At 53.6% G+C, this 56,477-nt stretch carries 52 protein-coding genes, 1 tRNA gene and 1 pseudogene (1 of these 54 running past the window's edge); 21 read left to right on the top strand and 33 right to left on the bottom strand.

Going from position 1 to position 56,477, the window contains the following annotated elements; all coding sequences use genetic code 11:
• The 3 genes in view from ACN0UH_RS16830 to ACN0UH_RS16820 are tightly spaced (at most 43 nt apart) and all read right to left on the bottom strand, a layout consistent with a single transcriptional unit that may run on beyond the window.
• Window positions 1-146, bottom strand: the start of a protein-coding gene (locus ACN0UH_RS16830; RefSeq protein ID WP_417663136.1) for a TraK family protein. 241 nt of this gene lie to the left of the window's left edge; 146 of the gene's 387 nt are visible here — the first part of the coding sequence; it begins with the start codon at window positions 144-146; its stop codon lies beyond the left edge, outside the window.
• A gap of 43 nt (window positions 147-189) precedes the next feature.
• On the bottom strand, window positions 190-969 hold the full coding sequence (locus tag ACN0UH_RS16825; protein ID WP_417663135.1) for a hypothetical protein: 780 nt from the start codon (window positions 967-969) through the stop codon (window positions 190-192).
• Window positions 970-1,000: 31 nt separating this feature from the next.
• Window positions 1,001-1,228: a DNA-binding protein gene (locus tag ACN0UH_RS16820; protein WP_417663134.1), complete on the bottom strand. Its 228-nt coding sequence runs from the start codon at window positions 1,226-1,228 to the stop codon at window positions 1,001-1,003.
• A gap of 167 nt (window positions 1,229-1,395) precedes the next feature.
• Between ACN0UH_RS16820 and ACN0UH_RS16815 the strand changes: the two genes are divergently transcribed.
• Window positions 1,396-2,343 carry a hypothetical protein gene (locus tag ACN0UH_RS16815; protein ID WP_417663133.1) on the top strand — a complete coding sequence of 316 codons (948 nt, stop codon included), beginning with the start codon at window positions 1,396-1,398 and terminating at the stop codon, window positions 2,341-2,343.
• 3 nt (window positions 2,344-2,346) lie between these two features.
• Here ACN0UH_RS16815 and ACN0UH_RS16810 read toward each other — a convergent pair whose 3' ends face one another.
• The 7 genes from ACN0UH_RS16810 to rpsU form a co-directional block, all read right to left on the bottom strand.
• Entirely contained in the window at window positions 2,347-3,549 is a 1,203-nt protein-coding gene (locus ACN0UH_RS16810; RefSeq protein WP_417663132.1) for a hypothetical protein, read from the bottom strand.
• Window positions 3,546-4,622 carry a tyrosine-type recombinase/integrase gene (locus ACN0UH_RS16805; RefSeq protein ID WP_417663131.1) on the bottom strand — a complete coding sequence of 359 codons (1,077 nt, stop codon included), beginning with the start codon at window positions 4,620-4,622 and terminating at the stop codon, window positions 3,546-3,548. The genes ACN0UH_RS16810 and ACN0UH_RS16805 overlap by 4 nt, the downstream gene beginning before the upstream one ends.
• 126 nt (window positions 4,623-4,748) lie before the next feature.
• Window positions 4,749-4,825: transfer RNA gene (locus ACN0UH_RS16800), tRNA-Ile, on the bottom strand.
• Window positions 4,826-4,840: 15 nt separating this feature from the next.
• Window positions 4,841-8,575, bottom strand: coding sequence for a bifunctional diguanylate cyclase/phosphodiesterase (locus ACN0UH_RS16795; RefSeq protein WP_417663164.1), 3,735 nt, complete (start codon window positions 8,573-8,575; stop codon window positions 4,841-4,843).
• 108 nt (window positions 8,576-8,683) lie between these two features.
• Window positions 8,684-10,528 carry an RNA polymerase sigma factor RpoD gene (gene rpoD / locus ACN0UH_RS16790; protein ID WP_087515430.1) on the bottom strand — a complete coding sequence of 615 codons (1,845 nt, stop codon included), beginning with the start codon at window positions 10,526-10,528 and terminating at the stop codon, window positions 8,684-8,686.
• A gap of 67 nt (window positions 10,529-10,595) precedes the next feature.
• Window positions 10,596-12,569, bottom strand: a complete 1,974-nt coding sequence (gene dnaG / locus ACN0UH_RS16785; RefSeq protein WP_417663130.1) for a DNA primase — start codon at window positions 12,567-12,569, stop codon at window positions 10,596-10,598.
• Window positions 12,570-12,910: 341 nt separating this feature from the next.
• Window positions 12,911-13,126, bottom strand: coding sequence for a 30S ribosomal protein S21 (gene rpsU / locus ACN0UH_RS16780; protein WP_003296736.1), 216 nt, complete (start codon window positions 13,124-13,126; stop codon window positions 12,911-12,913).
• 209 nt (window positions 13,127-13,335) lie between these two features.
• Here rpsU and tsaD point away from each other — a divergent pair, with 209 nt between their 5' ends.
• Complete coding sequence (gene tsaD / locus ACN0UH_RS16775; protein WP_417663129.1) at window positions 13,336-14,361, top strand: tRNA (adenosine(37)-N6)-threonylcarbamoyltransferase complex transferase subunit TsaD; 1,026 nt, start codon at window positions 13,336-13,338, stop codon at window positions 14,359-14,361.
• 64 nt (window positions 14,362-14,425) lie between these two features.
• Here the strand turns inward: tsaD and plsY are convergent, their stop codons facing one another.
• Window positions 14,426-14,995 carry a glycerol-3-phosphate 1-O-acyltransferase PlsY gene (gene plsY, locus ACN0UH_RS16770; RefSeq protein WP_417663128.1) on the bottom strand — a complete coding sequence of 190 codons (570 nt, stop codon included), beginning with the start codon at window positions 14,993-14,995 and terminating at the stop codon, window positions 14,426-14,428.
• Between the two features lie 313 nt (window positions 14,996-15,308).
• On the opposite strand from plsY, the gene folB reads away from it, so the two are divergent.
• Window positions 15,309-15,665: a dihydroneopterin aldolase gene (folB, locus tag ACN0UH_RS16765; protein WP_417663127.1), complete on the top strand. Its 357-nt coding sequence runs from the start codon at window positions 15,309-15,311 to the stop codon at window positions 15,663-15,665.
• The gene (gene folK, locus ACN0UH_RS16760; RefSeq protein ID WP_417663126.1) at window positions 15,656-16,189 is read left to right on the top strand and encodes a 2-amino-4-hydroxy-6-hydroxymethyldihydropteridine diphosphokinase; all 534 of its coding nucleotides are present in this window, start codon (window positions 15,656-15,658) and stop codon (window positions 16,187-16,189) included. Before folB ends, folK begins: the two co-directional genes overlap by 10 nt.
• A 39-nt stretch (window positions 16,190-16,228) precedes the next feature.
• Here folK and ACN0UH_RS16755 read toward each other — a convergent pair whose 3' ends face one another.
• From ACN0UH_RS16755 to ACN0UH_RS16700, 12 genes are all read right to left on the bottom strand, one after another.
• The gene (locus ACN0UH_RS16755; protein WP_417663125.1) at window positions 16,229-17,467 is read right to left on the bottom strand and encodes a multifunctional CCA addition/repair protein; all 1,239 of its coding nucleotides are present in this window, start codon (window positions 17,465-17,467) and stop codon (window positions 16,229-16,231) included.
• 56 nt (window positions 17,468-17,523) lie between these two features.
• Window positions 17,524-18,042 (bottom strand): DUF4136 domain-containing protein, encoded by a 519-nt coding sequence (locus ACN0UH_RS16750; RefSeq protein ID WP_417663124.1) that lies wholly within the window; start codon window positions 18,040-18,042, stop codon window positions 17,524-17,526.
• A gap of 60 nt (window positions 18,043-18,102) precedes the next feature.
• A complete protein-coding gene (locus tag ACN0UH_RS16745; protein ID WP_417663123.1) occupies window positions 18,103-19,683 on the bottom strand; it encodes a SpoVR family protein in 1,581 nt (526 codons plus the stop codon).
• On the bottom strand, window positions 19,680-20,951 hold the full coding sequence (locus ACN0UH_RS16740; RefSeq protein ID WP_417663122.1) for a YeaH/YhbH family protein: 1,272 nt from the start codon (window positions 20,949-20,951) through the stop codon (window positions 19,680-19,682). Before ACN0UH_RS16740 ends, ACN0UH_RS16745 begins: the two co-directional genes overlap by 4 nt.
• Before the next feature lie 112 nt (window positions 20,952-21,063).
• Window positions 21,064-22,986, bottom strand: a complete 1,923-nt coding sequence (locus tag ACN0UH_RS16735) for a PrkA family serine protein kinase (RefSeq protein ID WP_417663121.1) — start codon at window positions 22,984-22,986, stop codon at window positions 21,064-21,066.
• Window positions 22,987-23,405: 419 nt separating this feature from the next.
• Window positions 23,406-23,735, bottom strand: a complete 330-nt coding sequence (glpE, locus tag ACN0UH_RS16730) for a thiosulfate sulfurtransferase GlpE (RefSeq protein WP_417663120.1) — start codon at window positions 23,733-23,735, stop codon at window positions 23,406-23,408.
• A 2-nt stretch (window positions 23,736-23,737) separates the two neighbouring features.
• Entirely contained in the window at window positions 23,738-24,556 is an 819-nt protein-coding gene (locus tag ACN0UH_RS16725) for a symmetrical bis(5'-nucleosyl)-tetraphosphatase (RefSeq protein WP_417663119.1), read from the bottom strand.
• Window positions 24,556-24,936 (bottom strand): Co2+/Mg2+ efflux protein ApaG, encoded by a 381-nt coding sequence (gene apaG / locus ACN0UH_RS16720; RefSeq protein ID WP_417663118.1) that lies wholly within the window; start codon window positions 24,934-24,936, stop codon window positions 24,556-24,558. The genes ACN0UH_RS16725 and apaG overlap by 1 nt, the downstream gene beginning before the upstream one ends.
• Before the next feature lie 119 nt (window positions 24,937-25,055).
• On the bottom strand, window positions 25,056-25,868 hold the full coding sequence (gene rsmA / locus ACN0UH_RS16715) for a 16S rRNA (adenine(1518)-N(6)/adenine(1519)-N(6))-dimethyltransferase RsmA (protein WP_417663117.1): 813 nt from the start codon (window positions 25,866-25,868) through the stop codon (window positions 25,056-25,058).
• A 140-nt stretch (window positions 25,869-26,008) separates the two neighbouring features.
• Window positions 26,009-27,004: a 4-hydroxythreonine-4-phosphate dehydrogenase PdxA gene (gene pdxA / locus ACN0UH_RS16710; protein ID WP_417663116.1), complete on the bottom strand. Its 996-nt coding sequence runs from the start codon at window positions 27,002-27,004 to the stop codon at window positions 26,009-26,011.
• The gene (locus ACN0UH_RS16705) at window positions 27,001-28,293 is read right to left on the bottom strand and encodes a peptidylprolyl isomerase (RefSeq protein ID WP_177408628.1); all 1,293 of its coding nucleotides are present in this window, start codon (window positions 28,291-28,293) and stop codon (window positions 27,001-27,003) included. The genes pdxA and ACN0UH_RS16705 overlap by 4 nt, the downstream gene beginning before the upstream one ends.
• Window positions 28,274-31,048 (bottom strand): LPS-assembly protein LptD, encoded by a 2,775-nt coding sequence (locus tag ACN0UH_RS16700; RefSeq protein ID WP_417663115.1) that lies wholly within the window; start codon window positions 31,046-31,048, stop codon window positions 28,274-28,276. The genes ACN0UH_RS16705 and ACN0UH_RS16700 overlap by 20 nt, the downstream gene beginning before the upstream one ends.
• Window positions 31,049-31,173: 125 nt before the next feature.
• Here ACN0UH_RS16700 and ACN0UH_RS16695 point away from each other — a divergent pair, with 125 nt between their 5' ends.
• Genes ACN0UH_RS16695 through ACN0UH_RS16685 form a run of 3 tightly spaced genes read left to right on the top strand, consistent with a single transcriptional unit; the run spans window position 31,174 to window position 33,618 of the window.
• Window positions 31,174-32,208, top strand: a complete 1,035-nt coding sequence (locus ACN0UH_RS16695; protein ID WP_417663114.1) for an aminoglycoside phosphotransferase family protein — start codon at window positions 31,174-31,176, stop codon at window positions 32,206-32,208.
• Window positions 32,205-32,876, top strand: coding sequence for an N-acetylmuramate alpha-1-phosphate uridylyltransferase MurU (gene murU / locus ACN0UH_RS16690; protein WP_417663113.1), 672 nt, complete (start codon window positions 32,205-32,207; stop codon window positions 32,874-32,876). Before ACN0UH_RS16695 ends, murU begins: the two co-directional genes overlap by 4 nt.
• Before the next feature lies 1 nt (window position 32,877).
• Window positions 32,878-33,618, top strand: coding sequence for a DnaJ domain-containing protein (locus ACN0UH_RS16685; protein ID WP_417663112.1), 741 nt, complete (start codon window positions 32,878-32,880; stop codon window positions 33,616-33,618).
• A gap of 25 nt (window positions 33,619-33,643) precedes the next feature.
• Here ACN0UH_RS16685 and ACN0UH_RS16680 read toward each other — a convergent pair whose 3' ends face one another.
• Window positions 33,644-34,669 carry an alpha/beta hydrolase family protein gene (locus ACN0UH_RS16680; RefSeq protein ID WP_417663111.1) on the bottom strand — a complete coding sequence of 342 codons (1,026 nt, stop codon included), beginning with the start codon at window positions 34,667-34,669 and terminating at the stop codon, window positions 33,644-33,646.
• Between the two features lie 135 nt (window positions 34,670-34,804).
• On the opposite strand from ACN0UH_RS16680, the gene rpe reads away from it, so the two are divergent.
• The 6 genes and pseudogenes from rpe to trpC all read left to right on the top strand — a co-directional run bounded on the left by rpe (window position 34,805) and on the right by trpC (window position 40,370).
• Window positions 34,805-35,479: a ribulose-phosphate 3-epimerase gene (rpe, locus tag ACN0UH_RS16675; RefSeq protein ID WP_417663110.1), complete on the top strand. Its 675-nt coding sequence runs from the start codon at window positions 34,805-34,807 to the stop codon at window positions 35,477-35,479.
• Window positions 35,476-36,337, top strand: a pseudogene (locus tag ACN0UH_RS16670) (phosphoglycolate phosphatase). The gene rpe and the pseudogene ACN0UH_RS16670 overlap by 4 nt, the downstream one beginning before the upstream one ends.
• Window positions 36,338-36,405: 68 nt before the next feature.
• Complete coding sequence (gene trpE / locus ACN0UH_RS16665) at window positions 36,406-37,881, top strand: anthranilate synthase component I (RefSeq protein WP_417663109.1); 1,476 nt, start codon at window positions 36,406-36,408, stop codon at window positions 37,879-37,881.
• A 10-nt stretch (window positions 37,882-37,891) separates the two neighbouring features.
• A complete protein-coding gene (locus tag ACN0UH_RS16660; protein WP_417663108.1) occupies window positions 37,892-38,485 on the top strand; it encodes an aminodeoxychorismate/anthranilate synthase component II in 594 nt (197 codons plus the stop codon).
• Window positions 38,485-39,534, top strand: a complete 1,050-nt coding sequence (gene trpD, locus ACN0UH_RS16655) for an anthranilate phosphoribosyltransferase (protein ID WP_417663107.1) — start codon at window positions 38,485-38,487, stop codon at window positions 39,532-39,534. The genes ACN0UH_RS16660 and trpD overlap by 1 nt, the downstream gene beginning before the upstream one ends.
• Window positions 39,531-40,370, top strand: a complete 840-nt coding sequence (trpC, locus tag ACN0UH_RS16650; RefSeq protein ID WP_417663106.1) for an indole-3-glycerol phosphate synthase TrpC — start codon at window positions 39,531-39,533, stop codon at window positions 40,368-40,370. The genes trpD and trpC overlap by 4 nt, the downstream gene beginning before the upstream one ends.
• Window positions 40,371-40,450: 80 nt before the next feature.
• Here trpC and crp read toward each other — a convergent pair whose 3' ends face one another.
• On the bottom strand, window positions 40,451-41,095 hold the full coding sequence (gene crp, locus ACN0UH_RS16645; RefSeq protein ID WP_010486147.1) for a cAMP-activated global transcriptional regulator CRP: 645 nt from the start codon (window positions 41,093-41,095) through the stop codon (window positions 40,451-40,453).
• 236 nt (window positions 41,096-41,331) lie between these two features.
• Between crp and ACN0UH_RS16640 the strand changes: the two genes are divergently transcribed.
• Both ACN0UH_RS16640 and speD read left to right on the top strand, forming a co-directional pair.
• Window positions 41,332-41,763, top strand: a complete 432-nt coding sequence (locus ACN0UH_RS16640) for an OsmC family protein (RefSeq protein WP_417663105.1) — start codon at window positions 41,332-41,334, stop codon at window positions 41,761-41,763.
• Between the two features lie 260 nt (window positions 41,764-42,023).
• Complete coding sequence (speD, locus tag ACN0UH_RS16635; protein WP_010486151.1) at window positions 42,024-42,818, top strand: adenosylmethionine decarboxylase; 795 nt, start codon at window positions 42,024-42,026, stop codon at window positions 42,816-42,818.
• 52 nt (window positions 42,819-42,870) lie between these two features.
• Here speD and ACN0UH_RS16630 read toward each other — a convergent pair whose 3' ends face one another.
• Together ACN0UH_RS16630 and coq7 are read right to left on the bottom strand one after the other, a co-directional pair.
• The gene (locus ACN0UH_RS16630; protein ID WP_417663104.1) at window positions 42,871-43,638 is read right to left on the bottom strand and encodes a carbonic anhydrase; all 768 of its coding nucleotides are present in this window, start codon (window positions 43,636-43,638) and stop codon (window positions 42,871-42,873) included.
• 110 nt (window positions 43,639-43,748) lie between these two features.
• A complete protein-coding gene (coq7, locus tag ACN0UH_RS16625; RefSeq protein ID WP_417663103.1) occupies window positions 43,749-44,396 on the bottom strand; it encodes a 2-polyprenyl-3-methyl-6-methoxy-1,4-benzoquinone monooxygenase in 648 nt (215 codons plus the stop codon).
• A gap of 338 nt (window positions 44,397-44,734) precedes the next feature.
• Between coq7 and ACN0UH_RS16620 the strand changes: the two genes are divergently transcribed.
• Window positions 44,735-46,219 (top strand): AAA family ATPase, encoded by a 1,485-nt coding sequence (locus tag ACN0UH_RS16620; RefSeq protein WP_417663102.1) that lies wholly within the window; start codon window positions 44,735-44,737, stop codon window positions 46,217-46,219.
• On the opposite strand, the gene ACN0UH_RS16615 is transcribed toward ACN0UH_RS16620, so the two are convergent.
• The 4 genes from ACN0UH_RS16615 to hemJ all read right to left on the bottom strand — a co-directional run bounded on the left by ACN0UH_RS16615 (window position 46,216) and on the right by hemJ (window position 49,629).
• Window positions 46,216-47,007 carry an SDR family NAD(P)-dependent oxidoreductase gene (locus ACN0UH_RS16615; RefSeq protein WP_417663101.1) on the bottom strand — a complete coding sequence of 264 codons (792 nt, stop codon included), beginning with the start codon at window positions 47,005-47,007 and terminating at the stop codon, window positions 46,216-46,218. The two genes, ACN0UH_RS16620 and ACN0UH_RS16615, sit on opposite strands and share 4 nt — an antisense overlap.
• Window positions 47,008-47,069: 62 nt before the next feature.
• Window positions 47,070-48,023 (bottom strand): DUF805 domain-containing protein, encoded by a 954-nt coding sequence (locus ACN0UH_RS16610; protein WP_417663100.1) that lies wholly within the window; start codon window positions 48,021-48,023, stop codon window positions 47,070-47,072.
• Between the two features lie 170 nt (window positions 48,024-48,193).
• A complete protein-coding gene (locus tag ACN0UH_RS16605) occupies window positions 48,194-49,159 on the bottom strand; it encodes an NAD(P)H-dependent flavin oxidoreductase (RefSeq protein ID WP_417663099.1) in 966 nt (321 codons plus the stop codon).
• 41 nt (window positions 49,160-49,200) lie between these two features.
• Window positions 49,201-49,629, bottom strand: a complete 429-nt coding sequence (gene hemJ / locus ACN0UH_RS16600; RefSeq protein ID WP_417663098.1) for a protoporphyrinogen oxidase HemJ — start codon at window positions 49,627-49,629, stop codon at window positions 49,201-49,203.
• Window positions 49,630-49,764: 135 nt separating this feature from the next.
• Between hemJ and argC the strand changes: the two genes are divergently transcribed.
• The 4 genes from argC to erpA all read left to right on the top strand — a co-directional run bounded on the left by argC (window position 49,765) and on the right by erpA (window position 52,392).
• Entirely contained in the window at window positions 49,765-50,799 is a 1,035-nt protein-coding gene (gene argC / locus ACN0UH_RS16595) for an N-acetyl-gamma-glutamyl-phosphate reductase (RefSeq protein WP_417663097.1), read from the top strand.
• Window positions 50,800-50,987: 188 nt separating this feature from the next.
• Window positions 50,988-51,533, top strand: a complete 546-nt coding sequence (locus ACN0UH_RS16590) for a DUF6776 family protein (protein ID WP_417663096.1) — start codon at window positions 50,988-50,990, stop codon at window positions 51,531-51,533.
• Between the two features lie 9 nt (window positions 51,534-51,542).
• Entirely contained in the window at window positions 51,543-51,968 is a 426-nt protein-coding gene (locus ACN0UH_RS16585; protein ID WP_417663095.1) for a bactofilin family protein, read from the top strand.
• Window positions 51,969-52,041: 73 nt separating this feature from the next.
• Window positions 52,042-52,392, top strand: coding sequence for an iron-sulfur cluster insertion protein ErpA (gene erpA, locus ACN0UH_RS16580; RefSeq protein ID WP_010486164.1), 351 nt, complete (start codon window positions 52,042-52,044; stop codon window positions 52,390-52,392).
• Between the two features lie 84 nt (window positions 52,393-52,476).
• Here erpA and ACN0UH_RS16575 read toward each other — a convergent pair whose 3' ends face one another.
• Complete coding sequence (locus tag ACN0UH_RS16575; protein ID WP_417663094.1) at window positions 52,477-53,568, bottom strand: anhydro-N-acetylmuramic acid kinase; 1,092 nt, start codon at window positions 53,566-53,568, stop codon at window positions 52,477-52,479.
• A gap of 5 nt (window positions 53,569-53,573) precedes the next feature.
• Window positions 53,574-54,983 (bottom strand): peptidoglycan DD-metalloendopeptidase family protein, encoded by a 1,410-nt coding sequence (locus ACN0UH_RS16570; RefSeq protein ID WP_417663093.1) that lies wholly within the window; start codon window positions 54,981-54,983, stop codon window positions 53,574-53,576.
• A 222-nt stretch (window positions 54,984-55,205) separates the two neighbouring features.
• Between ACN0UH_RS16570 and tyrS the strand changes: the two genes are divergently transcribed.
• Entirely contained in the window at window positions 55,206-56,405 is a 1,200-nt protein-coding gene (tyrS, locus tag ACN0UH_RS16565; protein WP_087515471.1) for a tyrosine--tRNA ligase, read from the top strand.
• The last annotated feature ends 72 nt before the right edge of the window (window positions 56,406-56,477 follow it).

The following is a 56,477-nucleotide window of genomic DNA, read 5'->3' as shown; positions in this document are numbered from 1 at the left end:
CGGTTGCGAGCGGCGATGCTGGCATCAGGCTTTCGCATAACGTGTGCGGCGATCCGCTCAGAGAGTGTCTTGGTCTTTGGTTGAACAGACGAGTCTTCCTTCGTAGCTTCCGCGCCGTTATGTGCTTGTGATGTGTATGTGCTCATGTATTGCCTCCATTTCGTTGGTTCCAGCAGATCTTTGATTGCATCATCGACCTCGCTTGGATTCGCTTTGCTTTTTGAGCTGCGTACGTAACTCAGCCAGTGATTGGCGCTCTAAGAGCTCATCCGGTACGCAATTGTGATTTCGGATGCTTGCTGCTTTGTTCCTCTCCCTCGGTTGCTGTTTGGCACTGGGCACAAACTCACCAAGCTGAGCCACTTCCACAAGTCTTCGCAGTAACCCGAGAGGGTTTCGGACTCGGCCCTTTGCGATCAGGGCGGCGATTTCATCGAGGACAAGTTGACGCTGAGGAGTAGGGCACTGCTGCAGCAACTTCTGAGTTGCGGTACGGTTTTGGCCGGACAGCTCTGCGGGTATTGCCAGAGGCGTAAGCGGTCCGTTTTGCGCTGTTGTAGGTTCTTTTATGATTCTTGATGGTTGGGCTGACATGGGTGTCACCCTTTTGCTACCTCTGCTGTCATCCTTTTTGACCTGATTTGTCAGGGTTTCGCTTGCTTCTGGAGCAAAGGGTGACAGTTTGTCAGGGTTAGTTATCCACAGAGGGTTGACCCGATATTCCGTGGCAAACCCGCGCCCGCCATTACCGTACCGAACCGTGAGCAACCATCCGTTTTCGCGCATTTGTGCGAGATACCGGCGAACGCTGCGTTCGCTCTGACGTGTTTTCTTGGCGATATAAGCGACGCTGGGGCGGATGTTGGTTCCGTCATCGTGTGCATGGTCGGCATAGGCCAGGGCCGTAAGGAGTTCGCAGCCGCCTGCTGGATAGTGCTCCCACACTAGGCTTGAGATTTTTATGCTCATGATCGGGGCGCTTTTTAAGAGGGCGGGCGTTTTAGTTGCTGATTCCGTCGTCGATCAGTCTCGCAATGTCCTCCGTGCGAAATAGCACGCGGCGCCCCCATTTCCGCTTGGCTGCGTTGATGCTCCGAGCCCACTCAGTCCTGTTGTCAGAGAGCGTGATGCGGAGAGCTTCTGGGCTTCGATGCATGATTTCGCCAAGCTGCTCGTAGGTCATCAGGATTCCGCAGCGAGCGGTCAGAATTTCTTGGGTTGTGGACATGTAGGTACTCCTTGGTATCAGTTACGGCTAAATCCTATTAGCATTCTTCGTTGGGCTTTAAGAGTTAAAATTAGCCACTTGAAAAACTCTACATCCCTCATGAATTATGGGGTTACATGGTTTTTTTGTCGGATTTGAGAATTTAGCATCGAGGTCGAGTTTTTAGCATGTACGTGAAACACCATCCCCCACCGGCTGATGAGCTTGAGATCATTCTTGGGGTGAAACATGGGTATTTGCGTGTACCGATATGGCGTCCACTGGTAGCCGATATCTTGCAGCAAGCGACGGTCGAGGCATTGAAGCCAATCGTCTTCAAGCGAGTCTTGAAGAGGCACGTAAGCCAAGTTTTGGAGCGCATGGTGCGTTGCCCCAGCCTTACGGACCAACAGCGGCTGGTTGATGGTTTGAGCTCAGCTCTCGTCTTTTTGAATAGGCAAGAGCTGAGTTGGGGGGCGTTTGGCGAAATGGGCCATTCCCTGAGCTTTCCAGGCCGAACTTCTCCTGATTTGCTTGTGTCGCTGGGACAGCTAATGGGGGCTGGGCAGGCGATCAATGAGATCCTTGGCTATAAAAAAACTCCGGTTCGTCGCTTTTGCTCCATGTGCTGGCGGTTCGTTTTGAGCGGGAAAAAGCACTGTAGGGCCCACCAAGTACCAATTGGTGGAGCCAGTGAAAAGCTATCGCATGGGCCTGACAACTACTGGTTTTGCCGTAAATTGTTGCCGCAATTTACTGAGCACGTCCGGAGGCTTTCCAATCAAGCAAGGAAGGAGAAGCTGCGCTCATGGTGGAAAGAGGCCATCGAAGATGCCCAGGTTATTCCTTGGCTTGAGCGCCATAGGCCGCTGACGTGGCAGCTTGTGGTAAGGCGTGTGGGGAGGCTTGAAGATGCTGCTGTGCTGCCCGCCTTGATTCAGGCGCTAGATGATCACGATCTGGAGGTCGGTGTGCTGCGTGAGCAGAGATCAGCTTTTCACCGCTCACTGCTGGATGATCGGAAAGCCGTTTTTGATCTTCTGCTGCGCGCGGAGGCCTGGCTTAGAGCTGCTGCAGAACGCCGGGGGAATTGGGGGGGGAGTCGCGTTGGGGCTGGACGGCCAGCCCGTTTCTAGTCCTCAATTAACGACGCCAATGTCCTGTCTTATTCGGTGGCATATCTTTGCGGTGATAAGGTCTAGGCAGCGGATAAGTGTAGTAGTTGCCTTTTCATTAAAGGTCTCGCTGTTTGGATTTTCCATCAGTATCGAGTAAATTTCGGTCATATTGAAGTCTTGATGAATTACTTCGGATGAGAATGTATAAATCTCGTCGTAAAAGGTTTTTCCAAGTGGCGAGAGATTGGCCTTGTTGCTGACATTGCTTAATAGGTTGTAGCAGTAGCTTTTTTTCTCAATAAGCAACTTGCTTTTTTTGGTATTTTCTTGGGGGTGGGCCAATTCCATTGCTGTATTGAATCCGGCCCTGTCAACTTTGGCGTGCACTTGGAGCCAAAAGCCAATCTGCTCAGGCGCTAGCCAGTCAACATAAAAATCTAGCGAAATTTCATATGTCGATCTGAGCAGGCAAACTGCTTGAAAGTAGTAGTTGTTATTAATTAGTAATTTGATGGCCTGTAAATTTTCGCTGAGCCTGTAGAGAATCGAAAAAAGAGTTTGGTGGTAGTGGAGTCCGGGTATGTAGCTGCTGTGAAACATCTTTACTTCCTCAGCTAGTTTAGAGGCGTGCGCATGAAGTTTTTCTAATTCATGCGTGTGCCTCGCTGAGATATTTTTCCCAAGAATTGAATGTGCTTTTCCGGTCTCTTTTTTTGCTACTGTCGAGTCAAGAAAAACTCCTAAATTTTCCTCCTTAAATTTTAGGTGTCTGACTTCGTAAGCGCTCTCTTCGAGCTCTATTGACGTTTCCAGAACTACCACTGGAGCCATCTCGATTTTAAGGGCTGCGTATGCCTGGTAAACGGCGGAGTCGTCAGGTGCGACATATGCTTCAGGGGCGGCTTTATTTATATTTTTGTATACATAAATTTGGGGGCGATGCCCAGATCGTATCAGATCTTTGACATAGGCTATGTCTTCCTCCGGAACTATGTCAGTTACACCTGTGAATTCGGAGTCAGCCCTTTTGTAAAAGCCATTTTTTATATTTTTTAACGATATTCTTGTGAGTAGGGCTTGCTTTTCTCCGTTTATCAGTCGTAGATATTTTTTGAGAAAAATTTCGTCATTAACGATGTCTCTGTTTGAGCAGATTTTCTCCATCGATATTGTTGATGTCAGCGGGAGGCGATTCAGTCTTGGCTTTGTGATTTCTGTATTCATTTTTGATCTTTGGTTAGGTGTTTTAGGGCGTCTAGTTTTTTTACAAGATCTTCTGCGCGCAGGTGCGTGTAGCGCTTCAGCATCTGCATCGACCTATGCCCGCTGATGGCGGATACCTCCTGGTCGGATAGACCGCCTTCGACCAGCCGGCTGACCGCCTCATGACGCAGATCGTGGAAGCGTAGGTCGGGCATACCGAGCTTGGTCTTCAGCAAACCCCAGGTCTTGGTGAAGGCGTAGGGGCTGCGCTTGCCATTTCTGCCTGGCTCGCCAAAGAACACCAAGTCACAGTCAATCGGGCGTACAGGGTTGTTCAGCGCAGCCTGGAAGGTCTCTGTGGCCCATTTGCTGAGCGGGACAGTGCGAGCGCTGTCGTTCTTGGTATCTGAGAGGCGCACCACGCGCTTTTTCATGTCGACCTGATGTCGGCGCAGGGATGTGATCTCGGATGAGCGCATGCCGGTTTCCAGGGCGATGCGGACGATCCAGCCAAGCATGGGGTTGCTGTGATTGTTCACGGCGGTCAGCAGGCGGCGTTCTTCTTCTGCAGATAAGCGTCGGTCGCGACCTTCGCCGGGGCTGGGTTTACGGATGTTCAGCACTGGGTTAAAGCTCAGGCCCAGGCCCCATTCCTGAATTGCCACAGTGAACAGGTGGCTGAGCAGGGCCAGTTCTAGGCGCACGGTGTTGTTGCTGGTGGGCTTGCCGCGATTGGTGATCGAGGCCAAGCGGGTATCGCGGTAGCCGGCGATGATTTCAGCGGAGAGGGCGGCCATGGAGTATTTGCCCACATGGTTGATCAGCTGTTGGGCTTTGGTGGCTTCGGCGCGCTGGGTTGTCGGCTTCTTGGTGGGGCTGATTTCACTGAGATAGCGTTTCAGCGCCATTTCCAACGTCATGCGTTCGGAGCCGCTGCGCTGGATGTAAACGCCCCTGACCATTTCGTCTTCGGTGCGACGTGCCCAGTCTTCGGCATCGCGTTTGGTACGGAAGGTTTTGGTGTTGGTCGGCCAGCCGGTTTTGCGTACTAGGGCCTTCCAAGTGCCGGCATCCGTTTTGACGATTGTGGCCATTTTTCCTGCTCCAAAAGCGTACCGTTGTACCGGCACTGTACTGAATTTGTACCTTTGGACTATAGGACTGGTAAAGCTGTTTTTCTTGCGGACATGAAAAAGCCGCGCAGTGCGCGGCTTTGAAGTTGGTGGGCCCACACGGACTCGAACCGTGGACCAAAGGATTATGAGTCCTCTGCTCTAACCAACTGAGCTATGGGCCCTCAGAAGCTGGCGGATTATACCGGCGCCTTCCGCGTCATGCCAACTGATCGCTTCGGTTGGAGGAATTTATCTGCAAAAAGTTTGGCATCCAGAGGCCGATTGATAAAAAAGCCCTGTATTTGCTCGCAACCGGCTTTGGCTAAAAATTGCGCCTGGGCTTTGGTCTCGACACCTTCGGCGATCACCGTGAGCTGCAGGCTATTGCCCAGGGCGATGATGGCGCGGGCGATTGCTGCGTCATGGGGGTTTTGCGGTAAGCCACGAACGAATGATTGGTCGATTTTCAGCGTGTCCAGCGGCAATCGCTTTAGGTAACTCAGCGAAGAGTAGCCGGTGCCGAAATCATCGATTGCCAGTTGTAGACCGAGCTTTTTGAGGCGGTGAAGTGTATCGAGAGCATCCTCAGTCTGATTCATGATGAAGCTTTCGGTGATCTCCAGCTGCAATAGTTCAGGCGCCAATTTATAGCGCTTGAGTAATGCTGCGATCATTTCGATCAAGTCGGGTTGACGTAGTTGAACGCCTGCGAGGTTGACTGCGATTGCACCGAAGGGTGCATGTGTCGCTTGCCAGCTGGCCATCTGTTTGCAAGATTGCTCCAGCATCCAACTGCCCAAAGGCAGAATCAAGCCGCACTCTTCGGCTATCGGGATAAAGCGGCTTGGTTGGATTTCGCCCAGCTCTGGATGCGTCCAGCGAACCAGTGCCTCGGCACCGATCAATTGATTGTTGTTCAGGCTGAATTTAGGTTGGTAGACCACGTGCAGCTGGTTGTGCTCCAGCGCGTGGCGCAAGCCGATTTCAAGGTTCATGCGTTCGGTGGCGATAGAGCTGAGCTCTGGCGTGTATAGCTCTAAGCGGTTGCGGCCTTTGGCTTTGGATTGATACATGGCCGTGTCGGCGTTTTTGATTAGCGAGGCGACGTCTTGAGCGTCATCGGGGTAGAGGCTGAGGCCGATGCTGGCGCTTATAAAGAATTGATGCTGTTCGACGATAAATGCCTGCTTGAAGCAGGCGAGAAGCCTTTCGGCTGTTTGCGCCGCTTGGTCGCGGGTTTGCAGTTCAGGTAAAAGGATGATGAATTCGTCGCCACCGAGCCGCGCCACGGTGTCCTGTTCGCCTAATTGAAGCTTGAGTCGTTCGGCAATGCTTTTAAGCAGTTGGTCGCCGATCGGGTGGCCGAGGCTGTCATTGATGTGCTTGAAACGGTCCAGGTCCATAAACAGCACGGCGCCATGTCGGTCGCTGGCATGGCATTTTTCAAGCTCGGCCTGCAGGCGGGTTTCAAACAGCAGTCGATTAGGCAGGCCGGTTAAAGAGTCGTGGTGGGCTTGGTGGTCTAGTTTTGCCTGCGCTTGTTTTAGCGGGGTGATGTCGGCAAATACGCCCACATAATGGGTTATTTCATTAAGGCTGTTGCGCACGGCGCTGATGGTCAGCCATTCAGGGAATATTTCGCCAGTTTTACGCTTGTTCCAGATCTCGCCCTGCCAATGGCCGTTGCGGGTGAGTTGTTGCCACATTGCTGCGTAGAAGCTTCGATCGTGACGACCTGAAGACAGCATGCTGGCGTGGTTGCCCAGTGTTTCAAGTTCGCTAAATCCGGTGATTTCGGTGAAGGCGCGGTTAATTGCGGTGATGTGTTGATTGGTGTCGGTGATCATCACGCCTTCCGCAGTGCTTTCAAATACAGTGGCAGCTTGTAGAAGTTTTTCCTGCATGACGTGCTTGTCCGTCACATCGCGGGCGATTGTGAGCAGGCAGGTCTCGTTGCCGATGGTCATGAACTGGGCTGAGAGTTCGCAAATGCGCACAGCACCAGTGCTTGTTCTAATCGCGGCGGTGTAGTCCCGTATGCTGCCGTGGTTCTGTAACTGTTGCAGTATATAGGCGCGCTGTTTGGGGTCGTTCCAAAGCCCGAGCTCCAAGGTTGAGCGATTTAATACTTGTTTTGCATTGAATCCGGTTATGTGGGCGAACCCCTCGTTGGCATCAAGCAGCATGCCATCTTCCGCACGGGTAATCAGCATTCCATCCGGGGAGGCGTGGAATGCTTTCGCGAATTTTTCCTCGGACAGTTCAAGCAGATGCTGAGTGCTGCGTATTATGCTGATGTCGCGGATGACGATAACCAGCGTGCTGTTGTCCGCGTGATTAAGTGCTTCGGCTGAGACCAGGCCGGTAAACAGTTCGCCGTTACTGCGGCGAAATGGCAGTTCAAGGTTGCGCAGCGAGCCATTTGCCATCTTTTCCTGAAATGTGCGGTCCGCATCGGGTTCGCCCCAGATATTCAGTTCATATGGGGTTTTACCGATTGCCTCGTCTATACGGATTGCAAACTGTTGCTCAAATGCCTGATTTACTTCGAGCAGCGTGCCAGCCTTGCGGTCGGCAATGACCATGATGTCTGGGCACTGTTGGAACACAGAAATAAACTTCTGTTTTGATAGGCGCAACGCTTGCTCTGTGCGCTTGGTTTCGCTGATATCGATCATCAGACCGCGTAGCGTGAGCTTGTCACTCTGCTGGCTCAGGGTGACGATGTCACGCACCCAAACGACATGACCATCCTTGGCCAGCATGCGATAGTCGAGGCTGTGGTCGCGGCCAGCCGCGGTCTCTGTTGTGGTGAAACTTATGGTTTCGGCTGCGTCTTCAGGATGCAAAATACTTTGCCAAAAACCTGATTTTTTCCAGTTATCGAGCGGATATCCCAAGAGCTTTTCTGCATGGGAGGAGACGTAGGTGTAGCAGAGTGAATCTGCGGTTGATTCCCAAGTGATTGCCGACAGGTTTTCAACCAGACCGCGATAGTGATGTTCACTTGTACGTAATTCTTGTTCGACCAGACGTCGTCTGTTTGCCTCGGAGTTCAGGCGCCGGTTGCTGATTACGACGCTTAACAATATTGCGAGCAGGGCGGCTAGAAACGGTAGTCCGTAGATCAGCACTTCACGCCAATGGTTGCGGCTATCAATTACCCCGCCAATCCACGGCTCTTGCAATTCATCGATCTGCTCATTGCTCATGTCGTCAAAAACTTTGTCGAGAATACCGACTAACACCTGATTGTTCGGCGGTGTTGCCATCGCCAGTTGATAGCGGTACGGCGTTTCACCACTTATAGATACACCTTCGAGCTTGAGTTGTCGTAAGCGCCAGATGCTGGAGGCAAGGTCGCCGACCAGTGCATCCGCGCGGCCAGTGCTCAAGGCTTGCAGGGCAGAATCCACCGTGGGCAGAGGCAGCAAGTTGAGGTCTGGGTTGTTATTGCGTAGCAGTTCGTGTGGCGCATAGTTTTTGACGACGGCAACCTTTAATCCGTAAAGCGCTTTGAGGTTACGGGGTTGAGGTCCGTCTTTACGCGCCAGAATGACGATGGGGAAATCAAGATAAGGGCGAGTGAAGGCCAGATAGGTTTGCCGTTCGGGTGTCGACATGATGCCCGGCAGTAAGTCGATATCACCGGCCTTGGCGAGCGAGAGCACAGCGCTCCAGTCCCGCGGTTCAATGGGTTTGACTTTGACCTTGAGGGTTTGCTCGATGTGCGTGATGTAGCTTGCGGCGAGGCCACGATACTTGCCTTGCTCATCACGAAACTCAAACGGCGGCCAAGAGGCGTCTATGCCGAGGCGCAGTGTTGGGTGCTGCTGCAGCCAAAGCTTTTCTGTTGGCGTTAACGTGAGTGCCGCTGCGGCTGAAGTCCACAGAGCCAGACCGAGCAAAATAATGACTGACAATTGCCGCATCACATGTGCAGTCCATGTCGAATGGATAGTTATTTCGAGTGTAGTCTGGGTCTTACTTTGCCGGGGAATATAAAATAAAACCCCCGGTGTTTGCCGGGGGTTTTAGTGTTACTCGTCGAGGAAGGAGCGCAGATGCTCGCTTCGTGTCGGGTGGCGCAACTTGCGTAGCGCCTTGGCCTCGATCTGACGAATACGTTCACGCGTTACATCGAACTGTTTACCCACCTCTTCAAGAGTGTGATCGGTATTCATGTCGATGCCGAAGCGCATGCGCAGTACCTTGGCTTCACGTGCAGTGAGGCCGGAGAGTACTTCGCGGGTGGCTTCCTTGAGACTTTCCACGGTCGCCACATCAATTGGCGATTGCATGGTGGAGTCTTCAATGAAGTCGCCCAAATGCGAATCTTCGTCGTCGCCGATTGGGGTTTCCATGGAGATCGGCTCTTTAGCGATCTTCAATACCTTACGGATTTTGTCCTCAGGCATTTCCATGCGTTCGCCCAGTTCTTCCGGCGTCGGCTCGCGTCCCATCTCTTGCAACATCTGGCGAGAGATGCGGTTGAGCTTGTTGATCGTCTCGATCATGTGCACAGGAATACGGATGGTCCGCGCCTGGTCAGCAATGGAGCGAGTGATCGCCTGGCGAATCCACCAAGTTGCATAGGTCGAGAACTTGTAACCGCGACGGTATTCGAACTTGTCCACTGCCTTCATCAAGCCGATGTTGCCTTCCTGGATCAGATCGAGGAATTGCAGGCCACGGTTGGTGTACTTCTTGGCGATGGAGATAACCAGACGCAGGTTAGCCTCAACCATTTCTTTCTTGGCGCGACGTGCTTTGGCTTCACCGATCGACATGCGACGGTTGATGTCTTTGATTTCAGCCAGAGTCAGGTCGCACTCTGTCTGCAAAGCCACCAGCTTCTGCTGGCAACGCTGAATATCAGCAATGCGGGTGCCAATGGCTTCAGCGTACTTAGCCTTACCTTTAGCTATGGTTTCAGACCAGCTTTCGTCGATTTCATTGCCGGGGAACTGGCGAAGGAAATCAGCACGCGGCATGCGTGCATCGCGAACACAGATTTGCATAATGGCGCGTTCTTGACCGCGAAGGCGCGCAAGCGCGTCACGCAGACGAACAACCAGTGCTTCATACTGCTTAGGCACTAGCTTGATCGGCATAAACAGCTCAGCCAGAGCTTTTAGCTCAGCCTTTGCCTGCTTGCTGCTACGACCATGCTTTTTAAGCGCCTTGTTGGCGATTTCGAGCTGTTCAGCTACTGCGGTGAAGCGGCGAAGGGCTTCTTCCGGATCCGGACCACCGTCGCCTTCTTCTTCCTCGTCATCGCTGTCGTCGCTGTCGTCGTCATCGTCTTTGTCGTCTGCGCTATCGTCCTTTGCAGGAGTCGGGGCGGCAGCTTCGGCAGGCACGGTGCCGTCGTCCGGGTCAATATAACCACTGAGGACTTCAACCAAACGACCACCTTCGGTGGTTACGCGGTTGTATTCGGCAAGAATGCTGTCGACTGTTCCTGGGAAATGGGCAATAGCGCCCATAACTTCGCGGATGCCTTCCTCAATGCGTTTAGCGATTTCGATCTCGCCTTCGCGGGTAAGCAGTTCCACGGTGCCCATTTCACGCATGTACATCCGCACCGGATCAGTGGTGCGGCCGATATCGGTTTCAACGGCTGCGAGTGCTGCTGCGGCTTCTTCAGCGGCAGCTTCGTCGGTGTCGGCTTCAGCCAACAACAGAGCGTCCGCATCGGGAGCACTCTCGAATACGTTGATCCCCATGTCGTTAATCATGCGGATGATGTCTTCCACCTGTTCCGGATCGGAAATATCCTCCGGCAAGTGGTCATTGACCTCCGCGTAAGTCAGGTAACCCTGCTCACGACCGCGGCTGATCAATTCTTTCAAACGAGATTGCTGTTGAGCTTTTACGGACATAACACCCTATCCATTGAAGGTCTTGGCGGGCTAAAAACAAGCCGAGGATTATACCTCGGAATTGGGCTCAAGCGCCAGTTGAGCTCTTCTCGCTCTGTGAGGAAGGGCTGCTGTAGTGTTCTCTCAGCAGTGCTTTTTCCTCTTCGGTCAGTTCGCTCGGGCTTTTTAGCATGACACTACGCAATGCCTGTTCACGCCGCCTTTGCAATTGGTTCTGTGCAAGCCTAGTTATGGTGTCGATAAACTGTTGTTCAAGGTTGTCGTGATCAATTAGCCATTCCTTTTCTGCAAGTGCCTGTAATAAACGCCCCTGTTCGGTGCCGTGCCAGCGTGCAATAAGTTGCAGTGAACGTAAGCTCGGGTCCTTTTGCAGTGCGCCAACCAAGGCGACAAGAAGTTGCGCATATGTGTCGTCTTCTGCAGCGAAGTGGCTGACATTTTCGACTTTTTGCGCAAGCTCAGGGTGATGGAGAAGTGTGCGTAATGCACTGATGTTGGGCGATTCAACACCGATAACCGTACGTGGTTTGCGGGGCTTGAAGTCGTCGCGAGCTTTCTTGCTCCACTTGCCGTCCTGTTTCTTCCAGTTGCCTTTGCTCTTTTCCTTACTGCTGAACTCAAAGTTTAGCTCTGGTTCAGCATGTTGGTAGTCGTTGTAATCCGGTTGTCCGTCGAGATAAGCACTGTCCGGTATGTCGGCGAAGTCACTTGGCGCTGCACTGCTCTGGTGGCTGTGAGTTGGAGCCATTTGATTGACTGTTTCACCGCTAAGGCCAGTGATCTCGGTGAGGCGTTGACGCATCAATATGCGTAGGTTGTTGCCCGGGACTTTTTCAATCATTGGTGCGGCGAGGGTGACCAGGTGTGCCTTGCCTTCTAGTGAGCGCGGATCGGCTTCTTCGCTCAAGTGCTCGAAAAAGTAGTCAGCAAGTGGCTGTGCTTGCTGGTTGATCCGTGCGCGGAAGGCGTCTGTGCCTTCGCTGCGGACTAGGGTGTCAGGGTCTTCGCCGTCCGGTAAAAATAAAAAACGGGCGCGCCTGCCGTCCTGTAAATTGGGTAGGGTGGCCTCCAGTGCGCGCCATGCTGCGTTGCGCCCTGCTTGGTCGCCGTCAAAACAAAATAATACGCTTGGTACGATGCGAAACAGGCGTTTCAGGTGTTCTTCACTGGTCGCTGTGCCGAGCGTGGCAACGGCATTGCGCAGGCCTTGTTGGGCGAGGGCAATGACGTCCATGTAGCCTTCGACGACCATTATTTCGTCAAGGTCACGGTTGCTTTTGCGCGCTTCAAATAAGCCGTAAAGCTCTTGGCCTTTATGGAATACCGGGGTCTCTGGCGAGTTTAGGTATTTCGGTTTGTCGTCACCGAGTACGCGTCCGCCGAAGGCTATTACTCGGCCGCGGCTGTCGCGAATCGGGAAAATCACCCGGTCACGAAAGCGGTCGTAGCGTTTTCCGCTCTCGGCGTTTTCGACCAGCAGGCCCGCGTCAATCATGGCTTTTTGCTGGAGATTGTCGCTGGCCAAGTATTTGTGCAGGTTGTCCCAGCCGGGTGGGGCAAAGCCGAGCCCAAAGTCTCGAGCGATTTCGCCTGTAAGGCCGCGACCTTTAAGGTATTCAATGGCGGCTTTGCGCTGTGGGTGGCTCTTTAGCGCTTGGCGGTAAAACTCTGCAGCTGCCGTGAGCAGCGGGTAGAGCGGTGAGTCTGTCGGCTGGCGCGGCTTGTTGTTGCGTCCGCCTTCTTCGCGGGGCACTTCCATGCCTGCGCGCTTTGCCAGGTCTTCTATCGCTTGCGGGAAATCAAGCTGGTCGTGGTCCATGACAAAGCCGAGCGCGTTGCCGCCAGCGCCGCAGCCGAAACAGTAATAGAACTGTTTGTCAGGGCTGACGCTAAAAGAGGGAGTTTTCTCTTTGTGGAACGGGCAGCAGGCGGTGTAATTCTTGCCAGCCTTTTTTAACTGAATGCGCGAACTCACCACGTCGACAATGTCGGTGCGGTTGAGCAGGTCATCAATAAAAGACTGTGGAATCAAGCCGGCCATAGGCGCTCAGTATGTTGGCCTGGAGTTGCGCAGGCGGACATGGGAAACGTACATATATAGTCTATTGTGGAGCGCAGATCATTACATCGAAAGCTGCAGCGACACCCAAGAAGTGTGACTGATGCGATGTGCGGTTACCCGTCATAAAGCGTGTGCTGTGCGTATTCGCGAGAAATTTGTGGCAATCGCTCAGCGAAAAAAGCTCCGATTATTCGCGAAGGCGAAGCGCAGTGGTGCGCTCAATGATGAGTAAGCTGAGTTGAGTCAGAAGTTATCTGACGGAAACGGCAAAGCCCGGCCGGAGCCGGGCAATGCAGACTGCAGCTATGCGGTCTGTACGATTAGTACAGGCGCACGCTACGGCGCTGTTCGCGCTGTACTTTCTTCGCGTGACGCTTAACAGCGGCTGCTGCTTTACGCTTACGCTCAGAAGTCGGCTTTTCGTAGAATTCGCGGCTGCGAACTTCAGCCAGTACACCGGCTTTTTCGCAAGAGCGCTTGAAGCGACGCAGAGCTACGTCGAAGGGTTCGTTCTCTTTAACTTTGACGGCTGGCATCCAGGGCGTACCTTCACTTTAATTCGGTGGTTAACGTGCTCCTAACTAAAGGCGCTGGAGTACGTAGGTTTTTAAGGGTTGCGGATGTTAACGCCTCATCGCGAAGAATGCAAAGCCTCTGATCGAAAAGCGCTGGTCGGCATACCCGTGCGGCCATTATTATGCCTGACTTCTTGTTCAAGTCCCTCTTTAAATCAAGGCGTTAGCCAATGTTGGTACTGGGTTTAGAAACCTCTTGTGATGAAACCGGTGTCGCGCTCTATGACAGTGAGCGCGGGCTTTTGGCCGATGCGTTGTTCAGCCAGATCGATTTGCACCGTATCTATGGCGGTGTCGTGCCGGAATTGGCCTCGCGCGATCACGTAAAGCGCATGCTGCCGTTGATCCGGCAGGTGTTGGAGCAGGCGCAGTGCAGCACCGAAGACATTGATGCAATTGCCTATACCGCAGGCCCAGGGCTGGTCGGTGCACTGTTGGTGGGAGCTTCCTGCGCCCAGTCTTTAGCCTTCGCTTGGGGGATTCCGGCACTGGGTGTGCATCACATGGAGGGCCACTTGCTCGCGCCAATGCTGGAGCAAAACCCGCCAAGCTTTCCGTTCGTCGCTTTGTTGGTTTCCGGCGGGCATACCCAGTTGGTTCGCGTTGATGGCATTGGTCAATATCAGTTGCTCGGTGAGTCGCTGGATGACGCAGCGGGCGAGGCCTTCGATAAAACAGCCAAGTTAATGGGGTTGCGTTATCCCGGCGGTCCAGAAATTGCGCGCTTAGCCAGTCAGGGCGTTGCTGGGCGGTTTGTGTTCCCGCGACCAATGACTGATCGCCCAGGCTTGGACATGAGCTTTAGCGGCTTGAAAACCTTCACCCTGAATACCTGGCAGCAATGTGTGACTGACGGCGATGACGGCGAGCAGACGCGCTGTGACATTGCCTTGGCATTTCAACAGGCCGTGGTTGAGACGCTGACAATCAAGTGCCGCCGCGCCTTGAAACTGGCGGGGTTGAACAGCTTGGTGATTGCTGGTGGCGTGAGCGCTAATACGGCTTTGCGCCAATCGCTGGAAAAAATGCTCGGCGAGTTTAACGGGCAGGTGTTTTATGCGCGTCCGGAGTTCTGTACCGATAATGGCGCAATGATCGCCTACGCGGGTTGTCAGCGCTTGTTGGCCGGGCAGCATGAAGACTTAAGCATTGCGGTGCGCGCACGTTGGCCCATGGAGCAGCTTGCGCCGCTGTAACTGGATGTTCATGCAGTTCTTGCTGGCGCCGCCCTGCTGGGTGAACGCGGCTCATGCTGTGGATTCAGAATTGTCGCTCTCGCCCGGCGAAAAGATCGCGTAAATTCCCGCGGTGACGCCACACGATAAGTGCGGTCAATACGCTTACCGGCAGCAACAAGCTAGGCTGTTGCCAGGCCAGTAACGGCAGTGTTAGCGGTGTCGCAATAAGCGCGGCAAGTGAGCTGGTACGGGTGGTGGCAAATGTCAGCAGCCATAACACGGTCGCCAACAGCGCCGCGGGCAGGTACAGGCCGAGAAATACCCCAGCGGCGGTTGCAACGCCTTTGCCACCTCTGAAGCGGAAGTAAAGCGGATACATGTGACCGACTACGGCAGCCAGCCCGATCCATGCTTGCTGCTGAAGGTTAAGACCGAGCATTTTGGCGATAAAAATAGGCAATAAGCCTTTGAGTAAATCGCCAAGCAGGGTGAGCGCCGCCAAGCGTTTGCCAGCGGTTCGCATCATGTTGGTTGCGCCAGGGTTGCCTGAACCATACGCGCGCGGGTCTGGTCTGCCTGCAACCTGACTGAGCAAGATGGCAAAGGAGACTGAGCCGAGCAAGTAAGCAAGAATTACCAGCAACGCAAACATGGAGTTGATCCGCCCCAAGAGGTGCATTGATTCTAGCAGGGCTGACGAAGCCCTAGGAATCCTCTGGAAAACTAGCAGGACTAAGCAACCATTGAAAAACTACTGCGCGAGTTATTCCGCCGCAGGCGATGCCAGGCCAGCCTTTGGCTGTAACGTCGGTTGCTCGCTACCTTTTCAGGAGGCTCTTAGTTTCAGGGGCTCTAAGTCGCAATTGAGCATTTATATCTGTCTGGGAATCTTTATAGTGCCGGACTAGTATTTTCATTCAGGCAATGTCAGTAATCGTTGGCTAATTCGAGAAGTGGAGAAAGGTTTGGACACAGTCTTTATCGAAGGTCTGGAGGTCGATACAGTGATCGGCGCATACGACTGGGAGCGTACGATTCGTCAGTGCCTGCGTTTGGACCTACAGTTGGGCTGGGATAACAAGCCAGCAGCAGCGGGCGATGATCTGGAGAAGGCGCTGGATTACGCCAAGTTGTCTGCGCGGGTACAGGCGTTTGCCAGCGAGGCGACTTTTATTTTGGTCGAAACATTCGCCGAACGTTTGGCTGAGATGCTTATGAATGAGTTCCAGATTCCCTGGTTACGCCTGAAGCTGACCAAGCCAGGCGCGGTTCCAGCCGCGCTTGGCGGTGTCGGTGTGGAGATTGAGCGCGGATGTCGCTAACCCCGGTTTACCTTGGTCTTGGCAGTAATATCGACCGCGAAGCGCATCTGTGCGCCGGTCTTGATGCGCTGGCGGGATTGCTCAAGGACATGCGCTGCTCGGCGGTATTTGAGAGCGCACCCGTCGGCATTAAAAGTGGGCCGTTCTTCAATTTAGTGGTGGTCGGCTTGACCGATATGTCGCTGCACGATCTTGATCGTAAATTGAAGTTTATCGAAGCGGATAACGGCCGTTATGCGCCTGATCGCGTCGGTTTGCCGTTGGATATTGATGTCTTGCTCTATGGCGATTTGGTTGGCAATTTTGATGGTTTAGTATTACCGCGCGCTGAAATCCTGAAGAATGCGTTTGTGCTTTGGCCGTTGTCGCTGCTAGCGCCAGCGGTGTTGCACCCTGGCGAACAACGCAGTTTCGCTGAGCTTTGGGCGAACGCGCAGATTGAGCAAGTGCTGCAGCCCACCCTGTTTAGTTGGCGACAGCAGCAACTGACGCCGCAGGCGCTCCTCGAGGCATCTGCCTGCTGAAACCATGCAGTTATTGCGCTAATTTGTGTGCAGCCGCAATCAGTCTGATTGCGGCTGATAGCCCTTCTTGAACTGGGTGATGGCCCGCAGCCGCTCGCGCTGTAACGCCTCACCCAATTCCGGCCCTTTGAATCCCTGAGCCAACAAGGGCTTTACGGCGACGGCGCAAGCTGTCTGCATCACGCTGCGCAGGTAGCTGGCTTGTGGGTAATCACGCCCTTCAAAGCCATCACGGCCGCGAGCGTCCATCTCGCAGGCGGCAATGAACTCTTCAAAGCGTTGTGGCCTGCGGAATACGTCAAAGCGTTGTAGTAACTCCAACAATGTTGACGGTTTTAGCTCAAGGGCACGATGACCGTGAGTGTGAAACTCTCCGACCAGCAACGCCAGTTCCTGGCAGTCTTTGGGGGCTTTACAGCGGGTATTGATGGCCTTGATCAGCTTGAGTCCACGTTGCTCGTGGGCAATGTGCCGTGGCCATTGGTCTTCCGGGGTCAGGCCTTTACCTACATCGTGCAGCAGGCTAGCCCAGCGAACACTGAGTGGCTGGTTATGTTCTGCGCACTGACGCAGCACGCTGAGGACATGCGCGCCGGTGTCTATTTCGGGGTGATGCGCTGCTGGTTGAGGTACACCAAACAGGGCGTCGACTTCAGGCAGTAAAACCTTGAGCGCGCCGCAATCGCGCAGCACCTCAACGAAAACATCGGGCCTTGGTTCCATCAATGCGCGTGATATTTCTTTCCAACTGCGCTCTGCCGTTAAGGCGCTGAGCTCGCCTGACTCGCTCAGTTGCTGCATCAGTTGCAACGTCTCTGTGGCGACGCTAAACCCAAGAGGCGCATAACGCGCGGCAAATCTGGCGACCCGCAGCACACGCAGCGGGTCTTCGGTAAAGGCGGGCGATACATGGCGCAGTAACTTGGCCTCCAGGTCGCGCTGGCCGCCGTATGGATCATAGAGATTGCCGTTATCGTCCTCGGCGATTGCGTTGATGGTCAGGTCGCGGCGAATCAGGTCTTCCTCGAGCGTAACTTCGGGGCTGGCGTAGAAGGTGAAGCCGCCATAGCCACGACCGCTTTTACGTTCCGTTCGTGCAAGCGCGTATTCATCTTTTGTTTGTGGGTGCAGAAAAACTGGAAAATCTGCTCCGACCGGACGATAACCCAGCTCGAGCATCTGCTCGGCTGTGGCGCCAACCACGACCCAGTCATTTTCGGTTACTTCGCGTCCCAACAGGCGATCACGTACTGCACCGCCAACCTTATAAATTTGCATGTATGCCTCCATTGCTGCAGAGGATAGCGGTTGTAGGCGTCACATAGGAAGTTAGCTTAACGGGCGGTGCTGGCGGGTATCTGTGTCGTGAGTGCAAGCACTGCTTGTTTAAGCAGTTTGGCGCTGTAGCTGGCGGGGCTGAGGCCAGTTTTACTGGTGCCTTGCCACAGCACATTGTTGGCAGGATCGGTCAGCCGCAAGCGCAGGGTGCCGGTTTCGTCGTGCAATACATGAATGGCTTGATAGGCACCTAACTGGTTGGGCGGCGCTTGGTCAACCTCGAATTCAATAGGTTGTTCGCACACTTCGAGCCAGTAATAAACATGAATTTGCGCAGGCTCAGCCTGTTGATAACCCCGTTGCTGCAACTGCTCGCGCAGCAGCAACGTCAGCTGTGGATAAAGCGCAGGAGGCGCCGCAGAGGGCTTCAGAATTGGTTCGGGCGAGATAAGTTTGAAACGGCTTAGTGCGCTGAGAGCCTGCGGGTTTACAGTGCTTATCTCGGTATGAGGCGTCGGGGTATTTGCGCAGCTGGCCAAAGCCATGCAGGTCAGAAGTATCAGCAATAAGCGCATCAAGGTCACCTCGGAAGATAGGCCTTGATGCTCTTTAGCGGGAAGACAGAGCACAACCCATCAAATGGGCGGGATGATCAGGTCGAGGCGCGGGTAATCAGCCTCTCGTTCAGCTTCCTTCTTGGGTGGCACATGCTGGCTGTTGATCTGTTTGTCGCCTTGCATCACTTCAAGATGGATATCGAAGCCCCACAGGCGATGCAGATGCTTGAGAACTTCCTCGGTGGAGTCGCCCAGTGGTTTTCGATCATGTTGCTGATGGCGCAGGGTCAGGGAACGATCACCGCGCCGGTCGATGCTCCATATCTGCACATTGGGCTCCCGGTTGCCCAAGTTGTATTGCGCGGCCAGGGTTTCGCGAATAATTTGGTAGCCGTTATCGTCGTGGATGGCCGGGACCAGCAATTCATCTTGCTGGTCGTCATCGAGCACGCTGAATAGCTTTAAGTCGCGGATTACTTTGGGCGATAAGTACTGCAGGATAAAACTCTCATCCTTAAAGCTGTGCATGGCGAATTTAAGGGTGCTCAGCCAATCACTGCCTGCGATTTCCGGGAACCAGCGCTGGTCTTCCTCTGTCGGATTCTCACAGATCCGGCGGATGTCGCAATACATGGCAAAACCCAAGGTATAGGGATTTATTCCACTGTAATACGGGCTGTCAAATGCCGGTTGATAGACCACGCTGGTGTGGGACTGTAAAAACTCCATCATAAAGCCGTCTGTCACCAACCCTTCGTCATAAAGGTCGTTCATGAGCGTGTAGTGCCAGAAGGTTGCCCAGCCTTCATTCATGACTTGGGTCTGGCGCTGTGGATAAAAATACTGGGCTATTTTGCGGACGATCCGAATCACTTCGCGCTGCCAAGGCTCGAGCAGCGGTGCATGTTTCTCGAGGAAATACAGGATGTTTTCTTGTGGCTCAGGCGGGAAGCGTTTGTCGTCTTTGTCGCTGTCCTTGCTCGCGCTTTTGGGAATGGTGCGCCACAGATCGTTGATCTGCTTTTGCAGGTGCTCTTCGCGTTCTTTCTGGCGGCGTCGCTCTTCCTCGGCTGATATTGGGTAAGGGCGCTTGTAGCGATCAACGCCGTAATTCATCAGGGCGTGGCAGGAGTCGATCAGGTCTTCAACTGCATCAATGCCGTGGCGTTCTTCACATTGCATGATGTATTGCTTGGCGAACACCAGGTAATCGATGATCGAGCTAGCGTCAGTCCAGGTGCGGAACAGGTAGTTGCCTTTAAAAAAACTGTTGTGGCCATAACAGGCATGAGCGATGACCAGTGCCTGCATGCACATCGTGTTCTCTTCCATGAGGTAGGCGATGCACGGGTCAGAGTTGATCACAATTTCGTACGCGAGCCCCATTTGCCCGCGGCTGTAGTTTTTCTCGGTGGAGAGGAACTGTTTGCCGTACGACCAGTGGTGATAACCCAGCGGCATGCCGACGGAGGCATAGGCGTCCATCATTTGTTCAGCGGTGATCACTTCAATCTGATTGGGATAAGTATCCAGCGCATAGCGTTCGGCAAGCCGGCTGATTTCACGGTCGTAGGTCCGTATCAGCTCAAAGGTCCATTCCGAGCCGGTGGAGATTGGTTGACGCTTCTTTTCGGATACAGCCTTCTCAGGATTGATCATGCTGTTAGCCTGCGCTGAAAGAGTTCGCGGAATACCGGGTAAATATCACCGGCAGTCACCAACTGTTGCTGAGCAAAGGTGTCAGCAAACGCCTCACTAATCTGTTGGTATTCGTACCACAGTGCTTGATGCTCGCGCGGGGTGATTTCGACATAGGTGAAGTACTGCACGAACGGCATTATTTGGTTGATCAGAATGTCTTTACACACCGGTGAGTCGTCATTCCAGTTGTCGCCATCCGAGGCTTGTGCGGCATAGATGTTCCATTCATTCACCGGGTAACGCTCGGTCATGACTTCTTGCATCAGTTTCAACGCGCTGGAGACAATGGTGCCGCCAGTCTCGCGCGAATAGAAAAATTCCTCTTCGTCCACCTCACGCGCACTGGTGTGGTGCCGAATAAATACCACTTCAATCTTGTCGTAATTACGTTTGAGAAACAGGTAAAGAAGGATGAAGAAGCGCTTGGCGATGTCTTTGGTGGCTTGGGTCATCGAGCCAGAGACATCCATCAAGCAGAACATCACCGCTTTTGAGCTGGGGTTGGGGTGTTTCACCAGCAGGTTGTATTTAAGGTCGAAGGTATCGAGAAATGGCACGCGATTGATGCGGGCATGTAGTTTGCTAATTTCTTCCTCAATGGCTTGAATATCGCCGAAGTTGTCTGGTTCTTCGCGCTTTAGGCGCTCAAGTTCGGCTTGCGCCAGTTTAAGCTTTGCCCGGCTGCTGCCCGATAGAGCAATGCGTCTGGCGTGGGCTGAGCGCAAGGTGCGTACGATGTTTATACGTGATGGGTTGCCTTCACTGCTGATGCCAGCCCGCACGGTTTTAAAGGTGTCGGTACCGGTCAAGTGGCGTTTAACCAAGTTGGGCAGTTCGAGGTCTTCGAACATGAAGTCGAGAAATTCTTCCTGAGTAATCTGGAAGACGAACTCATCCATGCCTTCGCCAGAGTTGCTGGCTTTACCACTGCCCTGACCGCCACCGCCCCCTTGTGGCCGGGGAATACGGTCACCGCTGGAAAACTCCTTGTTGCCGGGGTGTACGGTGGTTTGTTTGCCGCCGCGGCCATGATGCAATACCGGTTCGTCGATATCGCGTCCCGGTATGCTGATTTGCTCACCGTGCTCCATATCGGTAATTGAGCGATGGCTGACGGCCTCCTCAACTGCTTTTTTGATGTGCTCGCGGTAACGTCGCAAAAAGCGCTGGCGGTTTACCGTGCTCTTGTTCTTGCCATTTAGGCGTCGGTCTATCACGTAGCTCATGACTTCTCCTTAGAGAATGTCTGAGCGGTATTGGCCTCAGACAACTCTATGGCTAGCAGACATTCAAGCGCCTGCAGCAACCCGCGCAGCCATTGGGCGGCGCGGGTATCGGTTACTGCGATTTACGTACCCGTAGATACCACTCGGACAGCAGGCGAACTTGCTTATCGGTGTAACCACGCTCAACCATGCGCGTAACGAAGTCGTTGTGCTTTTGTTGATCCTCTTTGCTGGCTTTGGCGTTGAAGCTGATAACCGGTAGCAAGTCCTCGGTGTTGGAGAACATTTTCTTCTCGATCACCACGCGCAACTTCTCGTAACTGAGCCAGGTTGGGTTCTTGCCGTTGTTGTTGGCTCGGGCACGCAAGACAAAGTTGACGATCTCGTTGCGGAAATCTTTTGGATTACTGATGCCCGCTGGTTTCTCGATTTTCTCCAGTTCTTCGTTAAGGGCGACACGGTTGAGAATTTCGCCGGTTTCCGGGTCGCGGTATTCCTGGTCCTGAATCCAGAAGTCGGCGTACAGCACGTAACGGTCGAAGATGTTCTGACCGTATTCACTGTAAGACTCAAGGTAAGCGGTTTGAATTTCCTTGCCGATAAACTCGATGTAGCGCGGCGCCAGGTATTCCTTGATGAAGCGTAAGTAACGTTCACGGACCTCTGCCGGGAATTGCTCTTGCTCAATCTGTTGCTCAAGTACATAGAGCAAATGCACCGGGTTGGCAGCGACTTCGTTGGCGTCGAAGTTGAAGACTTTTGACAAGATCTTGAAGGCGAAGCGGGTTGAAAGGCCGTTCATGCCTTCATCGACGCCAGCGCTGTCGCGGTACTCCTGAATTGACTTGGCTTTAGGGTCGGTGTCTTTGAGGTTTTCGCCGTCATAGACGCGCATCTTCGAGTATATATTCGAATTTTCTGGCTCTTTCAGCCGCGACAACACTGAAAATTGAGCCAGCATTTTCAAGGTGTCAGGCGCGCAGTGCGCATTGGCCAGGGAGCTATTGATCAGCAATTTGTCGTAGATCTTGATTTCATCGCTGACGCGCAAGCAATAAGGCACCTTGACGATATAAATCCGGTCGATGAATGCTTCGTTGTTCTTATTGTTGCGGAAACTATGCCATTCCGACTCATTAGAGTGCGCAAGCAGTATGCCGTTATAGGGGATCGCGCCGAGGCCTTCAGTGCTGTTGTAGTTACCTTCCTGGGTGGCGGTGAGCAGTGGGTGGAGCACCTTGATCGGCGCCTTGAACATCTCGACGAATTCCATCATGCCTTGGTTGGCCCGGCACAGCGCGCCTGAGTAGCTGTAGGCGTCGGCGTCGTTTTGTGGATATTCTTCCAGCTTGCGGATATCGACCTTGCCGACCAAGGCGGAAATGTCCTGGTTGTTTTCATCGCCAGGCTCGGTTTTGGCGACGGCAATTTGCTTGAGAATCGAAGGATAGAGCTTAACCACGCGGAACTGGCTGATATCGCCGCCAAACTCGCCGAGACGTTTGGTTGCCCACGGCGACATGATGCTGCTCAGATAGCGCCGGGGAATGCCGTATTCCTCTTCGAGAATTGCCCCGTCTTCGGCATCGCTAAACAAGCCAAGTGGGGACTCGAAGACCGGCGAGTCCTTGATTGCATAGAACGGGACTTTCTCCATCAAGTGCTTGAGTTTCTCGGCCAAAGAAGACTTGCCGCCGCCTACTGGGCCCAAGAGGTAGAGGATTTGTTTCTTTTCCTCCAGCCCTTGAGCTGCGTGGCGAAAATAGGAAACGATCTGGTCGATACACTCTTCCATGCCGTGGAAGTCGGCAAAGGCTGGATAGCGACGTATAACCTTGTTTGAGAATATTCTCGACAGTCTCGAGTTGCTTGAGGTGTCGAGTAGCTCCGGTTCGCCAATGGCCAGTAATAACCGCTCTGCTGCCGAGGCGTAAGCGCTGCGATCCTGCTTACATAGCTCGAGATACTCCTGCAGAGACAGCTCTTCCTGGCGTGTCGATTCGAAACGTTGTTGGAAGTGACTGAAAATGCTCATGACTTCACCTCGCTCGATGTTCAGAGACGGCTCGGGGTCGGTCGTGAGGCGCTGGCGGTTTAGCTGAGCTTTCAGCTACAGATATCCCCCCAGAACACCTACTGAACCTCAGAAAACTACTGCGTTAGGCAATGCTGCGCGTTGCTAGGCTGCTTAATCGCGCAGTTTCATCGATAAACTGCGCTGTTTCGCGGTCGATGCTTTGCACTGCCTTTGCGCCCTGCACTTTTCAAAAGGTCCTTGATCATACCGATGGCCCGGATGCCGGATGGCAGGCTCTACTTGGTATTTAGATGGCCTAAGATAAATGATAGTTGGTAATCAGAGAGGTCAAGCGTCAAGTGGCCATATCATTGTGTTGGAAATGGCCCAGTGGGGCGCCAAGCCTTGGCTGGTGCGGCTTGGCGTGATGTAAAAAATTATTCCTGATCAGACTTGCTGGTTTCGCCTGGGAAGCGTGCGTGCCATAGCTCAAAGCCACCATCAAGGCTGTAAACGTCAGTGAAACCTTGGCCGATCAGGTAGGCTGCGGCGCCCTGACTGGAGTTGCCGTGGTAGCAAGAGACGATCAGAGGATGATCGAGGTCAGCTCGGGCGATAAAGTCGACCAGTGAGTGGTTATCAATATGTTGTGAGCCACTGATGTGTCCAGCGGCAAAGCTGTCTGGGTCGCGAATATCGACGACCACGGCGCCTTGCTGACGCAGGGCATGGGCTTGCTCGGGGGAAATTCTTTTGAACTCACTCATTACTATTCCTCGCGGCACTCACAGCGGTGCAGCTTAGCATTATCGATATTCATTAAAGTTAGGGCACCACCCCATACGCAGCCAGTATCCAGAGGGTACAGGTCGGGCTCTGAGCATTTGCCTTCAAGTGCTGCCCAGTGCCCAAAGATAATCTTGGTGCCGAGGCTTTTGCGTTGCTTATGGCTGAACCAAGGCTGATAGCCTGGTGGAGCGGTATCCAAACCTTCCTTGCTTTTCAGGTCCAGAGTGCCGTCGGCTGTGCAAAAGCGCATGCGGGTGAAGTAATTGGTGATCACCCGCAAGCGTGTGACGCCGCTTAGTTCGCTATTCCACACGCTAGGTTCATTGCCGTACATGCCATCGAGAAACTCTTTTAAGCGGCTGTCATCGCGCAGGACTTCTTCAACTTCGGCTGCGCGTTTGAGTGCTTTTTCGATACTCCACTGCGGCGCAATACCCGCATGCACCATCGCCAGGTTGCGCGAGGCATCAAAGTGCATGAGTTTTTGCTGGCGCAGCCAGTCGAGCAAGTCTGTCCGGTCTGGTGCGTCGAGGATTTCTTGCAGGGTGTCGGACTTTTTCAAGCGTTCGACATTCTGGGAAACAGCCAGCAGGTGCAAATCATGATTGCCCAGCACACAGGTGACTGAGTCACGCATGGCATAGAGAAAGCGCAAGGTCTCAAGTGATTGCGGGCCACGGTTGACCAAATCACCCGCCAGCCAGAGCTTGTCTTTAGTGGGGTCGAAGTTGACACCTTCGAGCAAGCATTTGAGTGGTTTTAGGCAACCTTGCAGGTCGCCAACAGCGTAAGTCGTCATCAGTGCAATGAACCTGGAACAGCCAGACGGAAAGGGGCGATATGGGCATCAAAAGGAGTGCTGTCTTCGGCAATCATCTGATAGCTGCCTTGCATGGTGCCCACAGGAGTGGCCATGACGGTGCCGCTGGTATAGGTGTGGGTTTGGCCGGGCACAATCAGCGGTTGTTCACCGACTACACCAGCGCCGCGTACTTCTTGCACGCGACCTTCTCCATCCGTGATCAACCAGTGGCGCGATATAAGTTTGGCCGCAAGTTGACCGTTATTGGTGATGGTCACGGTGTAGGCGAATGCGAAACGGTTCTGCTCGACCTGTGATTGCTCCGGCAGGTACTGAGTCGCAACGCTGACGTCTATTTGGTAAGGCGAATCTGACATGCTCAAACCTGCGGGGCTAGGTTAAACGGTAAATTGGGTATGCGCGTACAGACTTAAAGCTTTAACCCGTTTTTACGCGGGCACATGACTATTTAGCTGCCAGCAGAGCTCGAGGTTGTTCACTTCGGGCTTTCTGTGCTCTGTTCCGCCAGTTTGTCGGCCAAGCGTACGAATGCCGCTAAGTCGAGCTGTTCGGGGCGCAGGCTGCCATCAACTCCAGCCGCTTCAATCTCACTGGCAGGCAATAAGGCCTTGAGCGTATTGCGCAGGGTTTTACGGCGCTGGTTAAACGCTTCACGCACAACGCGCTCGAGCAGTTTGTGATCCTTGGCAGGATGCGGCAGAACTTCGTGCGGCACCAGGCGAACAATGGCCGAGTCGACTTTAGGCGGGGGATTGAACGCCCCTGGGCCAACATTGAATAAGTGCTCAACGCGGCAGTGGTACTGGACCATGATCGATAAACGTCCCCAGTCACCGCCGCCAGGGCCTGCCGCAAGGCGCTCAACCACTTCCTTTTGTAGCATGAAGTGCATGTCTCGAATCAGCGAGGCATTGCTCAGCAGGTGGAAAATCAATGGTGTCGAGATGTTGTACGGCAGGTTGCCGACTACACGGAGGCTACGCGGCTGTGCCTCAAGTTGATTGAAGTCAAACTTCAGGGCGTCACCCTGATTCAGGCGAAAGCGTGGCTGGCTGCCGAACTTGGCTTGCAGGATCGGAATCAGGTCTTTGTCGAGCTCAATTACGTCCAGCTGTGCGCCGCCGTTGAGCAGGCCTTCAGTCAGAGCGCCTTGTCCCGGGCCGATCTCAAGCAGGTGCTCGCCTTCTTTGGCGTGGATGGCGCGAAGGATGCGGTGGATTACTCCGGCGTCGTGCAGAAAGTTCTGGCCAAAACGTTTGCGTGCACGGTGTTGGTAACTCTCGGACATTAGTAGCTCTCGGACATTAGTAGCTTTCAGGCATTAAAAGCAGCTTCAAGCGTCAAGCCGAGCTTAAAGCGAATATAAAGAATATTGATTGCCTAGTTTAACAGGGAGTCAGCGCGCTGGCGTCGCTCAGCAGCGTGCAATCAGTTGCGCAATTGGCTAGCGGCCATCTCATAGGCGGTTTGCAGGGCGACTTCCATGCTGCCGCTATCGATATTGCCGCTACCAGCCAAATCGAGAGCGGTGCCGTGGTCGACTGAAGTACGGATAATCGGCAGGCCGAGGGTGATATTCACCGCGGCGCCGAATCCTTTGAACTTGAGTACTGGCAAACCCTGATCGTGGTACATCGCCAGCACTGCGTCGCAATGGTCGAGGTGTTTCGGGGTGAACAATGTATCGGCAGGAAGAGGGCCAATCAGCTGTATGCCTTCGGCCCGCAGGCGCTCAAGGGCGGGCTCGATGATTTCGATCTCTTCGCGGCCAAGGTGTCCGCCTTCACCTGCGTGGGGGTTCAGGCCGCAGACTAAAATACGTGGATTTTCGAGGCCAAACTTGGTGTGCAGGTCGTTGTGGAGGATGCGCGTGACACGGCTCAAGCGTTCGTCGGTAATCGCCCCAGCCACATCTTTAAGTGGTAGATGGGTGGTGACCAACGCCACACGCAAGCCGTGGGTCGCGAGCATCATTACCACTTGTTCAGTGTGCGTTAGTTCAGCCAGAAACTCGGTGTGACCTGAGAACGCAATGCCTGACTGGTTGATCACACCCTTATGCACGGGGGCGGTAATCATCCCGGCAAAGTGTCCGTCAAGGCAGCCTTGGCCCGCGCGAGTCAGTGTTTCAAGCACATATCCAGCATTGGCTGCATCCAGTTGGCCAGCAGTTACTGGTGCCGCTAAAGGGGTATCCCACACATACAGGCTGCCTGCCGGAGCGGGGCGGTCTGGCCACGCATCAGGGATGGTGCTGATTAAGCGGATACTCAAGCCGAGTAAAGCCGCACGCTCTGCAAGCAGGGCGTGGTTGGCAATTACAATGAGCGGGTGGGGATGTGCTTGCTGGGCAAGCAGCAGGCATAGGTCGGGACCTATGCCTGCTGGCTCACCCGGCGTCAGTGCAAAGCGTTGCGCTGTCACTGTTTAACTTCTACGTAAGCCTCGTCGCGGATCTGCCGTAGCCAGGCTTGCAGTTCTTCGTCGTACTTACGGTTACGCAAGATTGTCTGCGCCTGCTGCTTGCGAGATTGCTCGCTGCTGTCAGTGGCGCGACGGCCAATCACTTCAAGGACGTGCCAGCCATAACGCGACTTAAATGGCTTGGAGACTTCACCGCTTGGGGTGGCGTCCATCACTTCGCGGAACTCAGGCACCAATGCTGTCGGATCAATCCAGTCAAGCTTGCCGCCGTTGAGTGCCGAGCCTGGATCTTCCGAGTAGCTCTTTGCCAGTTCGGCGAAGTTTTCACCCGCTTGAATGCGCTCGTAAAGGCGTTCAGCCAGACGCTGGCTCTCAGCATCGCTGCGGATTTCGTTTGGCTTGATCAGGATATGACGAACACTGACTTCGTCACGCATCTGGGCGCCGCCGCCGCGTTTTTCCTGCAGCTTAATGATGATAAAACCGCCGGGCGTGCGTACCGGTTCAGTGATGTCGCCAGCACTCATGGAGCTCAGCATGCTGTCGAACGGAGGCGGCAGTTGGCCAGCTTTGCGCCAGCCCATTTCCCCGCCTTCCAATGCCGTTTCGCTAGACGAGCGGGCGATTGCCAATTGAGCGAAGTCGGCACCTTGCTGCAACTGCTGGTAAACGTCTTGGGCCTGACGGGCAGCCGCTTGAACTTGCTCAGGCGCTGCACTTTCAGGAACCGGCACCAGAATGTTAGCCAGACGGAACTCTTCCGACAGCTGCATTTTGCCTAGGTCCGAGGCCAGGAAGTTTTGTACTTCTTGATCGGATACCTGAATACGATCAGCAACGCGGCGCTGACGCACGCGGCTGATGATCATTTCACGGCGCACCTGATCCCGCGCATCGTCAAACGACAGGCCGTCTCTGTTCAGCGCAGCACGGAACTGGTCAACACTCATGCCATTGCGCTGGGCAATGGTGCCGATGGCCTGATTAAGCTCCTCGTCGGTGATGCGAATCCCCGAGCGCTCGCCAATCTGCAGTTGGATGTCTTCAATAATCAGGCGCTCCAGCACCTGCTGTTGAAGCACGTGCTCAGGCGGTAATGCTGAGCCTCGCTTGGCGATCGTTTGCTGGACCTCATTCATGCGCGCATTGAGCTGGCTTTGCATGATGACATCGTTATCGACGATGGCCGCTACGCGGTCCAAAGGTTGTACTTCAGCGTGTACCGCAGTACCTATTAACATCGCGCCCAGCAACAGCGGGCGCACGTAATTAGAAAGCTTTGTCTTCACGTTCACGATAACCTTGAATGCCTTGGTCGAGGAAAGATTCAGTTTTGTTGCCAGTCACACCGCCCAAGCCTTTGAGTACGATCTGCAGGAAGATTCCGCGATCGGGCTCATCGTTAAACGATGGGTTCTGGCTAACTTCGTCATTGTCGATCCAGTAACGATTAATTAAGCGCAGTTTCCAGCAGCAACTGTCGTACTCAAAGCCACCGAAGGCTTCCAGGGTACGGTTGCGGCTGTAATCATACTGCCAGCGTGAAATAACGCTCCACTGCGGAACAATCGGCCAGATAACCGAGAAGTCATGCTGACTGATTTTGTAGTAATCCTTGATGTACTCATCGGTGCCAGGCGTGCCGTAGTCACCGCCGCCAACAACCCAGTTACCGGTGCTTTGGTCGTAACGAACGGTGTCGTTACGATAGCGATAGCCGGCGTTGATAACCTTGTTCGGGTTATCTTCAGGCTGGTAGTGGAACATGGCACTGCCGGAGCGAGTGGTGTGGCTGTCTGGATCCCAGTTGAAGTCCGAGCTGAAACGCCAATCGCGGTTGAAGCGATACAGGTATTGCAGCGCGTAAGGTGATACCGATGCCTGAGCATCGTCACGGGTTTTGTAATCAATGCCTGGCAACTGCACTTTGCGGTCAGCAAAGTAGAATGCTTGACCAATGCTGAAGCGCTGACGCTCGAAGCCATTGTCCTCGATCCAGCGGTTGGTTACGCCCAGCGACAGTTTGTTTTCGTCACCTATGCGATCTTTACCGGAGAAACGGTTTTCACGGAACAGCGAGTTGTAGCTGAAGGTAGACTCACTGGTATCGAATACCGGGATATCGGTTTGATCTTCTTCAGGTACGTAGAGATAGAACAGGCGTGGCTCAAGGGTCTGGCGATAATTAGTGCCGAACCATTGGGTGTTGCGGTCGAAGTACAGGCCGCTATCGAGACTGAGCATGCCAACGCCACGGTTTTGTGTGCTGTCATACTTCTGCTCAGGGAGCAGGCTTGCCTTGCCTTGGCTATCCAAGTCCAGATCGTAGTTGGTGTACAGGTATTTAGCCTGCGGCTTGATGTAGCCCCAGCTCCAGTCCAGCGGCAAGCTTACTGCTGGCTCAAGGTGCAAGCGATCACCGTTGGCGCGGGCTAGACCCCTGACGTTTTCGTCGAGGCGTCGCTCAGGGTTGCCGTCCTCGTCAATGTAATTACCGCTGCGCAGGTCGCGATCAAAGCGAACCAGCTCAGTGCCGTAAACGAACTGAACACCACCCGGCTGGAATGGCAGCTTACCGTTCAAGGTGATTTGCGGCAGGCGGTTGTAAGGGGTGATATCACTGATAGTCGCCAGCTCATATGCATGAGCGTTAAGTTTGGCGGTATAGCTGTCACCACGGTAAGTCAGGGTGCCGCGCTGGTTAACGAAGTCCGGCGTATCGATACCAAGATCGGTATTCAGATCCTGGAAATAGTACGGGTCGCTGATGTCGGTGTAGTCAACTTCAGCCAGCAGCCGATCATTCAAGCCACCTTTGTGCTGCCAGCTGTACATCCAGCGAGTGTCGCTGTAGTCGGACTGGAGCTTGCGGTCATCGTTTTCATCGTTAAGGTAAGCGGCGCCAATCTGGCCTTCGCTATTCTTTGTCAGATAACGACCTTCACCTTCCATCAACAAACCACGGTCGCTCATATACGTTGGGTACAGAGTGGCGTCGTAGTTGGGAGCCAGGTTGAAGTAGTACGGCGTCTGTAGCTCGAAACCGTTGTCGCTTGAGCTGCCGATGGTTGGGGGCAGGAAGCCTGACTGGCGACGGTCATCGATAGGGAAATAGATGTACGGCGTGTAGAACACCGGGAAATCTTTGACCCGCAGGGTTACGTTCGTTGCGGTACCGAAACCGGTGGCAGGGTTCAACGTGATGTTGTTACCTGTCAGGTGCCAGGCATTGCTGCCAGGTTCGCAACTGGTGTAAGTACCGTCTTTGAGTCGAATAATCGCGGTTTCTTCACGCTTGGCGTACAGCGCGTTGCCGCGAGTGTGGCCGCGGTGCAAGACGTACTCGGCGTTATCGATTTTGGCTTCGCCGTTATCGAGTTGTAGCTCGGCATGATCGCCGACAACCAAGGCACCTTTATCGCGCAGGCGTACGTTGCCGTTCAGCTCGCCAATGTTTTCAGCTTGCCGCAGGTTGGCTTCATCAGCCTCAACCTGCATGCTTGCCTGGCGTAGCACGACATCACCCGCCAGCGTGGCAATCTGCTCTTCTTGCTGATAGCGAGAGGCTTTGGCGGAGACGAACATCGGCGCCTGATTTAGCGGCGTATCGTCATTCATGCCAGGGCGCTCAGGCTCGACGTACGCGCCCGAACAGTACGGAGCTGTCTCCGCAAGCTGCGCTTCGCTCAACTTTTCACGCGGCACCCAGTCCAAATGGCTGTAATCTGCGCTGCGAGATGCCAGACCTTTGCCTTCACTTTCAGTGACAAGCTTGGTGCCGACAGCTGCGGCTGCAACTTTACCGCCGCTACTGCTCTCTGAAGAGGCAGGCGTGCTGATGCTGGACTCGGTGTGAACCGGGCGCGCAGGCACTGCCGCATCAGCAGTTTTGGGGCTACATGCCCAACCGCCAGATGCAGAGGCCGCACAGTCATACTGCTCGGCTGCTACAGCAAATTGACTGGCAACAGGTTGCAGGGCCAATAGGCCACTAGTCACCAGAAGTGGGAATTTTTTACGAATAGCGGGGTATTTTACTGCCATCTTATTTTTCCGGGCTTCCTGCGCGCTAATGACCTAGAGGCCGCACGCCTCTCGATGGGCTTGAAAAGATGCTGGATAATAAAGCATGACCCGCGCAACGGCTAGGGCCGTCGGAGACCCATGTAATGCATAAAGAAGATATACGCCTACAACTGCTGGATAAATGGCTCGATCAACAACTGCCAAATGTGTTTGCAGAACAAGGCTGGGGGGCGGTTCCAAGCGCCACAATGACCTCTGCCAGCAGTGATGCGAGCTTTCGTCGTTATTTTCGCTGGCAAGGCGAAAATCGCACATTAATTGTCATGGATGCCCCTCCACCGAATGAAGATTGTCGGCCATTTGTGAAAATTGCGGCCTTGCTCAAACGGGCAAATTTGAATGTGCCGCTGATTTTGGCTGAAGATGTTGAGCAAGGTTTCTTGTTGCTAAATGATTTGGGGCGCCAGACGTATCTGGATGTCATCACCCCTGAAACTGCCGATGAATTGTTTGCCGATGCCTTGCAAGCACTCTTGGCGCTGCAGCAATTGCCAATGGATACAGCGTTGCCTAGCTATGACACGGCATTGTTGCGTCGTGAACTGGAGCTTTTCCCAGAGTGGTACGTTAAGCATCACTTGAAGTCTGAGTTCAGTGTTGAGCAGCAAGACGCATGGGACAAAATTAGTGCTTTGTTGATCGACAGTGCGTTGGCACAACCGCAGGTGCTGGTTCATCGCGACTTTATGCCACGCAATCTAATGATTAGTGAGCCTAATCCAGGTGTGCTCGATTTTCAGGATGCGGTCTATGGTCCGGTGACGTATGACGTGACCTGTCTGTTCAAGGATGCTTTTCTTAGCTGGCCGGAACCTCAGGTGCGTCAGTGGCTTGAGGGTTATTGGCAGAAGGCGCAAGCAGTGGGTATTCCAGTCCAGGCTGAGCTCGAAGACTTTTTGCGCGCCAGCGACTTGATGGGGGTGCAGCGCCATCTGAAAGTCATCGGTATTTTTGCGCGCATTTGTCACCGTGATGGCAAGCCCAAGTATTTGGCTGATGTGCCAAGATTTTTCGCGTACATCAATGCAGTTATCCAGCGTCGTCCCGAGCTGGCTGAACTGGCGAAATTATTTGCCAGTTTGCCGCAAGCAACTGAACCATCGGTGACTCAACTATGAAAGCGATGATTCTGGCCGCAGGTAAGGGCGAGCGCATGCGCCCGTTGACACTGCACACGCCAAAGCCACTGGTGCGTGCAGCAGGTGTGCCGCTGATTGAATACCACATCAATGCCCTGGTCAGTGCGGGGGTTAGCGAGTTGGTAATCAATCATGCCTGGTTGGGGCAGCAGATCGAGGATTATCTCGGCGATGGAAGTCGTTTTGGGGTGAGTATCTGCTACTCCGCTGAAGGCGAGCCACTGGAGACCGGTGGTGGAATTCATCGTGCCTTGCCGCTACTCGGTGACGAGCCATTTCTGGTGGTGAATGGCGATGTGTTTACTGACTACAGCTTCGCTAATTTGCAGCAACCCATTAATGGCTTGGCGCATCTGGTGTTGGTCGATAATCCTGCGCACCATACTCAGGGCGACTTTTATCTGCAGCAGGGCATGGTCCATGACGGCGCTGCAGGGCAAGAGTGTCTGACTTACAGTGGAATTGCAGTGTTGTCGCCCCAGCTGTTTGCAGGATGCGAGGCGGGGGCTTTTAAGCTTGCACCGTTGTTGCGTGAGGCAATGGCGCAAGGGTTGGTTAGTGGTGAACATTTTAGCGGGCACTGGATAGATGTTGGCACGCATGAGCGTTTAGCCGATGTTGAGCGGTTGTTGGCGCAGGAGCACTAAAGTGATTTGGCCGAGCACAGTGTTGGGCGCTGTTGCAGGATTTGCCATTGCCAGTATTCCCGGTGGTTTACTGGGGGGCCTGCTTGGCCAAGTTGTCGACCGGCGTTTGCGTATGGCCAGTTGGGCGCAATTGCGTGAGCGTCTTGGCGGGCCTGCGCAGGCCGAGGATGATCAACTGCTGTTCGTGATGCTCGGGCGTCTAGCCAAATGTGACGGTCGGGTGTTGCCACAACATATTGAGCAGGTGCGTTTAGAAATGCAGCGCTTGCGGCTTGATGAGGCGGCCCAGCGGCGGGCGATTGAGGCATTTTCCAGAGGGAAGACCGGGCGTGACAATCTACGCGCGCCGTTGCGTGGACAAAGTCGTAACGCCACTTTGCTGTTGAGTGCATGCTGGCGTGTGGCAAGTGCTGCTGGCCGGGTGAGTCGCACGGAGCGTGAGTTGATTTTGCTTTGGGGGACATGGTTGGGAGTGTCGGTGCATGCCAACGAAGCGTTGCGCACAGGTGGCCAGTCAATGCCTGTTTCGTCTGCGTACCAGCAAGCGCTGCGATTGTTTGGCGTTACTGCTCAGAGTGAACCTGCAGAGATCAAGCGCGCATACCGGCTGCTGTTGAGTCGTCATCACCCGGATAAACTGCAAGGCAGTGGTGCCAGCGTTGACCAGGTGCGAGCGGCCACAGAAAAAACCCGCGAGCTGCATCATGCCTATGATGTTGTACGCAAGCGTCATGGGTTTTGAGTTGTCCCTGTTGCTGCGGGTATGTCTACTGCGCTGCTGGGCTGGTATTGCCTTGTAAATGCAAGCTAAGCCAGCCTTTGATGCGCCGAAAGAGTTGCTCCTGTTCAACATCTCGATTGCCGGGCAGTGAAGTCATTGCCACTTGCAAGTAGGCTGTACGTTTCTGCCTCTTCGCCGCATTCAGGCGTTGTTTGGCAGCTTCTCGTTCGGCGGTTTGATCCTTGTAGTAAAAGTCCCCGGTTGCAAGTTCAAGCTGGCTGATCAGTGTCTCCAATTCGGGTTCAAAACCGGCAGGCGCCTGCGCGGCAACCAACAACAGGTTGTTCACCGGCTGCGGTTGTTGTTCAGCGATATAGCGTGCAGCCCAGTAAGCGCCAGTTCCCTGGCCGGTCAATACAACTGTCGTGGCCCCTTTTTGCTGTGCGAAGGTAATTCCTGCCGCGATGCGCGCAAATATGCGATCAACGTAAGCCTGTTGTGTTTCTGCAGGGTCACTGTTGCTTGGTTCAGGTGTTGCAGTCGTATCCTGGGCTTGTTCAGCGGGGTCTGACGTCGCTTCCGCCGGTTGCGCTGGTATTTCTGGCTGCTCTGCGGGCACTTCGCCAGTTTCAGTGTTTGTATTCGGTACAGGCTCATTGCTGTTATCTGGCAACGGTGCCTCCTCGGCGTCTGGCAGTGTCAGGCTCAGGCTGCTCCAGCCTGCGTCTGGGAGTTTGTGCCGCAACGGACCAATGCCGATCGGCCAGTCTGGGCTTTCATCTTTTCCCGGAACTAAAATCACTGCACCCATTGGTGTGGCGCTATTGGCTGGGCGCCATAAAGCTAGAAATGTTTCGTTTGCCTGGGTTTTCAGCTGTTGCTGTTCGTGAGCGGCTAATTGTCTTTCAAGCGCAGCTGTTTCGGCTTGGCTGCGTTCGCCAAGGGCAGGGCGCACAGTAGGTTTTTCTTCAGCTTTTACGGGTGGCTCAGCGCTTTCGGGGGCGGTTTCGGCAAGCGCCAATGGTCCAATTATTAGTAGGCTGAGAGCGATAGAAAGTGTGCGCAACAACATAAGTAAGTTTCCCCGGTGCCAGAGTGTTCCAGCCTAGCTGTTTCGACATGCACTTGTAAGCCGCCATATGCACGGCAAAACCTTAGTGCGGGCTGCTACAATGCGCGCAATCCGTGTGTATTTCTGAGGTTAGCCATGCAGCCCTTCGCCATTGCCCCGTCAATCCTTTCTGCTGATTTTGCCCGACTGGGCGAGGAAGTGGATAACGTACTCGCTGCGGGCGCCGATATTGTTCACTTTGACGTAATGGACAATCATTACGTGCCGAATCTGACCATTGGGCCAATGGTCTGTGCGGCGCTGCGTAAGTACGGAGTCACTGCCCCGATTGACGCACACTTGATGGTCAAGCCGGTTGATCGCATTATCGGCGATTTCATTGAAGCGGGCGCTAGCTATATAACCTTCCATCCCGAAGCTTCCGAACACATCGACCGCTCGCTGCAGTTGATTCGTGATGGCGGCTGCAAGGCAGGCTTGGTGTTCAATCCGGCGACCCCGCTGAGCGTGCTCAAGCATGTGATGGACAAGGTCGACATGATTTTGCTTATGAGTGTTAACCCAGGCTTTGGCGGGCAGAAGTTTATCCCCGGCACCCTAGACAAGCTGCGTGAGGCGCGAGCGCTTATTGATGCGAGTGGACGCGAGATTCGCCTGGAAATCGACGGCGGAGTCAACGTCGGCAATATTCGTGAAATTGCTCAAGCGGGCGCGGACACTTTTGTTGCAGGCTCGGCGATCTTCAATCAGCCGGATTACTCAGCGGTGATCAATGCCATGCGCACTGAACTGGCGCAGGTGCAGGGCTGATGCCTTTAAGCTCCGTGCTTGCTGGAAAGCTGCCGAAACTGGTGATGTTCGACCTTGACGGTACCCTGATTGATTCGGCTCCAGATTTGGCGGCCGCCCTCGATAAAACCCTGCACGCGCTTGGCCACGCGCCAGCGGGTATAGACAATGTGCGTCACTGGATTGGTAACGGCGCGCGCGTGTTGGTGCGCCGCGGACTGGCCAAGAACATGGCGCATGAGCATGTTGATGAGGCGCAAGCAGGGCCTGCGCTTGAACTGTTTATGAACGCATATGCCGATAACCACCAGCTGACGCAGGTTTATCCTGGCGTGGTCGAAACCCTCGACTGGTTGCAGGAGCAGGGTGTGATGATGGCTGTGGTAACGAATAAACCGGAGCGATTTGTTGCTCCGTTGCTGGATGAAAAGGGCTTGGGTGGCTATTTTCGTTGGATTATTGGCGGCGATACCTTGCCACAACAGAAGCCTGATCCTGCTGCGCTGCTGCATGTCATGCATATGGCTCAGGTCAGCACTAATCAGGCGTTATTTGTGGGTGATTCGCGCAATGACGTGCGTGCAGCCAAGGCTGCGCAGGTTTTGTGCGTCGCACTGAGTTATGGCTATAACCACGGTCGGCCTATTAGCGAAGAGCGTCCGGCCTGCGTGCTGGATGATTTGCGTGAGCTGATACCGTTGATTTCCTTTGAGTCCGAAGCATCGCTGGGTTGATTAGACCCGGCGCCTGCGCTAGTGTTGCCTGACTTTACATCCACTCTCTAGAGATTTCCCCGTGGTGGTTACCTGCAAACTCTGGCTTGAACGAGCTGGAATGAAAATCATCAAGGCTCTGGCCCGTTGGCGCTGGCGCCTCTGAATTGATATTGGCCGGTTAGCCGGCGCGTTTGCACACGACCGTTTTACCCTCAAACCACGAGGCAGATCATGATCCGCGAAGAATTCCTGCGTTTAGCCGCTTCCGGCTATAACCGTATCCCTGTTGCCCACGAAACCATTGCTGATTTCGACACACCGCTGTCGATCTATCTGAAACTGGCTGATCAAGCCAACACCTATCTGCTTGAGTCAGTTCAGGGCGGTGAAAAATGGGGGCGTTACTCAATCATCGGCTTGCCAGCACGGACAGTGCTGCGCGCCTATGATCACACCGTCATCGTTAGTATCGACGGCGTCGAGACCGAGCGTCATGAATGTGAAGATCCGCTGGCGTTTGTCGAGCAATTCAAAGAGCGCTACAAAGTCCCGACCCTGCCAGGCCTGCCGCGCTTTAATGGTGGCCTAGTCGGTTATTTTGGTTACGACAGCGTTCGTTACGTTGAAAAGCGCCTAGCTGTTTGCCCCAATCCGGATCCGCTGGGTAATCCGGATATTCTGTTGATGGTCTCGGATGCGGTGGTTGTTTTCGACAATCTCGCGGGCAAGATGCATGCGATCGTGTTGGCCGATCCTGCTCAAGAGGATGGCTTCGAGCAGGCTCAAGCACACCTACAAGAAATTTTGCACAAGTTGCGTCAGCCGATCGAGCCACGGCTTGGTGTCGACCTGAATGCGCCGGTGGGTGCCGAGCCTGCGTTCCGCTCAAGCTTCAGTCGCGAAGACTATGAGCGTGCGGTTGATACCATCAAGGAATATATATTGGCGGGCGATTGCATGCAGGTGGTGCCATCGCAGCGCATGTCGATTGACTTCAAGGCCGCGCCGATTGATCTCTACCGGGCGCTGCGCTGCATCAATCCGACGCCTTATATGTACTTCTTCAATTTTGGCGATTTCCACGTAGTTGGCAGCTCGCCAGAGGTGCTGGTGCGGGTTGAAGATAACCTGATTACCGTCCGCCCAATCGCCGGTACACGTCCACGTGGCGCCAACGAAGAAGCCGATCAGGCGCTCGAAGAGGATTTGCTGTCCGATGCCAAGGAAGTCGCTGAGCATTTGATGTTGATCGATCTTGGACGCAACGATGTGGGTCGTGTGGCCAATACCGGGAGCGTCAAGTTGACCGAGAAAATGGTCATCGAGCGTTACTCTAACGTGATGCACATCGTGTCCAACGTTACCGGACAGTTGAAGCCAGGCCTGACTGCAATGGACGCTCTGCGCGCTATTTTGCCAGCAGGCACCTTGTCCGGCGCACCGAAAATCCGTGCCATGGAAATCATTGACCAACTAGAGCCCGTGAAGCGCGGTGTTTATGGCGGAGCAGTGGGCTACATGGCCTGGAACGGTAACATGGACACCGCGATCGCGATTCGTACAGCGGTGATCAAAAACGGTGAGCTGCATGTTCAAGCAGGCGGCGGGATTGTTGCTGACTCAGTGCCCGCACTTGAGTGGGAAGAAACGCTTAACAAACGTCGGGCTATGTTCCGTGCTGTTGCCCTAGCCGAACAATCTCACTGAGGAGCTTGCCATGTTACTGATGATCGATAATTACGACTCCTTTACCTACAACGTGGTGCAGTACCTCGGTGAGTTGGGTGAAGATGTCAAAGTTGTGCGCAACGACGAGTTAACCATCGCTGATATCGAGGCGCTCAAGCCTGATCGTATAGTTGTGTCTCCTGGGCCTTGCACGCCGAACGAAGCGGGCGTTTCACTTGAAGTGATCAAGCACTTCGCTGGCAAGCTGCCTTTGCTTGGCGTGTGCTTGGGGCACCAAAGCATCGGCCAGGCGTTCGGCGGCGATGTCGTGCGCGCACGGCAGGTCATGCACGGCAAGACCAGTCCGGTTCATCACTTGGATAAAGGTGTTTTTACCGGGCTTAATAATCCGTTGACCGTGACTCGCTACCACTCGTTGGTGGTTAAGCGTGAAACCTTGCCCGACTGCCTTGAGGTGACCGCCTGGACTCAGACTGAAGACGGTGCGGTCGATGAAATTATGGGCCTGCGTCACAAGACCCTGAATGTCGAAGGGGTGCAGTTCCACCCGGAGTCTATTCTCACTGAGCAAGGCCATGAGCTGTTTGCCAATTTCCTCAAACAACAAGGAGGCGTGCGCTGATGGATATCAAACAAGCCCTTAACCGAATCGTCAGTCAGCTCGACCTTAGCACCGAGGAAATGCAGGACGTCATGCGCGAAATCATGACCGGCCAGTGCACTGAAGCCCAGATTGGCGCGTTCCTGATGGGTATGCGCATGAAGAGCGAAACAATCGATGAAATCGTCGGTGCCGTTTCTGTCATGCGTGAACTGGCCAGCCATGTTGTATTGCCGACCTTGGATCACGTTGTAGATGTGGTGGGGACTGGCGGCGATGGCGCGAACATCTTCAATGTTTCAACTGCTGCAAGTTTTGTTGTCGCAGCGGCGGGAGGCAAGGTTGCCAAACATGGTAATCGCGCTGTTTCAGGCAAAAGTGGTAGCGCTGATTTACTCGAAGCCTCGGGCATCTATTTGAATTTGACCCCAGAACAGGTCGCTCGCTGTATCGATAGCGTCGGTGTCGGCTTTATGTTCGCGCAGGTGCATCACAAGGCGATGAAGTATGCAGCTGGACCGCGACGTGAGCTGGGGTTGCGTACACTTTTCAATATGCTTGGCCCTCTGACAAACCCGGCGGGTGTCCAGCATCAAGTCGTTGGCGTGTTTAGCCAAGCCTTGTGCAGGCCTCTGGCCGAGGTGCTCAAACGCTTGGGTAGCAAGCATATTCTAGTGGTGCATTCGCGAGATGGTCTGGATGAGTTCAGTCTCGCGGCAGCGACTCATGTTGCCGAGTTAAAAGATGGTCAGATTAGCGAATATGAGGTGCTTCCAGAAGATCTTGGCCTAAAGAGCCAGAGTCTGGTTGGGCTTACGGTTGATAGTCCTGAAGCATCGCTTGCGTTGATTAATGATGCATTGGGCAAGCGCAAAACCGAGGCAGGAGAAAAAGCGGCTGATATGATCGCACTCAATGCGGGTGCGGCACTGTATGCTGCTGACTTAGCTACAAGCCTTAAAGAAGGTGTGCAATTGGCTCACGATGCCTTGTGCACGGGCCTTGCGCGCGAAAAAATGCAAGAGCTGGCATCATTCACAGCAGTATTCAAACAGGAGAACCAAGGGTGAGCGGGCCAACTGTTCTGGAAAAAATCCTTGCGCGTAAAGTCGAAGAAGTGGCTGCGCGCAGCCGCATCACCAGTCTCAGTGAGCTAGAGCGTGAGGCGCGTGCTGCTGATGCGCCGCGCGGGTTTGCTCTGGCGCTGCTTGAACAAGCGGCTGCGAAAAAGTCTGCGGTGATTGCCGAGATCAAAAAAGCCTCGCCAAGCAAAGGTGTGATCCGTGAACACTTTGAGCCAGCTGAAATTGCCCGTTGCTACCAGGAAGGCGGTGCAACCTGTTTATCGGTATTGACTGATATCGATTTCTTCCAGGGCGCTGATCATTTTTTGCAGCTGGCACGTAACGCCTGCTCACTGCCGGTGCTGCGTAAGGACTTCATGATTGATCCTTATCAGATCGTCGAGTCGCGGGCATTAGGTGCTGATTGTGTGTTGCTGATTGTCTCGGCATTAGAAGACGAGCAAATGGCTGAGCTGGCAGCTACGGCCAAGTCGTTCAACCTTGACGTGCTGGTTGAGGTGCACGACGCAGAAGAACTGGAGCGCGCACTGAACACGCTGGACACTCCGCTCATCGGGATCAACAACCGCAACCTGCATACCTTCGAGGTTAATCTGGAAACAACGTTGGAACTGTTGACGCAAGTGCCCCGCGACCGCATGGTTGTGACCGAAAGTGGCATCATCAACCGAGCTGATGTTGAGTTGATGGAAATCAATGAGGTGCATGGATTTCTGGTCGGTGAAACCTTCATGCGAGCAGAGAAGCCAGGGGTTGAGTTGGAGCGTCTGTTCTTTCCAGACCGTAAGCGCTTGTTCAGTAACAACCTTGATGTTGATTAGTCGTACAGGCTAAAAAAAACCGCTACTTCAGTATTCCTGAGTAGCGGTTTTTTTATGTCGCGTATCGCATTTTAGCGCTATCAACGGGTGCCGAAAACAACCATGGTTTTGCCTTTGACGTGCACCAAGCCCTGTTCTTCGAGCGCTTTGAGTACACGGCCAACCATCTCACGAGAGCAACCGACGATTCGGCCGATTTCCTGACGAGTGATTTTGATCTGCATGCCGTCGGGGTGAGTCATTGCATCCGGTTGCTTGCACAGGTCGAGCAGTGTCCGGGCCACGCGGCCAGTTACATCGAGGAATGCCAGGTCACCGACTTTGCGTGTGGTATTGCGCAGGCGTTCTGCCATTTGGCTGCCCAGCGCATAAAGGATGTCCGGGTCCTGCTCTGTCAGCTCGCGGAACTTGGTGTAGCTAAGCTCAGCAACTTCGCACTCGGTTTTTGCGCGGACCCAGGCGCTGCGCTCTTTATCGGCGCCTTCTTTATCAAACAGGCCAAGCTCGCCGAAAAAATCGCCAGAGTTGAGATACGCGATGATCATCTCGCGGCCGTCGTCATCTTCAATCAGGATCGTTACCGAACCTTTAACAATGAAGAATAGTGTTTCGCAGCGGTCACCCGCATAGATGATGGTGCTTTTTGCCGTGTAACGACGGCGGTGACAATGTGCAAGAAGCTTGTCGAGGTTCTTTATTTTAGGTGTAAGGGTTATTGCGACCATGCCCGAGTCCCGAAATATAAAAATGTGTGCCTTGTGTATTGCAGGCGTTTTCTTATTAGTTATGTGAGCTAGTGTGCCAGTAAAGTGGCGCCAGCTTAACCAACACTATCTTACACGGGCTCATTTTGCGACCCAGCTAACAACATTGAGTTGAACTTTCTCCAAAGTGAGGCTATAGCCGGGTGTTTACGGCGCTGTGATAAGCTGCCGGACTTTTCATCAGCGGGGTTTTGGTAATGAAAGCGCGCATTCAATGGGCTGGTGACGCCCTTTTTATCGGCGAATCGGGTAGTGGTCATGCCGTTGTGATGGACGGCCCTCCCGAAAGCGGCGGACGTAATCTGGGTGTTCGGCCTATGGAAATGGTGTTGATTGGTCTCGGTGGCTGCAGCAACTTCGATGTGGTGAGCATTCTTAAGAAGTCTCGCCAAGCAGTTGAAAGCTGCGAGGCGTTCCTTGAAGCCGAACGAGCGGGTGAGGAACCCAAGGTGTTCACCAAGATTCATCTGCACTTTGTGGTCAAGGGGCGCGGCTTAAAAGAGGCGCAGGTCAAGCGAGCGGTCGAGTTGTCGGCTGAGAAGTATTGCTCTGCATCAATCATGCTTGCTCGCGGCGGGGTTGAAATCACCCACGACTACGAGATTATCGAGCTCGGACAGGCTCAATAAGCTGCGTTAAGGCATCTTCAACTGATGTTTTAGCCTGCTGCTGACATCCTTTTATCATTTGTAGCGTCCACACTCTGGCGGGCGGTGCATTGCATCTGCATAATGGCGCCCCTTTTTAGGGGTGCTATGCACTTCGTACACATAACCAAAATCGCCAAAGCGAAGAGGTGTTAACCGTCCTACGCAGCCGGGTACTTCACGGTTGACGGGCATGCTCGATCACGCGGCCCTGCCGCTTTTCTATAGAGAGTTTTAAAACGGTGAAAAGCAGACTCAAGCTCCATGGGTTTAACAACCTGACCAAGACCTTGAGCTTCAACATCTATGACATCTGCTACGCGGAAACGCCGGAAGACCAGCAGGCATACGTTCAGTACATCGACGAAGAGTACGATGCCGAGCGCCTGACGCAGATTCTCACTGATGTTGTTGACATTATCGGTGCCAACATCCTCAACATTGCCCGTCAGGATTACGAGCCGCAAGGCGCTAGCGTGACCATCCTGATTTCCGAGCAGCCGGTTGAGCCGACCGAAAGCCAGATAGAGGAGTCACCAGGCCCGCTGCCTGAGACCATCCTTGCGCATCTGGATAAAAGCCACATCACCGTACATACCTATCCGGAAATCCATCCGGTAGATGGTATTGCCACTTTCCGGGTTGATATTGACGTATCGACTTGCGGCGTGATTTCACCGCTCAAGGCGCTGAATTACCTGATCCACCAATTTGATTCGGACATCGTGACTGTCGATTACCGCGTTCGTGGGTTCACCCGTGACGTTGAAGGCAAGAAGCACTTTATCGATCATGAGATCAATTCGATTCAGAACTACCTGTCCGATGACACACAAGACGCCTATCAAATGACGGACGTTAACGTGTATCAGGAAAATCTCTTCCACACCAAGATGTTGCTCAAGAACTACGACCTGGATGATTACCTTTTCGGTGATGCCACCCGTAGCCTGACGCCAGAGCAGCGTCAACAGGTGGAGGCGCGTTTGCGTCACGAGATGCTTGAGATTTTCTACGCGCGCAATATGCCCAAGTAGATGTTCTGCTGAGCAAAGAGCCCGCTAATGCGGGCTCTTTTCAGGCAAATACTCAGTCCTCATCAATCTCGCGCTGATTGATTGCTGACGCTGGACGATTGTTGCCAGTAAAAATACTTTGAAATGCGCTGATCTGGTCGGCGGACAGCTGCAATGGCTGCTCGAATAATACCCATTGCACGCCTTCTGTGCAGGGCGGTGTGGTCAATGATCCTTTATAGAAAAAGTGCTTGCTGACGCTGGGGAGAATTCTGCCGAGATCAGGTGCCTGCGCTTGGCTGATTTGTATGTGCTCCCCCTTTTTTTGCGGCAATATTTTGTTCCAGATGTGTTCAAACTGGGCGTTCTTCTCGCCGCTTTTGATCATCGCTGCAATTACTAATAATGAGCCATCCGACGCCTGATTGACCCAATGCATTTCCATGGGGAAACGTTTGCCGTTGTACAGGTGTTCGCTTGGAGAGTGGAAGTGGAACTGTAGTAGTTTGTAAGTTTTACCCTGAAACTCAAGCCTGCTGTCTCCTGCTACATTGGCTTGAATCGAGTGACCATTGTTGACAACGTCTAGCGGGCTGCGCTGATAGTCAATACCAAGGCTGGCTGATGCCGCATTGATATGCTTCGCGCTAGCGCTAGGTATATCGATGGGTGATTGGTGTGTGCCCTTGGCACAGGTGGAGTAGTTGCCATTGGCATCGAGCATGGCCCAGTGATCCGGGGCACTGTGTCCTGAATAGCTCCATTCGCTTGCAGCGCTGTATAGCGGTAAAGCTGCGAACATACAGGCAATAAGTTTCAGGCGGATTGGTTTTACCAACATAAGCACATTCCTTGTGTTTTACCGGTTGGGCTACCTGGCCGGGTTTTCTACCCGGTCAGGCGTTCAGATAGTCTCGACCGTTTGCTCGCCAGTCTTGGCTGAGCCAGGGTTCAGATTCGATATGCGCTTTTAGTCATGACCTTGGAGAGCAGGGTCATGCCGAACTTAACTGGGCGCGGAAATTTAACCCCTCCGGCTTCCAGTGCCGTGTTGGCGTGATGGCTTTCGTCTACACGCATTTGTTGCAGAATTGCCCGGGTCTTTTCATCATGCTCAGGCACTTGCTCTAGGTGTTCATCTAGGTGTTTAACCACTTGGTCTTCGGTGGCTGCGACAAAACCAAGGCTGATTTTGTCACTGACCAAGCCGGCGAGCGCGCCAACGCCGAACGACAAGCCATAAAATAGCGGATTGAATACACTCGGGCGGCCACCCAATTGGTGAATGCGCTGTTCACACCAGGCGAGATGATCAACTTCTTCGTCCGCAGAATGCTCCATTGCCGCTCGAACTTCAGGCAATTTAGCCGTCAGTGCCTGGCCCTGATATAACGCTTGAGCGCAAACTTCACCGGTATGGTTGATGCGCATCAAGCCAGCAATGTGCTTGGCCTCTTGCTGGTCAAGCTCGGTTTCAGGTTGCACCACCGCAGGAGAAGGGCGTGTTGGTTGGCCGCTGAACGGCAGCAGCGTGCGCAAGGCAACATCTGCCTGCAGTAACAGGCGGTCGACTGGGGAGTATTGGCGGTCACTGGCCATGGGATAATCTCCGGCTAAAACAATTGCCGACAGTTTACGCTAATCGGCAGTGCAAGGCTTGACCGGGAGCAGCCCGGTGGTTGTGTCGTGTGCGCATGGCGCTGTGCTTAGTTACAACGGTTGATCAAGTTCCAGCTGTATTTCTGCGAAACCTAACACCGTTAAATGAATATCTTTGGTCAGCGCTTTATCATCTGTGGATAAAGTCATGCTTTTATAGCTGTATCAGTTGGTCTGCGGCAACGCTAGGAGCAGGCGCTCGATTGAGTTTGCCGGCTAGTGGTTGGGGGATACTGCGCGGCATGGGGCCATTGCAGTGGGTTGTTTGGGGAGTTGCTGTGAAAAACGACATACACGACCTCGGCATGGTGCTCGACTCGAAAGTAAAGTTGGTGCTGATCGAGTCTTGGGATGAGCTGCGCGTTCTGCAAATGCTCACCAGTTTGGCGGTTAAGCGCAGTTTGGGCCTGTACACCTGGTCGGTGACCGAAGGTTTGCAGCATCTTGGATTTTCCGCGGATACCCCAGACAGAGAGGGTTCGCAGGAGCCTGAAGTCGCATTACGTTTGATCAAGGCCGACCCGCAGCCCAACCTTTATGTCATGTGTGATTTACACCCATTCATGCTGGATAACCCGAAACTGGTGCGGCTGCTTAAAGAAATCGCCATGAATGACAGCCTGCATAAACCAACGCTGGTGCTGGTTTCGCATGCGTGCAAGCTACCGCCCGAGATTCAGCGCTACGCTGCCCGTTTCAGTCTGGCATTGCCGAGCGAAGATGAATTGCAAGCCATTGTGCGTGAGGAAGCGGCGCGTTGGAGCGAGCGCAACCGTAATATTCGGGTGCGCACCGATAATCGCACTTTGCAGCAGGTGGTGAAAAACCTGCGCGGCATGAGCCACGCTGAGGCGCGGGTTTTGGCGCGCAAAGTGATTTGTGATGACGGGGCAATTACCCAGGAAGACTTGCCCGAGCTGAATAAAGCCAAGTCGCAACTGCTTGATCTTGAAAGCGTACTCAGCTTTGAGTCTGAAACCGCGCGTTTTGCCGATGTCGGCGGGCTGGAAAATCTCAAGCGCTGGCTGGCAGATCGGCAAGCCGCCTTTGTTGACGCGACGGCGCAGGATTTACCAAAAGGCGTGCTGCTGGTCGGGGTGCAAGGTGGCGGCAAAAGCCTGGCCGCCAAAGCCATTGCCGGGCTTTGGGGCTTGCCGTTACTGCGCCTGGATTTCGCCAGCCTGTACAACAAGTTCTTCGGTGAGACCGAGCGTAATTTGCGTGAAGCGCTGAAATTAGCCGAGCAGATGTCGCCTTGCGTGCTGTGGGTTGATGAAATCGAGAAGGGACTGGCCAGCGGGGATAACGATGGTGGTGTGAGCCAGCGGGTGCTGGGCACGCTCCTGACTTGGATGGCTGAGCGTAAGGCGCCGGTTTTTATGGTCGCGACCGCCAACGTCATTGAACGGTTGCCGCCTGAGTTGGTGCGCAAAGGCCGGTTCGACGAGATATTTTTCGTCGACTTGCCAAGCGCAGCTACTCGTGAGGAGATTTTCAGCATTCATCTTAAGCGGCGTGAACTTGACCCTGTGCAATTTGATTTGAAATTGCTGGCAAGTGCCAGTGATGGCTTCTCGGGCGCTGAGATTGAGCAGGTGGTGGTAAGTGCTCTGTATGCGGCCCAGGCGCGTCAGCAATCTGTTGATCTAGCAATACTGCTGGAAGGGATTCAGACAACCTCGCCGTTATCGGTGGTCATGTCTGAACATCTCGCGGCATTGCGCAGTTGGGCGAAGGGGCGAACGGTAGCTGCCAGCGATTAGCGTTGGGCGAGGAATTGGCGGTTTAGCCGTGCGCTGATTTTTCTCACTAGCCAGCGCGGGGCTAATTTAGGTGAGAGCGCTAAAAGACGATTGCGCCAACCAGGAATAATAATCGCGCGATTTTTATCCAGCGCTCGAACGGTAAACAGTGCAACCTCTTCTGCACTCATCATTAACTTACTATGTCTCAAGCGCCTGTCATCCAGCGCTGCTTTATTGAAAAATGCGCTTAGGGTCGGGCCAGGGCACAGCACCGATACAGCAACTCCATGTTCTTTAAGCTCTTCGCGTAGCGCTTCTGAGAAGTGCAGTACGTAGGCTTTGCTGGCGTAATAATTGGCCATCCAAGCGCCCGGATGAAAAGCAGCTACGGAGGCGACATTGAGAATCTGGCCGCTGCCTTGGCCAGCCATGACATTGCCAACTGACTGACACAGGCGCGCCAAGGCCAGCACGTTGACCTCAATCAGTTGTTGCTCTTGTTGCCAGTCCTGGGCGACGAATGCGCCGGATGTGCCGAGCCCTGCGTTGTTAACCAATAAATCAATGGAGTAAGTGCCTTCCTCGAGCTCCATCAATAAACCCGTCAACTGAGTTGGCTTGCTTAGATCGCAAGCACGGATTAACACCTCGACAGAGAAGCGTCGGGCGAGCTCTGCAGCGATGGCTTCCAATGCTTCGCGTTGGCGAGCCACTAGCAGCAGGTTGCGTCCGCGCCTGGCAAGGGCTTCAGCTAGGGCTAAACCAATTCCGCTAGTTGCGCCGGTTACCAAGGCATATCGAGACATCAGGCAGTACTCCGTGATGGGGCCAGCGTTGACCCCATGCGTGTAAGGCAATAGGCCTTATCTTACGGTTCAAAACCTGAGAAGGCAGTAGGCATTGCGACACCGACAATAACGGCAAGCACAATGAATACTATCCACAGGCCAGCAAGAACCTTAACCGCCGTAGTGTTGGCGGGTGGCATTGGGCCGTAACGGTTGGGGCCATTAGTGCCAGGCATTACCAGCATCAGCAAGCTGAAGACACTGCCGACTAATGGCACGATGGTAATGAGTAGTAGCCAGCCAGACCAACCAATGTCATGTAGGCGCTGAACGTTGATCATCACGCCGGCTATGACAAGCGCAACACTGAGAATGACCATCAAGATAACGCCAACTGCCGTTGATAGTGCAAAACCGGCCGCCGCTATACCGAAAATCGGTGCGCAAACCAGCATCAATACCAACGTCCACGCCAAGAAACGCAAGCGGCCAATACGACCATCCGTAGTAAATGGCTTTAGTTCACCGAATTCCGGCAAGCGTTCGCCCACTGGCGCTTGCGGTGGGGCGTATGGTGTATGCGTAGCGGGTGTTGGCGCGATTGCAGTTGCAGCTGGTGCATTTCTCGCGGCTTCTTCCTGTAAAGCCTGGCGTGCCAGAAACTTCTCAATAACGATGCCGCACGCCGAGCACTCAATGGCTTTGTCCTGTCGATGTCCGCACTTTGGACACGTCATCGTTTCAGCCGATTCCGTTGCTTGGTTATGGTCTTCGGTATCAACCAATGACATGCTTGCAGCCAGGTCGGGCTCTTTTATGGCTTTTGCGCCGGCGTTGTGTAGAGCGGCAATGTACTTGTCCGCCTCGTCATCCAGCAGGTCGCGCTTGAGGGTGATCAGGCTGCCGCTAAATAACGTGTTGATTCGTGCATTATCACTTTTAAATAGTTTGGCTAGATTGTCCTTGGCTGTCTCAAGTGCCACACCGGGCATTAGTTCACCACTGAAAACAATCTTGAAACGAGCTTGTGTCATGCGAGCTTCCTTGTCGGCGCCAGTCTGTCATTTAGAGGGTCAGCTATCGGCTTATCGAGCCGCTTGAGCACAGCTTAGAATCTAAAGAACAGGTTTTCCCTGACGCATTCTGGATGGTATCAAAGTGCCGATTAAAGGCTTGATGGCAATATGCCGTTAAGCGACAGTGATTATTGATTCCATCTGCTCTGTTGTAAACGTGCAGAACGTTCTTGAGCGGCTTTGTACTCGTGATCCAGTCGTGAAATCAGCGATTTAACATCTGGAATTTCATTGATTTCGCCAACGCCTTGCCCTGCGGACCACACGGTTTTCCATGCCTTGGCTTCATCGTTGATTGGCTTGAGTTTCTCGCCATAATTGACTTCGCCTTTCTGCTGCAGCTGTTCCAGATCATAGCCTGCACGCTGCAAGCTCTGGCGCATAAAGCTTGCCGGGATACCCGACACTGCGGGAGTGTGGATGATGTCAGCAGCCTTGGCTTGGGTAATCATTTGTTTGTAGTCTGCTTCGGCGTCACTCTCTTGCGTGGCAATAAAGCGGGTGCCCATGTAGGCGAGATCTGCCCCGAGTATTTGAGCTGCAAGAATTTCATGGCCGTGATTCAGGCAGCCGGAGAGCAACAAAGTTTTATCGAAAAACTGGCGCAGTTCGGCGATCAGCGCAAAAGGGCTCCAGGTTCCAGCATGGCCACCGGCACCTGCTGCAACTGCAATCAGGCCATCAACTCCAGCTCCGGCCGCTTTTTCACCATGTCGGCGGGTGGTTACGTCGTGAAATACCAACCCACCGTAACTGTGGACTGCATCAACCACCTCTTTGACTGCACCAAGACTGGTGATCACGATAGGCACACGCTTTTCAACGCAGATTGCTAAGTCGGCCTGCAGGCGTGGGTTGGTGCCATGCACGATCAGGTTCACCGCATAGGGGGCCGCGTGGTCATTGAGCCCTGCTTCAATTTCATCGAGCCATGCGCGAAAGCCACTGCTCTCGCGCTGGTTCAGAGCAGGAAAGCTGCCTACGATTCCGTTGTTGCAGCAGGCAGTCACTAATTGCGGGTTGGACACCAGAAACATTGGCGCGGCAACTACGGGCAGGCGTAAACGTTGTTCGAGCAGTTGGGGTAATGACATCACAGCACCTTATAATTCGTTGTATGTGGGTTGGGATGAGGTCAGAACGGGCGAACGATCACCAAGATTACAATGCCAATCAATGCCAGCACCGGCGCCTCGTTAAACCAGCGGTAAAACACATGGCTGCGAGTATTCTCACCTAAAGAGAAGCGTTTTAGCTGTGCACCACACATGTGCTGATAACCAATCAAAAGTATGACTAATACTAATTTGGCGTGCATCCAGCCTTGGCTGAAGTAATAGCTTGGGTTCAGGCTTATCAGCGCCGCACCGAAAATAAGGGTGGCGAGCATGGCTGGGATCATGATGCCGCGATAGAGTTTGCGCTCCATGATGCAGAAGCGCTCGCGGCTGATGCTGTCTTCACTCATGGCGTGATAGACGAACAGGCGCGGTAAATAAAACAGCCCGGCGAACCAGCAGACCATGGAAATTATGTGCAAGGCTTTGAGCCACAAATAGAGCATTTAGACTAATCCGGATAAATTTATACCCGCGATAGTAGTGCTCCGTTACGCATCCGTCATCACTGCTAGTTGGCCGCATCGTCTCAGGGCTTTATTATCATTGGCTTTCCAGTGGCTTTCAGCAGGGGGCAAGTAATGATTAAGGTCGGAATCGTCGGCGGCACAGGTTATACCGGTGTCGAATTGCTGCGCTTATTGGCACAGCATCCGCAAGCTCAAGTGACGGTCATTACTTCGCGTTCTGAGGCTGGGTTACGTGTTGATGAGATGTATCCGAATCTACGCGGTCACTATCCAGATCTAGCGTTCAGCGTGCCGGATGTGGCGACGCTGGGAGCTTGTGATGTGGTGTTTTTTGCCACACCGCATGGCGTTGCGCATGCGCTGGCCGGTGAGTTGCTCGATGCGGGCACCAAGGTAATTGACTTGTCTGCTGACTTTCGCTTGGAAAACGCTGAAGAGTGGGCGCAGTGGTATGGTCAGCCCCACGGTGCTCCCGAGCTACTAAGTGAGGCAGTTTATGGTTTGCCAGAGGTTAATCGTGAAGCTATTAAAGGCGCCCGCTTAATTGCAGTGCCCGGCTGCTATCCAACAGCTACTCAGTTAGGTTTTATCCCGCTGCTTGAGGCCGGTTTGGCCGACCCGAGCCGTTTGATTGCTGACTGCAAGTCGGGTGTCAGTGGTGCCGGTCGTGGTGCTAGCGTCGGCTCACTGTTCAGTGAGGCTGGCGAGAATATGAAGGCTTATGCAGTAAAAGGACATCGCCATTTACCTGAGATCAGCCAGGGTCTGCGCCGCGCTGCCGGCCAGTCTGTTGGGTTGACCTTTGTCCCGCATCTAACGCCGATGATTCGTGGTATTCACTCAACGCTTTACGCGACTGTTGCTGATACCTCTGTCGACTTGCAGGCGTTGTTTGAAAAGCGGTATGCCAACGAGCCGTTTGTCGATGTGATGCCCGCTGGTAGCCACCCGGAAACCCGCAGTGTGCGTGGTGCCAATGTTTGCCGGATTGCCGTACACCGTCCACAAGGAGGTGAGTTGGTTGTGGTGCTTTCAGTCATCGATAACCTAGTCAAAGGTGCTTCAGGTCAAGCGGTTCAGAATATGAATATCATGTTCGGTTTGGATGAGAATGCAGGCTTGTCGCATCCTGCTTTGCTACCCTGATGGCAGGCTGGGAAGTACGACCGAGCGGTCCTGATCGTTCAGGACGAGTGCGTCTTCTAGTGTTGTTGTTGCTCCTTGCTTTGCCCGCGGCATTTTGCGGCGGCGTGTACTGGGAGCGTCAGCAGACGGTAAGTCTCTCGGCGCAAATCAAGCCAATGGCCAAACGTCTTGCTGAGCAAGAAACTCAGTTGGATGACTTGCGGGCACAGGTCGCGATCGCGACTAGCGGAGCAAGTGTGGCGGAGAAAGCAAACGAGCAAAACCGCCTGACAATTAAACTGCTTGAAGAGCAAATCTTCAAAGAACAGCAGGATCTTTCTTTCTACAAAGGTGTGCTGGCGCCTGCGAGCCGACGAGAGGGCTTGCGAATTCGAACTTTTGAGCTGCAGGCAACGGAAAATCCACAGCGTTATCGCTACAAAGTGCTATTAAGCCGCGTGGGCAAAGATGACACCCCACTTAATGGGCAGTTACACATTACTGTCGAAGGTAGTCAGGGCTCAAAAGATAAGGTGGTGCTTGAGCTTTCGAATCTTGCTCAAGATGAGTTTGTCCCTTTTAAGGGCAAACTAATTCCTTACACATTCAAGCATTTCAAATCGATCCCGGGGGCCGGGCGTTTTGCTGAGCTTGAGTTGCCCGCAGGTTTTGAGCCGAGTCAGATACGGGTGCGTGCCGAAATAAAAGGCGAGAAAACGCTGGAGCGCACATTCAAATGGTTAGACAAAGAGTAAGCAATCCTTATGTGGAACAAAGAAAAATCCAAACCTGATCTGCAGAGCTTCAGCGGTAAGACCAGCTTGATTGCGGCAGGTGCAGCGCTTAGCGGCGATTTGAATTTTTTGGGCGCAGTGCAGGTTGACGGGCGCGTCAGCGGCAACTTGGTGACCAGCGAGGGGATGGTCCGTATTAGTGTTGAGGGTAAGGTTGAAGGCGAGATTCGCGCCCCCCATATAGTGATTGATGGCGAGGTAGTGGGCGATGTCTTCGCTAGCAAAAATCTTGAACTGGGTGCGCGCGCGCGCGTGCAGGGAAACCTGTATTACGGCCTGATGGAGATGGCCATGGGCGCGCAGATTGAGGGCAGCCTGTGCCATCTGAAAGATGAGGCGCGGCCACTCGAGTTACCAGAAACTTTGCTTGATATCGAATCTGAGGTAGTACAATAGTTGACCGCTTTTGTAGGGTAAGCGGATAATAGCCGCAACGCAGTATGGCGCATAGCGCCGGGAGATAGTCAGCATGAGCGTCGAAACCTTCACCCCCACAGCTTTGCAATTTACTCAAGGTGCTGCAAGCAAGGTGAAGAGCCTGGTTGACGAGGAGGGTAATCCTCGTTTGAAGCTGCGTGTGTTTGTCACAGGTGGTGGTTGCTCCGGGTTTCAATATGGATTCACTTTTGATGAAGAACTCGCGGATGATGACACCATCGTTGAGCGCGAGGGCGTTAGTCTTGTGGTCGACCCAATGAGCTTCCAGTATCTGGCTGGCGCTGAAGTCGATTATCAGGAAGGGCTTGAGGGCTCGCGGTTTGTGATCAAAAATCCTAACGCAACGACAACCTGTGGCTGTGGTTCGTCTTTTTCAATTTAAAGGACTGCCTTTAGCTGAGTTGCAGGGCATGAAAAAGCCGCGATTATCGCGGCTTTTGTGTGTCTGGAGAGGGTGAAGTATTGCTCAGGCAGGATAGATGGCCCCGAGTATGCGTAAGCCACTTGCGCCAGTGACACTGGGTCGGTTGGCACAGATCCCCTCCAGGCAGCAGTGTGCCAGCCAAGCAAATGCCATCGCTTCAACCCAGTCAGCAGGTACACCGTAAGCGGCTGTACTGGCAACCTGACAATTAGGCAGCAGTTGGTCAAGGCGCTGCATCAGTGCCGAGTTGTGCGCGCCGCCTCCGCAGACAAGTAACTCTTGAGTATTGGCTTGAGCTGCTTGCAGTGAGTCGACGATGCTTTGCGCTGTTAATTCGAGCAAGGTTGCCTGGACATCTTCAGGCGAGTAGCTAGGTAGCGCTTTAAGCTGTTGCTCAAGCCATGCGAGATTGAACAGCTCGCGTCCGGTGCTTTTAGGTCCCGATGTCTGGAAGAAGGCATCGCCGTAGAGTGCTTTGAATAAATCCGGCTGAACCTGGCCGCTAGCAGCCCAGGCGCCGTTGCGATCATAGCTCTGCTGTTGCTGGCGCTGGATCCACGCGTCGAGCAGTACATTGCCCGGGCCACAGTCGAAACCGTGGACGTGACTGTTCGCTTCAATCAGGCTTAGATTGCTGAAGCCGCCAATGTTTAGCACTGCTCTGGCGCCTTTCCCTTCGCCAAACAGCGCCTCATGAAATGCAGGAACCAAAGGTGCGCCTTGGCCTCCTGCTGCAACATCGCGGCGTCGGAAGTCTGCAACCACGGTAATTCCGGTAAGTTCAGCGAGGAGGGCGGGATTATCTATCTGGATGGTGAAGCCGCGTGCCGGTTCATGTCGAACCGTTTGCCCATGGCTGCCAATCGCACGGATCGCTTCGGCTTTTAGCCCTGACTCGGCCAGTACTTGAGTGACACCTTGTGCTGCAAGACGAACCCAGCGTTGCTCGGCTAGGGCTGCACGGGCTAATTCATCATCGGCTGATGAACACAACGCCAGAAGCTCTGCGCGTAAGTCATCGGGCATTGCGATGTAGTGGCTTGCGACGAGGCGGGTATTGCGCTGTTGTTCGATTAGGGCGATGTCCAGACCATCAAGACTGGTTCCAGACATCACACCTATATAGTAAGGCATCGAAGTTAGCGCTTGTTCTGTGCAAGCATGGTGTTGCGTTCTTGATCCATCTGCGCCATCAACGGCTTGGTGCTTGCCATGAATCGTGCTTTTTCGTTCTTGGCGATCGGGTCTGCCATCGGCAGCTTCTGGCTTAATGGGTCAACGTGAACACCGTTGACCTGGAATTCATAATGCAAATGCGGTCCGGTGGACAGGCCAGTGGTACCAATGTAACCAATGATCTGACCTTGTTTGACCGAGCCACCAGTGCGAATGCCCTTGGCAAAACCCTGCATGTGGCCATACAGCGTGCGGTAACGTTGGCCGTGCTGAATAATTACGGCATTGCCGTAGCCACCGCGGCGCCCAGCCAGGACAATTTTTCCATCGCCAGTGGCTTTGATTGGCGTGCCGCGTGGCGCTGCGTAATCAACACCTTTATGCGCACGGATTTTGTTCAAAATCGGATGGCGGCGGCCATTGGAGAAGCGCGAGCTAATACGGGCGAAGTCTACCGGTGTGCGGATAAAGGCTTTGCGCATGCTGCTGCCGTCGGCACCGTAGTAAGTGGTGTTGCCGCGTTTGTCGGTATAGCGTACGGCTGTGTAAGTTTTGCCGCGATTGGTAAAGCGGGCAGAAAGGATGTTGCCGCTACCGACACGCTTGCCGTTGACGAGCTTGTTTTCGTAGATCACTTCGAACTCGTCGCCATTACGAATATCCATGGCGAAATCGATGTCATAACCAAAGATATTAGCCAACTGCATCGTTAGGCTGTGTGGCAAACCTGAACTCTGGCCTGCCTGTGACAGAGAGCTGCGAATCACCCCATAAGCATAAGCGTTTTTCACTTCGGGCTTGATGATGTCGCGTTTGAAAGCATAACCGTCATCGGTTTTCGTGATGCTGACGGTTTCCATATCACTGAGCTTGCTGCTCACGCGTTGAAATTCGCCGCTATCGCTGAACTTGAAATCTAGAATTTGGCCCGCTTTGATCCGCGTAAGCTTCTTCGCTTCTTTGCTGCTGCTGAGTACTTCATGCAATGTGCTGGCAGGAATATTGGCGCGCTCGAACAAGGTCGATAGCGTGTCGCCTTTCTCTACTGTCAGTTGGCGTTCTGTAGGTTCTTTGGTCGGAACTACAGGTTCTGGGGTAATTGCAGCTGTAGCTTCTGGTTGTGTCGACGTGCCCATGTTCGCGAACGGAGCCGGCACTGTGTCTTCTGGGTTGATTATGCTCGCGGCATCACTGCCTGGTTCAAACTGCTTCGTGTCGTTATTCAGGTCCAAGCCGATGTAGGTTTTTTTAGCTTCTACTTCGCGCGTGGGAAACACCAGAAGGGCAAGGCTGAGGATGGCGGCGACACCGCTAGCCGCGAGAATGTGAGTTTTGGGGTAAAGAGGTGGCTTTTTGCTAGTTATATTTGTCATAAATATGGCTTTTGGCTACGAAAAGATGAAAAGAGAAATATATAAAATAGGTAGTACATGATGAATGTGCACTAACTGTATAAAATATAACCAAATTGCCCTTGAGGCAACCCAGATAGTGACGCAAAGGTGTAAGTTTGTTTGTAGATTGGCAAAACTTGTCATTTACCTGTGATCTTGTATCGTTGTTCACCTTTATTTTTAGTGGTCATGAGTCCTGCTATGAAGTCGGTTGAAGAGCAGCTAGCGCTAATTAAGCGCGGCGCAGAGGAAGTCCTAGTTGAATCCGAGCTGATCGAGAAGCTCAAGCGCGGGCAGCCGCTGCGTATTAAGGCGGGCTTTGATCCAACCGCGCCAGATCTTCATCTCGGTCACACCGTGCTTATTAATAAGCTGCGTCAATTCCAGGAGCTAGGTCATCAGGTGATTTTCCTGATTGGCGATTTCACTGGAATGATTGGTGATCCAAGCGGTAAGAGTGCAACGCGTCCGCCGTTGACGCGTGAGCAGGTTTTGGAGAACGCCGAAACTTATAAAGCTCAGGTGTTTAAAATTCTTGATCCGGCGAAGACCGAGGTTGCATTCAACTCAACGTGGATGGAGCAGCTGACACCGGCTGACTTTATTAAGCTGGCTTCGCAGTACACCGTTGCGCGGATGCTTGAGCGCGATGACTTTGATAAGCGTTACACCACCAATCAGCCGATCGCGATTCACGAGTTCCTCTATCCGTTAGTGCAGGGCTATGACTCGGTCGCATTGAAGGCGGATGTTGAGCTGGGTGGTACCGATCAGAAGTTTAACTTGCTGATGGGGCGTGAACTGCAGCGCTCATACGGGCAGTCTTCACAGTGCATCGTCACCATGCCTTTGCTTGAAGGTCTTGATGGCGTGAAGAAGATGTCCAAATCGCTTGGTAACTATATTGGTATCCAGGAAGCGCCGGGGGCTATCTATAACAAGCTGGTGTCTATGCCTGACTCGTTGATGTGGCGCTACTTCGAGTTGTTGAGCTTCCGCTCTATGGATGAGATCAATCAGTTCAAGCTTGATGTTGAGGCTGGCGCTAATCCACGTGACATCAAGATCAAGTTGGCTGAAGAGATTGTTGCGCGCTTCCATGGTGAAGAGGCCGCTGCTAATGCCCATCGTTCTGCGGGTAACCGTATGAAGGAAGGTGAATTGCCGGAAGACCTGCCGGAGATTGAGTTGTTATCAGCGGAAGATATGCCTATCTCTGCGTTGCTTAATAAAGCTGGGTTGGTTAAGAACTCTGCGGCTGCGCGTGACCTGCTAGGTAATGGAGGTGTGCGTGTCGACGGCGAAGTGGTTGATCGCACCTATATAGTCAAGCTTGGTGCAACTCAGGTCTTTCAGGCGGGCAAGAAGGCTTTTGCACGAATTAGCTTAAAAGCCGAATAAAACCCTTGACGGCAAATCTGAGGTGCCTATAATGCGCACCTCTTCCGGCGTAGACCTCTCGGAAAACCTCTT

This window comes from Pseudomonas sp., assembly GCF_048265905.1.
In the GTDB taxonomy this organism is placed as follows: Bacteria; Pseudomonadota; Gammaproteobacteria; order Pseudomonadales; family Pseudomonadaceae; genus Aquipseudomonas.
This window is presented reverse-complemented; position numbering and strand designations above follow the sequence as displayed.

Excerpts from the sequence above, each read along its gene's own strand:
- hemJ (WP_417663098.1), bottom strand. The coding sequence starts at position 49,629 with ATGCTCTATTTGTGGCTCAAAGCCTTGCACATAATTTCCATGGTCTGC.
- ACN0UH_RS16750 (WP_417663124.1), bottom strand. The coding sequence starts at position 18,042 with ATGCGCTTATTGCTGATACTTCTGACCTGCATGGCTTTGGCCAGCTGC.
- ACN0UH_RS16820 (WP_417663134.1), bottom strand. The coding sequence starts at position 1,228 with ATGTCCACAACCCAAGAAATTCTGACCGCTCGCTGCGGAATCCTGATG.
- ACN0UH_RS16660 (WP_417663108.1), top strand. The coding sequence starts at position 37,892 with ATGTTACTGATGATCGATAATTACGACTCCTTTACCTACAACGTGGTG.
- ACN0UH_RS16825 (WP_417663135.1), bottom strand. The coding sequence starts at position 969 with ATGAGCATAAAAATCTCAAGCCTAGTGTGGGAGCACTATCCAGCAGGC.
- folK (WP_417663126.1), top strand. The coding sequence starts at position 15,656 with ATGTCGCTAACCCCGGTTTACCTTGGTCTTGGCAGTAATATCGACCGC.
- ACN0UH_RS16815 (WP_417663133.1), top strand. The coding sequence starts at position 1,396 with ATGTACGTGAAACACCATCCCCCACCGGCTGATGAGCTTGAGATCATT.
- ACN0UH_RS16575 (WP_417663094.1), bottom strand. The coding sequence starts at position 53,568 with ATGCCTTACTATATAGGTGTGATGTCTGGAACCAGTCTTGATGGTCTG.
- ACN0UH_RS16570 (WP_417663093.1), bottom strand. The coding sequence starts at position 54,983 with ATGACAAATATAACTAGCAAAAAGCCACCTCTTTACCCCAAAACTCAC.
- trpD (WP_417663107.1), top strand. The coding sequence starts at position 38,485 with ATGGATATCAAACAAGCCCTTAACCGAATCGTCAGTCAGCTCGACCTT.
- rpoD (WP_087515430.1), bottom strand. The coding sequence starts at position 10,528 with ATGTCCGTAAAAGCTCAACAGCAATCTCGTTTGAAAGAATTGATCAGC.
- apaG (WP_417663118.1), bottom strand. The coding sequence starts at position 24,936 with ATGTCAGATTCGCCTTACCAAATAGACGTCAGCGTTGCGACTCAGTAC.
- rsmA (WP_417663117.1), bottom strand. The coding sequence starts at position 25,868 with ATGTCCGAGAGTTACCAACACCGTGCACGCAAACGTTTTGGCCAGAAC.
- ACN0UH_RS16680 (WP_417663111.1), bottom strand. The coding sequence starts at position 34,669 with ATGTTGTTGCGCACACTTTCTATCGCTCTCAGCCTACTAATAATTGGA.
- crp (WP_010486147.1), bottom strand. The coding sequence starts at position 41,095 with ATGGTCGCAATAACCCTTACACCTAAAATAAAGAACCTCGACAAGCTT.
- erpA (WP_010486164.1), top strand. The coding sequence starts at position 52,042 with ATGAGCGTCGAAACCTTCACCCCCACAGCTTTGCAATTTACTCAAGGT.
- ACN0UH_RS16610 (WP_417663100.1), bottom strand. The coding sequence starts at position 48,023 with ATGACACAAGCTCGTTTCAAGATTGTTTTCAGTGGTGAACTAATGCCC.
- ACN0UH_RS16795 (WP_417663164.1), bottom strand. The coding sequence starts at position 8,575 with ATGCGGCAATTGTCAGTCATTATTTTGCTCGGTCTGGCTCTGTGGACT.
- ACN0UH_RS16725 (WP_417663119.1), bottom strand. The coding sequence starts at position 24,556 with ATGACGACTTACGCTGTTGGCGACCTGCAAGGTTGCCTAAAACCACTC.
- ACN0UH_RS16810 (WP_417663132.1), bottom strand. The coding sequence starts at position 3,549 with ATGAATACAGAAATCACAAAGCCAAGACTGAATCGCCTCCCGCTGACA.
- tyrS (WP_087515471.1), top strand. The coding sequence starts at position 55,206 with ATGAAGTCGGTTGAAGAGCAGCTAGCGCTAATTAAGCGCGGCGCAGAG.
- ACN0UH_RS16605 (WP_417663099.1), bottom strand. The coding sequence starts at position 49,159 with ATGTCATTACCCCAACTGCTCGAACAACGTTTACGCCTGCCCGTAGTT.
- ACN0UH_RS16630 (WP_417663104.1), bottom strand. The coding sequence starts at position 43,638 with ATGTTGGTAAAACCAATCCGCCTGAAACTTATTGCCTGTATGTTCGCA.
- plsY (WP_417663128.1), bottom strand. The coding sequence starts at position 14,995 with ATGTTTGCGTTGCTGGTAATTCTTGCTTACTTGCTCGGCTCAGTCTCC.
- ACN0UH_RS16695 (WP_417663114.1), top strand. The coding sequence starts at position 31,174 with ATGCATAAAGAAGATATACGCCTACAACTGCTGGATAAATGGCTCGAT.
- glpE (WP_417663120.1), bottom strand. The coding sequence starts at position 23,735 with ATGAGTGAGTTCAAAAGAATTTCCCCCGAGCAAGCCCATGCCCTGCGT.
- ACN0UH_RS16755 (WP_417663125.1), bottom strand. The coding sequence starts at position 17,467 with ATGCAAATTTATAAGGTTGGCGGTGCAGTACGTGATCGCCTGTTGGGA.
- ACN0UH_RS16640 (WP_417663105.1), top strand. The coding sequence starts at position 41,332 with ATGAAAGCGCGCATTCAATGGGCTGGTGACGCCCTTTTTATCGGCGAA.
- argC (WP_417663097.1), top strand. The coding sequence starts at position 49,765 with ATGATTAAGGTCGGAATCGTCGGCGGCACAGGTTATACCGGTGTCGAA.
- ACN0UH_RS16700 (WP_417663115.1), bottom strand. The coding sequence starts at position 31,048 with ATGGCAGTAAAATACCCCGCTATTCGTAAAAAATTCCCACTTCTGGTG.
- rpe (WP_417663110.1), top strand. The coding sequence starts at position 34,805 with ATGCAGCCCTTCGCCATTGCCCCGTCAATCCTTTCTGCTGATTTTGCC.
- coq7 (WP_417663103.1), bottom strand. The coding sequence starts at position 44,396 with ATGGCCAGTGACCGCCAATACTCCCCAGTCGACCGCCTGTTACTGCAG.
- dnaG (WP_417663130.1), bottom strand. The coding sequence starts at position 12,569 with ATGGCCGGCTTGATTCCACAGTCTTTTATTGATGACCTGCTCAACCGC.
- murU (WP_417663113.1), top strand. The coding sequence starts at position 32,205 with ATGAAAGCGATGATTCTGGCCGCAGGTAAGGGCGAGCGCATGCGCCCG.
- ACN0UH_RS16740 (WP_417663122.1), bottom strand. The coding sequence starts at position 20,951 with ATGAGCTACGTGATAGACCGACGCCTAAATGGCAAGAACAAGAGCACG.
- ACN0UH_RS16805 (WP_417663131.1), bottom strand. The coding sequence starts at position 4,622 with ATGGCCACAATCGTCAAAACGGATGCCGGCACTTGGAAGGCCCTAGTA.
- rpsU (WP_003296736.1), bottom strand. The coding sequence starts at position 13,126 with ATGCCAGCCGTCAAAGTTAAAGAGAACGAACCCTTCGACGTAGCTCTG.
- trpE (WP_417663109.1), top strand. The coding sequence starts at position 36,406 with ATGATCCGCGAAGAATTCCTGCGTTTAGCCGCTTCCGGCTATAACCGT.
- ACN0UH_RS16615 (WP_417663101.1), bottom strand. The coding sequence starts at position 47,007 with ATGTCTCGATATGCCTTGGTAACCGGCGCAACTAGCGGAATTGGTTTA.
- ACN0UH_RS16585 (WP_417663095.1), top strand. The coding sequence starts at position 51,543 with ATGTGGAACAAAGAAAAATCCAAACCTGATCTGCAGAGCTTCAGCGGT.
- ACN0UH_RS16745 (WP_417663123.1), bottom strand. The coding sequence starts at position 19,683 with ATGATCAATCCTGAGAAGGCTGTATCCGAAAAGAAGCGTCAACCAATC.
- ACN0UH_RS16735 (WP_417663121.1), bottom strand. The coding sequence starts at position 22,986 with ATGAGCATTTTCAGTCACTTCCAACAACGTTTCGAATCGACACGCCAG.
- tsaD (WP_417663129.1), top strand. The coding sequence starts at position 13,336 with ATGTTGGTACTGGGTTTAGAAACCTCTTGTGATGAAACCGGTGTCGCG.